The sequence below is a fragment of the Pseudomonas sp. NPDC089406 genome, from assembly GCF_044900265.1.
Classification (GTDB): Bacteria; Pseudomonadota; Gammaproteobacteria; order Pseudomonadales; family Pseudomonadaceae; genus Aquipseudomonas; species Aquipseudomonas fakonensis.
Genome location: NZ_JBJDNC010000013.1, coordinates 1 through 56,130, shown reverse-complemented (window position 1 = coordinate 56,130; position 56,130 = coordinate 1). Strand labels below are relative to the sequence as shown.

The following is a 56,130-nucleotide window of genomic DNA, read 5'->3' as shown; positions in this document are numbered from 1 at the left end:
CGAACAGCGGGCTCATTACCGGGCCGATGTGCTCCTCTGCCAGCACATGCACCTGCATGTCTGCAGGCCACGGCGGCTCGGCATACACCAGCAGCGCATCCAGCCCCGGGCGACGCGGGTCAAGGTCGCCTTCACCGGCAGACAGGTGCAGGCGCAACTCCGGCAGGTCGGCTTTCAGGCGCCCGAGCCTTGGGATGAACCAGCGCGCCAGCAGGCTGCCGGAGCAGCCGAGCACGAACGGCGCCTCGTCAGCATCGCGGGAAAGCTCGGCGCAGACGCTGCGCAAGCGGTCGAAGGCCTCGAAGCTGGCATCGCGCAGGCGCACGCCGGCATCTGTGAGTTTGACGCCGCGCCCGTCCTTGGCGAACAGCGCCACCCCCAGGTGTTCTTCAAGCACCTTGATCTGCCGGCTGACGGCGCCATGGGTTACGTGCAGTGCTTCGGCCGCCTGGCTGACGCTGTTGAGCCGGGCGGTGGCCTCGAAGGCACGCAGGGCGTTGAGCGGGGGGAGATCCTGGGCCATTTGACTTGTGAGTTTTCCTGATAGGTTTGCGCAATCTTATCGGTTTTCAGCAGGGCGTTGGGTAGTTAGAGTAAAGCCCATCGACGGTGTTGGTTTCTTCGCGGGCAAGCCCGCTCCCACAGGTTCGGTTACAGCCCCGGCATCCCACCTCTCCTGTGGGAGCGGGCTTGCCCGCGAAGAAGCCAGCACGGTCCCAATCTCTAAAACCGCCTATGGAGCGCCCCATGACCCAGTCCCAATACCGCCCCGGCCCCGACGCCAACGGCCTGTTCGGCTCGTTCGGCGGCCGCTACGTGGCCGAAACCCTGATGCCGCTGGTGCTCGACCTTGCCCGCGAATACGAAGCCGCCAAGGCCGACCCTGAGTTCCTCGAGCAACTGGCGTACTTCCAGCGCGACTACATCGGCCGCCCCAACCCGCTGTACTTCGCCGAGCGCCTGACCGAACACTGCGGCGGCGCGAAGATCTTCTTCAAGCGTGAAGAGCTCAACCACACCGGCGCGCACAAGGTGAACAACTGCATCGGCCAGGTGCTGTTGGCCAAGCGCATGGGCAAAAAACGCCTGATCGCCGAAACCGGCGCCGGCATGCACGGCGTGGCCACCGCCACCGTGGCCGCGCGCTTCGGCCTGCCCTGCGTGATCTACATGGGCGCCACCGACATCGAGCGCCAGCAGGCCAACGTGTTCCGCATGAAACTGCTGGGCGCCGAGATCGTCCCGGTGACTGCCGGCACCGGCACCCTGAAAGACGCCATGAACGAGGCCCTGCGCGACTGGGTCACCAACGTCGACGACACCTTCTACCTGATCGGCACCGTGGCCGGCCCGCACCCGTACCCGGCCATGGTCCGCGACTTCCAGTCGATCATCGGCAAGGAGACCCGCGCCCAGTTGCAAGAAAAGGAAGGGCGCCTGCCCGACAGCCTGATCGCCTGTGTCGGCGGTGGCTCCAACGCCATGGGCCTGTTCCATGAATTCCTCGAAGAACCGAGCGTGCAGATCATCGGCGTCGAAGCCGGCGGCCACGGCGTGCACACCGACAAGCACGCCGCCAGCCTGAACGGCGGTGTACCGGGCGTGCTGCACGGCAACCGCACCTACCTGCTGCAGGACGACGACGGCCAGATCACCGACGCCCACTCGATCTCCGCAGGCCTGGACTACCCCGGCATCGGCCCGGAGCACGCCTACCTGCACGAAGTGAAACGCGTCGAGTACGTCAGCATCACCGACGACGAGGCACTGGATGCCTTCCACGCCACCTGCCGCCTCGAAGGCATCATCCCGGCGCTGGAAAGCTCCCACGCCCTGGCCGAGGCGATCAAGCGCGCCCCGACCCTGCCCAAGGACCACCTGATGGTGATCTGCCTGTCCGGTCGTGGCGACAAGGACATGCAAACCGTGATGAACCACATGGCCGCCCAGGAGAAACAGGCATGAGCCGTCTCGAACAACGCTTCGCCGAACTGAAGGCCGAAGGCCGCGCTGCCCTGGTCACCTTCGTCACCGCCGGCGACCCTGGCTATGACGCCTCCCTGCACGTGCTCAAGGGCCTGCCCGCTGCCGGCGCCGACGTGATCGAGCTGGGCATGCCGTTCACCGACCCGATGGCCGACGGCGTCGCCATCCAGCTGGCCACCCTGCGTGCCCTGGAAGCCGGCCAGACCCTGGCCAAAACCCTGCAAATGGTGCGTGAATTCCGCGTGGACAACCACACCACGCCGATCGTGCTGATGGGCTACTACAACCCGATCCACCGTTTCGGCGTAGAGAAGTTCGTCGCCGAAGCGAAACAAGCCGGCGTCGATGGCCTGATCATCGTCGACCTGCCGCCAGAGCACGACGCCGAGCTGGCCACCCCGGCCCAGGCTGCCGGCATCGATTTCATCCGCCTGACCACCCCAACCACCGACGACGCCCGCCTGCCGCGGGTGCTGGAGCGCAGCTCCGGGTTCGTCTACTACGTGTCGGTGGCCGGTGTGACCGGTGCCGGCTCGGCCACCACCGAGCACGTCAGCGAGGCCATCGCCCGCCTGCGCCGCCACACCGACCTGCCGGTCAGCGTCGGCTTCGGCATCCGCACCCCGGAGCAGGCTGCGGCCATCGCCCGCCTGGCCGATGGCGTGGTGGTGGGTTCGGCGCTGGTCGACAAGATCGCCCAGGCCAAAGATGCCGACCAGGCCGTGAACGACGTACTGAGCCTGTGCTCGGCCCTGGCCGAAGGCGTACGCGGCGCCCGCGGCTGACCTGTGGGAGCGGGCTTGCCCCGCGATGGTTTCGATGACGCCATCGCGGGGCAAGCCCGCTCCCACGGTTTCACCCTCCAAACATGGACAGATCCAGCGGCCGCACCGCCCCCATCCAGATCGCATGGTCGCGGTGATCGGCCAGCTCATCCCCGGTCAGCGGGTGCAAAAACACCACCAGCCCCTTGCGATACAGCGCCAGCCACGGCAGCACCACCCCCACCAGTTCCGGCCCGAAGGCCAGCTGGCAGCTCCAGTCCGGGTGCGGCCCCACAGGCTTCTGGTGCATGCGCCCCATGCTCACGCCAAACAGCCGGGTGGCTTCCTCGCACAACGCCCTGGCCTGTTCCAGGGTGCTTGCGTCGTAGTACACGTGGGCGTGGTAACCCTTGATCCTCTGCACGATAACTCCTGATTGCGGTCCAACCATCACCCACCTGCTAAGGGAGTGATGCGGTGAAAAATGCCGAAACCCCAGTGTTGAAACTGGTCCTGCTCGGTGCGCAAAGCTGCCTGGGCAATGCCCTGACCGTCGAGTTGCTGGCGCGCCGGCACGAGGTGACGGCCATAGTCGACGACCTCAACCGTCACGCCCCGCGCCCGGGCCTGCATTTGAAGATAGGCGGGCTGGGCAGCGCCGACCAGGCCGAACAGAGCGTAGCCGGTGGTTCGGCGGTGATCGCCGTGCTGCCACCGGGCGATCCGCCCGCGCAACAGCGCATGAGCGAGGCGCTGCTGGCCGGGCTTGCGCGCACGACTATACGCCGGCTGTTGCTGGTGGGGGATTTTGCGCGGCTTGAAGGCGCAGCCTGTGAACAGCGCGAGTGCATAGAGCACATCGTCGATGGGTTGCAGCGCAGCGGGTTGCAGTGGACGGTGATCAATGCGCCGGACGAGGTGGCCGGGTTGAGCATCGAACACTTTCGCAGTACCGAAGGCACCTTGGAACCAGGTCTGGCCGGGCCGTTGCGGCACCTGGCGCGGGTGGCGGCGGGGATGGTCGATATGCTGGAGCTGGGGTTGCACAAGGGCGAGCATGTGAACTTCGTTGTCTAGACCGCCGGGGCTGCTTTGCAGCCCATCGCGACACAAGGCCGCTCCTACAGGGGACCGCGTCAGCAGGTATTACGCGGTCTGTGTAGGAGCGGCCTTGTGTCGCGATGGGCCGCAAAGCGGCCCCAGGGATCTCACAGGCTACGCTCCTGCTCCAGCCAATCGACGAACCGCTCGATCAGCGCCCCACGCCGCTTGCGCGGCGGCAGCACCGCGTAATACCCGCGCCTGGAACGCAAACTCCCCTCCAGCGGCCGGCACAACAACCCTTGCTCCACCAGCCCGTCCACCAGGTGCCCCCAGCCGATCGCCACCCCTTGCCCGGCGATCGCTGCCTGAATCAACAGGGTGTAATTGTCGAACCGCAACTGCCCGGCCGGTGGCGGGCTGTCCACGCCGAAGCCACGGAATACCCCCGCCCAGTCAAACCAGCGGCTGGCCTGCTCACCGCGCAAATGAAGCAAGGGCAAACGTTGCAAAGCCACGGCTGACAAGGGTTTGCCATGAATGAGCCGGGGGCTGCACACCGGAAACACTTCCTCGTCGAACAGCCAGCGGCTCTCACCCTGGTGAAAGCGCCCGTCACCGAACAGCACCGCCACATCGATGTCCGGGCGTAACATCGCCTGGCTGCGTTCACCGGTCACCAGGCTCACGTCCACCTGTGGATAAGCCTCATGAAAGCGCTGCAAGCGCGGCATCAGCCAGAACGCAGCAAAGGCAAAGTCGGTGGCCACCTGCAGCACTTCGCGCTGGCCACGCCCGCTGGCTTGGGCGATACCGTCTTCCATGGCCTGCAGCCCCTGGTGCACCTGCTCGAACAACAGCTGGCCAGCCTCGGTCAGCTCGATACCGCGGTAGATGCGGTCGAACAACCGCGTACCCAGCTGCGCCTCCAGGCGCTTGACCTGCTGGCTCACCGCCGGCTGGGTGGTGCCCAGCTCCACAGCAGCGGCGGTAAAGCTGCGCAGGCGGGCGGCGGCCTCGAACACCCGCAGGGTATCCAGCGACAGCGCGGCAAGGTGCTCAAACATAAGCGTGGCTAATCCCAGTCATTGCCCTGCATGGGCTTTACCCATGTTATCCACAGTCGCATCTTGATAGGCAAGCGGTTCGCATAACCCTACAAGATGGAAGCCAGCATGCCTCGTCCGAATATCATGTTCATCATGGCCGACCAGATGGCCGCGCCCCTGCTGCCGATCTACGGCCCCTCGCCGATCCTCATGCCCCACCTGAGCCGCCTGGCCGAACAGGCCGTGGTGTTCGACGCGGCCTACTGCAACAGCCCGCTGTGTGCGCCGTCGCGCTTCACCCTGGTCAGCGGCCAGTTGCCCAGCCGCATCGGCGCCTACGACAACGCGGCGGACTTCCCCGCCGACGTGCCCACCTACGCCCACTACCTGCGCCGCCTCGGCTACCGCACGGCGCTGTCGGGCAAGATGCACTTCTGCGGCCCGGACCAACTGCACGGCTACGAAGAACGCCTGACCAGCGACATCTACCCGGCCGACTACGGCTGGGCGGTGAACTGGGATGAACCGGATGTGCGCCCGAGCTGGTACCACAACATGTCCTCGGTGCTGCAGGCCGGGCCCTGCGTGCGCACCAACCAGCTGGATTTCGACGAAGAGGTGGTGTTCAAGGCCCGCCAGTACCTGTACGACCATGTGCGCGAAGGCGATGGCCGGCCGTTCTGCCTGACCGTGTCGATGACCCACCCCCACGACCCCTACACCATCCCCAAGCGTTACTGGGACCGCTACCAGGCTGTGGATATCCCCATGCCCCGCGCCGAGTACGCCCAGCACGAGCTCGACCCGCACTCGCAACGCCTGCTCAAGGTCTACGACCTGTGGGACAAACCGCTGCCTGTGGACAAGATTCGCGACGCCCGCCGCGCCTACTTCGGCGCCTGCAGCTACATCGACGACAACATCGGCCAGCTGCTGCAAACGCTGGAAGAGTGCGGCCTGGCCGACGACACGCTGATCGTGTTCTCCGGTGACCACGGCGACATGCTTGGCGAGCGCGGGCTCTGGTACAAGATGCACTGGTTCGAGATGTCGGCCCGGGTGCCGCTGCTGGTGCATGCGCCCAAGCGCTTCAAGGCCGCGCGGGTTCAAGCCTGCGTGTCCACCTGCGACCTGCTGCCCACCCTGGTCGAGCTGGCCGGCGGGGCTGTGGATAACCAGCTGCACCTGGACGGCCGCTCGCTGCTTGGCCACCTGCAAGGGCAGGGCGGGCATGACGAGGTGATCGGCGAGTACATGGCCGAAGGCACGGTCGGCCCGCTGATGATGATTCGCCGCGGCCCGTACAAGTTCGTGTACAGCGAGGACGACCCATGCCTACTCTTCGACCTGAGCCGCGACCCGCACGAGCGGGAGAACCTCACCGGCAGCCCGGACCACCAGGCGCTGCTGCAGGCATTTGTCGATCAAGCCAGGCAACGCTGGGACATCCCTGCGCTGCGCCAGCAGGTGCTGGCCAGCCAGCGCCGGCGCCGCCTGGTGGCCGAGGCACTGGCCATCGGCAAGCTGAAAAGCTGGGACCACCAACCGCTGGTGGACGCCAGCCAACAGTACATGCGCAACCATATCGATCTCGATGACCTCGAGCGCAAGGCACGTTATCCACAGCCCGCACCCATGGATTGAGAAGAGAGGCCGCCATGCAGAAGTTCTCCACCGCCGTGTTCGCCCTGGCCCTGGGCCTGGGCACGGCCCACGCCGCCGACAGCGACGCGCAATGCAGCACCGTAAAGATGGCCGACCCCGGCTGGAGCGATATCGCCAGCACCAACGCCGTGGCCCGGCTGCTGCTGGAAAGCCTGGGTTACCAGGTGAAGATCGACAACCTGGCCGTGCCGATCATCTTCGGCGGCCTGAAGGACGGCCGGGTGGATGCCTTCCTCGGCAACTGGATGCCGGCGCAGCAGGGCTTTCATGACAAGTTCGTCGCCAACGGCGATGTGCAACAACTGGCACGCAACCTCGAAGGCACCGAGTTCACCCTGGCAGTGCCAGACTATGTGTGGGATGCCGGGGTGAAAGACTTCGCCGACCTGCAAAAACACGCCGCACAGTTCGACAAAAAGCTCTATGGCATCGGCTCCGGCGCGCCGGCCAACCTGTCGCTGAAAGAGATCATCGACAAGAACGAATTCGAACTCGGCCAGTGGAAGCTGGTCGAGTCCAGCGAGCAGGCGATGCTGGCCCAGGTGGACCGGGCGGTGAAGAAACAGCAGTTCATCGCCTTCCTCGGCTGGACCCCGCACCCGATGAACGTGAAGCTGAAAATGCATTACCTCACCGGCGGCGAGAAGTGGTTCGGCAGCAAGGGTGACGTGTACACCCTGACCCGCAAGGGTTATGCACAGGCCTGCCCGAATGCGGCAAAGCTTTTGAGCAACCTCAAGTTCTCGCTGCAGATGGAGAACAGCATCATGGCCGAGGTTGTGGATAAGAAGGTGAGCTTCGATGATGCGGCCAAGGCGTGGGTGAAGACCCACCCTGAACTGCTGGATGGATGGCTGGCGGGGGTGACCACCAAAACTGGCGGGGATGCTGGCGAGGCGGTAAAAAACAGGCTGTAAACCGACCCTGTGGGAGCGGGTTTACCCGCGAATGCGGCAGTGAAGCGACCGACGCATTCGCGGGTGAACCCGCTCCCACAGGGGACAGTGTAACTTCAAGGATTGTGGATAACCCATGCATCGGCTCTTTCACCTGCTGCCCTTCCTCGCCTGGCTGCCGCGCCAAACGGGCCGCAGCCTGCGCCAGGACCTGCTGGTGGGCCTGAGCGGCGCCATCCTGGCCCTGCCGCAATCCATCGCCTACGCACTGATCGCCGGCCTGCCCGCCGAGTACGGCCTGTACGCCGCCGTCGTGCCGGTCCTCATCGCCTGCCTGTGGGGCTCGTCCTGGCACCTGATCTGCGGGCCCACCGCAGCCATTTCCATCGTGCTCTACGCCAGCATCAGCCCGCTGGCGGTGGCCGGCAGCGCCGACTACGTAACCCTGGTGCTGCTGCTGACCTTCCTCGGCGGCATCTTCCAGCTGCTGCTCGGGTTGCTGCGCTTCGGCGCGCTGGTGAATTTCGTCTCCCATTCGGTGGTGCTGGGCTTCACCCTCGGCGCCGCCATCGTCATCGCCCTGGGCCAGTTGCCCAACCTCATGGGGCTGGGCCTGCCGAGCCAGGCCACGGCGTTGCGGACCGCGCAGGACCTGGCCGGGCATGTGGGTGAGCTGGACCTGCCGTCGCTGGCCCTGGGCCTGGCTACCGTGTTGCTCGGCGTGGCCCTGAAACTGCTGCGCCCCCGCTGGCCAAGCCTGTTGATAAGCCTGCTGCTGGTCAGCCTGGTGGCCTGGCTGCTGCCGGGTTACTTCGGCCATGTACCCCGGGTGACAGCGTTCAGCGGGCAACTGCCGCCCTTCAGCCCGTTGCCGTTGCTGGATGTGGAACTGATGCTGCGCCTGCTGCCCAGCGCCGTGGCAGTCGGCATGCTGGGGCTGGTGACCAGTCTGTCGATTGCCCGCTCGTTGTCGGCACGTTCGGAGCAGTTGATCGACCCTGACCAGGAAATCCGCGCCCAGGGCCTGTCGAACATCGGCGGGGCGTTTTTCTCCGGCTACCTGTCAGCCGGGTCCTTCACCCGTTCGGGCTTGAGCTTCGAAGCCGGCGCCCGTTCGCCCATGGCCGGGGTGTTTTCGGCGCTGTGGGTGGCGCTGTTCGCCGTGACCGGTGCCGGGCTGATCGCCCAGCTGCCGATCCCGGCCATGGCCGGCAGCATCCTGCTGATCTGCTGGGGGCTGGTGGACCACCGCGGCATCCGCGCGCTGTTCCGGGTCAGCCGTTCGGAGTTCCTGGTGATGGCACTGACCGCCGCCGCCACGCTGCTGCTGGAGCTGCAAACCGCCATCTACGCCGGGGTGCTGGCGTCACTGTTCTTCTACCTCAAGCGCACCTCGCGCCCGCGGGTGCAGCAAAGCCGGGAAGGGGACGCGGACGTGCTGCGGGTGGGCGGGTCGATCTTCTTCGGCGCGGCACACTACCTGCAGGTGCGTTTGCAGCGCTGCCAGGGGCCGCATGTGGTGATCGATGCGCGGCAGGTGAACTTCATCGATTATTCAGGTGTGGATATGTTGCACCGTGAGGCGCGGCGGTTGTTGCGCTCGGGCGGCAGCCTTACGTTGCAACGGGCCAGGCCCCAGGTGGTGGAGGAGTTGCAGAAGCTGGAGGGGGTGGAGGCGTGCCCGATCCGGTTCGAGGAGTGATGTCGGGTTGAGATTTTTGGGGCTGCTACGCAGCCCATCGCGACACAAGGCCGCTCCTACACAGACCGCGTAATACCTGTTGGCGCGGTCCCCTGTAGGAGCGGCCTTGTGTCGCGAAAGGGCCGCAAAGCGGCCCCGGCGATATCAGCCCCTAGCAAGTTGCCGGCGCAGCTCATCCAGCACCGGCCCGGTCTGCGGCCGCACCCCACGCCAGATAAAGAAGGCTTCCGCCGCCTGTTCGGCCAGCATCCCCAGCCCATCCAGCACCTTGGCCGCGCCCAGCTTGCTCGCCCACTGGCAAAACGGCGTCGGCTCCTTGGCGTACATCATGTCGTAGCACACCGTGCGCCCGGCCTCGACCAGGCTGTCGGCAATCGGCGGCAGCTCGCCAGCCAGGCTCGCCGAGGTGGCGTTGATGATCACGTCCACCGGCTCCTGCAACCAGGCAAAACCGCTGGCCACCACCGGCCCCAGTTCATCGAATTCGCGGGCCAGCTGCTCGGCCTTTTCCACCGTGCGGTTGGCGATCACCAAGGATTGCGGCCGGTGCGCCAGGATCGGCTCCAGCACCCCGCGCACCGCGCCACCGGCGCCAAGCACGAGGATGCGCTTGCCGGCGAGGGTTACCCCGGCGTTCACCGTGAGGTCACGCACCAGCCCGGCACCGTCGGTGTTGTCGCCCTGCAGCGTGCCATCGGCCAGCTTGCTCAGGGTGTTCACCGCGCCCGCCCGTTGCGCCCGCGGGGTGAGGCTGTCGCACAGGCGGTAGGCCTCTTCCTTGAACGGCACGGTGACGTTGGCGCCGCTGCCTTGCTTGAAGAAACCCCGGGCGCAGTCGCTGAAATCATCCAGCGGCGCCAGCAGGGTGGCGTACTCCAGGCTCTGGCCGGTCTGGTCGGCGAACAGGCGGTGAATCAGCGGCGACTTGCTGTGGCCGATGGGGTTACCGAAAACGACGTACTGGTCCATGGCGGCTCCTTGTTTATCCACAGGCTTACTGGCCGAGCCAGTCGCGGTCCTGCAGGAAGTACTCGGTCAGGCGCGCTTCCTCGCTGCCGGGCGCAGCCTTCCAGTCATAGCCCCAACGCACCTGCGGCGGCAGCGACATGAGGATCGACTCGGTGCGCCCGCCCGATTGCAGGCCGAACAGGGTGCCACGGTCGTAGACCAGGTTGAACTCCACGTAACGGCCACGGCGGTATTCCTGGAATTCGCGCTGCTGGGCGGTGTACGGGGTGTTCTTGCGGCGCTGGATGATCGGCAGGTAGGCGTCGACATAGGCGTCGCCGATGGCGCGAATGAAGGCAAAGCAGGTGTCGAAGTCCCACTCGTTCAAGTCGTCGAAGAACAAACCGCCGATGCCACGCGGCTCGCCGCGGTGCTTGAGGTGGAAGTAGCGGTCGCACCAGGCCTTGTAGCGCGGGTACACGTCGGCGCCGAACGGCGCACAGGCCTGCTCGGCTACCCGGTGCCAGTGCACGCAGTCTTCTTCGACGCCGTAGTAGGGGGTCAGGTCGAAACCGCCGCCGAACCACCACACCGCTTCTTCGCCTTCTTTTTCGGCAATGAAAAACCGCACGTTGGCGTGGGAGGTGGGCACATGCGGGTTGTGCGGGTGAATCACCAGCGACACGCCCAAGGCCTCGAAGCCACGGCCTGCCAGCTCCGGGCGATGGGCGCTGGCCGAAGGCGGCAGGCCGCTGCCGAACACGTGGCTGAAGTTGACGCCGCCCTTTTCGATCACCTTGCCTTCACCGATCACCCGCGTGCGGCCCCCGCCACCGGCTTCGCGCACCCAGGCATCCTCGACGAAGCGGGCGCCGCCGTCTTCGTTCTCGAGGGCAGTGCAGATGCGGTCTTGCAGGTCGAGCAGGTAGGCTTTCACGGCCTCGGTGCGGCTGGTCATCGGGTCACCTGGAAGGAGCGGGGAAAATTCGCCGCGTAGCATACCACCGGCAAACCCCGCGCCGCAGTTGACGGCGATCAAGCAAAGGCGTCCGATAGAAGGCCCTTTGCATCCATGACGACAGGAGTGTGTGATGGCCAAGCGTATCCAGTTCAGCCAGCATGGCGGCCCGGAAGTCCTGCAACTTGTAGAGTTCGACCCAGCCCCGCCCGGCCCGCAGCAGGTGCGCGTGCGCAACCATGCAATCGGCCTGAATTTCATCGACACCTACTTTCGCAGCGGGCTGTATGCACCGCCTGCGCTGCCGTCCGGGCTAGGCACCGAGGCGGCCGGCGTGGTCGAGGCGGTGGGCGAGGGCGTCACCCGGCTGCAGGTCGGCGACCGCGTGGCCCATGCCGGCGGCCCGCTGGGCGCCTACAGCGAAGTGCACACGCTGCCCGAGGCCAACCTGGTCAAGCTGCCCGACAGCATCAGCTTCGAACAGGCCGCCGCCGTGATGCTCAAGGGCCTGACCACCCAGTACCTGCTCAAGCAGACCTACGCCGTGCAGCCTGGCGACTTCATTTTGTTCCATGCCGCCGCCGGTGGCGTGGGCTCCTTGGCCTGCCAGTGGGCCAAAGCGCTGGGTGCCAAACTGATCGGCACGGTCAGCTCTGGCGAGAAAGCAGAGCGGGCCAAAGCCCTCGGGGCCTGGGCGACCATCGACTACAGCCATGAAGACGTGGCCAAGCGCGTGCTGGAACTGACCGACGGTCAGAAATGCCCGGTAGTGTATGACGGCGTGGGCGCCGACACCTGGCTAACTTCGCTGGACTGCCTCAAGCCGCGCGGATTGATGGTGAGCTTCGGCAATGCCTCGGGCGCTGTGAGCGGGGTGAACCTGGGCATCCTGGCGCAGAAGGGCTCGCTGTACGTCACCCGGCCAACCCTTGCGAGCTACGCCAACAATGCCGACAACACCCAGGCCATGGCCGATGACCTGTTCGCCATGATCGCCAGCGGCAAGCTGGTGGTGGATATCCAGCAGCGCTACCCGCTGAGCGAGGCGGCCAAGGCGCAGAGTGAGCTGTCGGCGCGGCGGACGGTGGGGTCTACCGTGCTGTTGCCTTGAGGCCCTAGTCGCGGAGCAAGCCTGCCCCTACAGCGCCGCGCATCGCTTTTTGATTCATCGCGACCCTGTGGGAGCGGGTTTTCCCCGTGATTGACTGGTGCGATCAGCATCGTCTTCGATGCTCAGCTCGTGTTTAGTCACCTTGCCGGCGCGTACCTGATCGATGGAGACTCGCAGTCGTTGCGCGTTGGTCTTCGAACTCAACAAATGAAGTGTTTCTTTCACGGTTTATTCTCTCCCCAAAAGCTAGACACGAATGCTGACGTTCAACCCGGCCGAACGATCTCACCCGTGGCCAGGTTGCGAATCAGGCTAGGGTTCTTGCGCCCCCCCAATGCCCCGCCCAGCACCATATCCAGCTCACCATGGAAATACTGCTCCACCCGCAGCCGGCTCTTGGCCGCCGGGCGCCCGCCCGGGTTGCACGAGGTGGAGATCAACGGCCCCACCAGCGCGCACAGCTCGCGCACCTGCGGGTGGTCGCTGACCCGCAGCGCCACGGTGTCGTGCTGACCGGTCACCCACTCGGGCAGCAGGTCCTGGTGCGGCACCAGCCAGGTGTTGGGGCCTGGCCAGGTGGCGCTCATGCGGTCGATCCAGTCCTGGGGGAAGTCCTCGAACAAGAAGTCGAACTGGCGAATGTTGTCGGCGATCAGAATCAGGCCTTTATCCACAGGCCGCGACTTGAGCGCCAGCAGGCGGTACACCGCGTCCTCGTTCCACGGGTCGCAGCCCAGGCCCCAGACCGCTTCCGTCGGGTAGGCGATGACCGCGCCCGCCCGGATCTCACGTGCGGCTTGTTGCACACGAAAACTGCTCACCATTTTGCGTCTCTCCGCATCTAAACACCGTGCGCGCAGTGTACTTAGCCCGCCCGGGCAAACCAACGCCCGCCTTCACTGCTGACCCGGCCTTCGAGCTCCAGTTCGGTGAGGCTGGCCAGCACCTGGGCCAGCGGCTGGCCGCTGCTGTGGGCCAGGCCCTCGCTGGTTTGCGGCGCGGCGTGCAGCAGGGCGAGCAACGGATGGGCGGGTTTGTCCACAGCGGCAGGCGGCAGGTTTTGCCAGCCGCGCAGGGTTTCGAGAATCTGCCCGACGCTTTCCACCAGCAGCGCACCGTCACGAATCAGCTGGTGGCAGCCCTTGGCCCCGGGGTGGTGGATCGAGCCCGGGATCGCGTAGACCTCGCGCCCCTGCTCGGCAGCCAGGCGGGCGGTGATCAACGAACCACTGGCCAGGCTTGCCTCGACCACCAGCACGCCCAGGGACATGCCACTGATGATGCGGTTGCGCCGCGGGAAGTTGCCGGGCAGCGGGCCTGCATCGAGCGGGTACTCCGAAACCAGCGCGCTGCCGCTGTCGAGCATCTGCCTGGCAAGCTCGCGGTGGCGCTGTGGATAAAGTTTTTGCAGGCCCGTGCCGAGCACCCCGATGGTCTGCCCGCCAGCCTTCAGTGCAGCCCGATGAGCGGCACCGTCAACGCCTAAAGCCAGCCCGCTGGTGATGGTGAAGCCCGCCTGCGAAAGACTGCGGGCGAACCCGCCTGCAGTATCCAGGGCCGGCGGTGAAGCACGCCTGCTACCCACGACGGCCAGTTGCGGCTGGTCGAGCAGGGCGGGGTCGCCGGCGACGAAAAGCAGCGGTGGCGGGTCGTCGATTTCGGCCAGCAACGCCGGGTAGCCAGGGCTGTCCCACATCAGTAAATGCTGGCCCGGGCCCTCTAGCCAGGCCATTGCAGCCGCTGCACCGTCACGCACTTGCGGGCTGCGGCGGGCGTCTATACTGGCTGCCGGTATACCCAGCGAACGCCACGCACTGGCTGGCGCGCTGAACGCCGAAGAGGCGCTGCCGAAGGCTTCGATAAGGGTGCGAAAGCGTCGCAGGCCGGTGTCCGGAAGGCGATGCAGACGCAATCGCGCTTCCAGTTCGGCGGGCGGGCAAGGCGACGAATGGAAAATGCTCATAGGGATCATCCTTGATCAGAAGGGGGCCATCGGCGTGGCACAACCTGTGGATAACTGTGTTGATAACGCTTTGAAAAGCTGTCCATCAATTGCGCTATAAAGCGCCCTTTCACACCCTAGCCGAGCTTTCGCAGGTGCCTTGCCAACCTTTTCCCTTTATTATGTGTGCTCAGTTTTCAACCGACCGCACAGTGACTGCCTGACCCCTATGGCCATCTTGAACATCCTCGAATTCCCAGACCCGCGCCTGCGCACCATTGCCAAACCGGTAACGGTCTTTGACGACGCCCTGCGCCAACTGATCGACGACATGTTCGAGACCATGTACGAGGCCCCGGGCATCGGCCTGGCTGCCACCCAGGTGAACGTGCACCAGCAGGTGGTGGTAATGGACCTGAGCGAAGACCGCAGCGAACCGCGAGTCTTCATCAACCCCAGCGTCGAAGAGCTGACCCACGACATGGGCCAGTACCAGGAAGGCTGCCTGTCGGTACCCGGCTTCTACGAGAACGTCGACCGCCCGCTGCGTGTGCGGGTCAAGGCCCAGGACCGCGACGGCAAGCCCTATGAGCTGGAATGCGAAGGCCTGCTGGCGGTGTGCGTGCAGCACGAGTTCGATCACCTGAACGGCAAGCTGTTCGTCGACTACCTGTCCCAGCTCAAACGCGACCGCATCAAGAAAAAGCTGGAAAAGCAGCACCGCCAGCAAGCCTGATCGCCACCTCCCAAAGGCTTGCTCCGGCAAGCCTTTTTCTTTTTTGCAGCGAGAACTCCATGCGCATCGTCTTTGCAGGCACTCCAGAGTTTGCCGCCGAACACCTCAAGGCCCTGCTCGACAGCCCGTACGAGATCGTGGCCGTCTACACCCAGCCCGACCGCCCCGCCGGCCGTGGCCAGAAGCTCATGCCCAGCGCGGTCAAGGCGCTGGCGCTGGCCCACGACATTCCGGTGTACCAGCCGCAGACCCTGCGCAACGCCGACGCCCAGGCCGAGCTCGCTGCGCTCAAGCCCGACCTGATGGTAGTGGTCGCCTATGGCCTGATCCTGCCGCAGGTGGTGCTGGATATCCCGCGCCTGGGCTGCATCAACAGCCACGCCTCCCTGCTGCCACGCTGGCGCGGTGCAGCGCCGATCCAGCGCGCCGTCGAGGCCGGCGATGCCGAGAGCGGCGTGACCGTGATGCGCATGGAAGCGGGCCTGGACACCGGCCCCATGCTGCTCAAGGTGGTCACCCCGATCAGTGCCGACGACACCGGCGGCAGCCTGCATGACCGCCTCGCCGAAATGGGCCCGCCAGCCGTAGTGCAGGCCATCGCAGGCCTGGCCGACGGTTCGCTGCAAGGTGAAGTGCAGGACGATGCCCTGGCCACTTACGCCCACAAGCTGAACAAGGACGAGGCGCGCATCGACTGGAGCCGCCCGGCCGTGGAGCTGGAGCGCCTGGTACGCGCCTTCAACCCGTGGCCGGTGTGCCACAGCACCCTGGACGGCGAAACCGTGAAGGTGCTGGCCGCCAACTTGTCCACAGGCCAAGGTGCCCCCGGCCAGATTCTGTCCGCCAGCAAGGACGGCCTGGTGGTCGCCTGCGGTGATGGCGCGCTGAGCCTCACCCGCCTGCAACTGCCCGGCGGCAAGGCGCTGAACTTCAGCGACCTGTTCAACAGCCGCCGCGAGAAGTTCGCCTCCGGCAAGGTACTTGGCCAATGAACCCTCGCCTGGCCGCCGCCCGCGCCCTGGCCGCCGTGCTCAGCGGCAAGGCCTCGCTGAACAGCTCGTTGCCGGCACAACTGGACAAGGTCGAGGAGCGCGACCGCGGCCTCACCCAGGACCTGGCCTTCGGCACCGCCCGCTGGCAGCCGCGCCTGGACCTGCTGGCCGCACAGTTGCTGCAAAAGCCGTTCAAGGCCGCCGACGCCGACGTGCAGGCGCTGCTGCTGGTGGGCCTGTACCAGCTGTTCTACACGCGCATTCCGGCGCATGCCGCCATCGGCGAAACCGTGGGCTGCGCCGACAAGCTGAAAAAGCCCTGGGCCAAGGGCCTGCTCAACGCCGTGCTGCGCCGCGCCCAGCGCGAAGGCGAAGAATTGCTGGGCAGCATGGAGCGTGACCCGGTGGTGCGTACCGCCCACCCGCGCTGGCTGCAAAAGTCGCTCAAAGCCTTCTGGCCTGAGCAATGGGAAGCCATCTGCGCCGCCAACAACGCCCACCCACCGATGATCCTGCGGGTTAACCGCCGCCACCACAGCCGCGATGCCTACCTGGCGCTGCTGGCCGAGGCCGGCATCCAGGCCAACGCCTGTGAATTCAGCCGCGACGGCATCGTCCTGGCCGAAGCCTGCGACGTGCGCGGCCTGCCGGGCTTCGCCGACGGCTGGGTGAGCGTGCAGGACGAAGCCGCGCAGTTGTCGGCCGACCTGCTGGAACTGGCCCCCGGCCAGCGCGTGCTGGACGCCTGCTGCGCCCCCGGCGGCAAGACCTGCCACCTGCTTGAAGCGGAGCCCGGCCTTGCCCACATGGTCGCCATCGACCTCGAAGCCAAGCGCCTGGCCCGCGTGCGCGAGAACCTCGACCGCCTCAAGCTGGATGCCGAGCTGATCGCCTGCGACGCCCGCGACACCGCCAGCTGGTGGGACGGCAAGGCGTTCCAGCGCATCCTGCTCGACGCACCATGCTCGGCCACCGGGGTGATCCGCCGTCACCCGGACATCAAGCTAACCCGTCAGGCCGAGGACATCCCGGCCCTGGCCGCGCTGCAAGGCGAGCTGCTCGATGCCCTGTGGCCAACGCTCGAGGTGGGCGGCATGCTGCTGTACGCCACCTGCTCCAGCCTGCCTACCGAGAACACCGAAGTGATCGCCGCCTTCCTCGCCCGCACCCCCGGTGCCCGCGAGCTGGACCTGGCCACCGAAGCCGGCCTGCGCCAGCCCCACGGCCGCCAGTTGCTGGCCCGCGAAGGCGGCCACGACGGCTTCTACTATGCCAAGCTGATCAAGATCGCCGCCTCGCGCGGGTAAGAACAAGAAAGGGTAGGGAGTAGCGGATGAAGATCATCATCCTGGGCGCAGGGCAGGTCGGCGGCACGCTGGCCGAGCACCTGGCCAGCGAAGCCAACGACATCACCGTGGTCGACACTGACGGCGACCGCCTGCGCGACCTCGGCGACCGCCTGGACATCCGCACCGTGCAGGGCCGCGGCTCGCTGCCGACAGTGCTGCGCCAGGCCGGCGCCGACGATGCCGACATGCTGGTGGCAGTGACCAACAGCGATGAAACCAACATGGTCGCCTGCCAGGTGGCCTATTCGCTGTTCCACACCCCGACCAAGATCGCCCGGGTGCGCGAATCCTCCTACCTCAGCCGCGAGGAACTGTTCGACAACGACCACATCCCGGTGGACGTGCTGATCAGCCCCGAGCAGGTGGTGACCAACTACATCAAGCGCCTGATCGAGCACCCAGGCTCGCTGCAAGTGATCGACTTCGCCGAGGGCAAGGCCCAACTGGTGGCGGTCAAGGCCTACTACGGTGGCCCGCTGGTGGGCCAGCAGCTGCGCCAGATCCGCGCCCACATGCCCAACGTCGACACCCGGGTGGCGGCGATCTTCCGCCGCGACCGGCCGATCACACCGCGTGGCGACACGGTGATCGAGGCCGACGACGAGGTGTTCTTCATTGCCGCGAAGAAGGACATCCGCGCGGTAATGGGCGAGCTGCGCCGCATCGACGAAACCAACAAGCGCGTGGTCATCGCCGGTGGCGGGCAGATCGGCGAGCGCCTGGCCGAGGCCATCGAAAGCCGCTACCAGGTGAAGATCATCGAGATGAACCCGGCCCGCTGCCGGCAGCTCTCCGACACTCTGGAGAGCACCGTGGTGCTGCAGGGCAGCGCCTCGGACAAGGACCTGATGCTCGAAGAGAACATCGCCGACGCCGATATTTTCCTGGCCCTGACCAACGACGACGAGGCCAACATCATGTCATCACTGCTGGCCAAGCGCCTGGGCGCGCGCAAGGTGATGACCATCATCAACAACCCGGCCTACGTCGACCTGGTGCAGGGCGGCGAGATCGACATCGCCATCAGCCCGCAGCTGGCCACCATCGGCACCCTGCTGGCCCACGTGCGTCGTGGCGATATCGTCAGCGTGCACTCGCTGCGCCGCGGTGCGGCCGAGGCCATCGAGGCGGTGGCGCACGGTGATTCGAAGTCGAGCAAGGTGGTCGGCAAGGCCATCGAAGACATCGCCCTGCCGCCGGGCACCACCATCGGCGCGATCATCCGCGAGGACGAAGTACTGATCGCCCACGACGACACGCTGATCGAGTCGGGCGACCATGTGATCCTGTTCGTTGTGGATAAAAAGCATATTCGCGATGTGGAGAAGCTGTTCCACGTCGGTTTGAGTTTCTTCTAGGGGGCGGCACGATGCGCGAATCGCTGGAAAAGATGCTGGCCAAGGGTGTGGATAACCCGCTGCTGCGCTTTGGCCTGGGCAAGGCCTGGCTGGACGAGGGCAATGGTGCTGAGGCAGCTGTGCACCTGGCGCGCTGTGTGGAGCAGGACCCGAAGTACTCGGCGGCGTGGAAGCTGCTGGGCAAGGCGTATCAGCTGGTCGGTGACCTGGCGGCGGCGCGCAAGGCCTGGGAGGACGGGATCGTGGCGGCCCAGGCGCATGGGGACAAGCAGGCCGAGAAAGAGATGACTGTGTTCCTGAAGAAATTGAGTAAGGCTTGAGATCGCCGGGGCTGCTTTGCAGCCCTTTCGCGACGCAAGGCCGCTCCTACAGGGGATCGCGGGCGCCTGTAGGAGCGGCCTTGTGTCGCGAAAGGGGCGCAAAGCGCCCCCAAGATCTCAATACCAGCGCGCCTCACCCGCCGGGCGCTTCTTGAAGCGCTTCATGCTCCACATGTACTGGCTCGGGTACTCGCGTACATAACGCTCGACCACCTGGCTCATCGCCGCCGCCGATACGTTCACGTCGGTGCTGTACATCTCTTCCGGCGCCGCTTCAAGGAACACCTTGAAGCCCGAACCATCCGGCAGGCGCAACGCGTGCAGGAACACCCCCACCGCCTTGCCCCCGGCCAGCATGTTCGGCACGAACTTGCTGGTCAGCGCCTGGGTACCCAGAAACGGCACGAACACACCGGCCGACTCGGCCGGCTCCGGGTCGGCCGGAATGCCCACCTGGCCACCCCGGCGCACTTCCTTGATCACGCTGAGAATGCCTTCTTTGGTCGAAGGCGCCACGCGGTTGCCCATCTGCACCCGCTGCTCGCGCAGCAGGTCATCCACCGCCTTGAGCTTGGGTGGGCGGTAGAAGATGATCGGTTTGCACTGGTTGCAATAGAAGTGGTTGAGCACTTCCCAGTTGCCCAGGTGGCTGGTGATGCCCACCACGCCCTTGCCCGAGGCCAGGGCCTGCTCCAGCACCTCCAGCCCGTGCACTTCCTTGACCAGCTCCAGCGAACGCTGCGGCGGCCAGATCCAGGCGCAGGCACTCTCGACGAACGACTTGCCGATGTCGCGCAGCGCACGGCCGACCAGTTGCTCGCGCTCGGCAGGGTCCATTTCCGGGAAGCACTTGGCCAGGTTGATGCGCACTACGTTGCGCGAGCTGTTGGGCACCTTCCACATCAGCCAGCCGATACCGGCGCCAACGCGCTGCACAGCGCCCCAGGGCAGCTTGGCGAACAGGCGTAGCACCCCGACCATCAGGGCGCCCTTGAACTTTTCCACAGGCGAATTCCTTATTTCAGCAAGGCGCGCATTGTACCCCGTCAGCGCAGCAGCGCGGCGTAGCGATCGCAGTCGGTGGTGTGGTCCATGACCATCCCGGTGGCCTGCATGAAGGCGTAGCAGATGGTCGGCCCGACGAAGGTGAAGCCGGCCTTCTGCAGCGCCTTGCTCATGGCCTTGGCTTCGTCAGTAACCGCCGGCACGTCGTTGCGGCCAGTGAAGTGGTTGATCTTTGGCACCCCGCCGACGAACGACCACAGCCATTGCCCGGGGTTATCCACAGCCAGCCAGGCCTGGGCGTTGCGCCGCACGGCCTTGAGCTTGAGGCGGTTGCGGATGATGCCGGGGTCCTGCATCAGTTCCTCGATGTACTCGTCGCTCAAAGCCGCCAGCTTGACCGGGTCGAAGCCATGCAGCACCTCACGGTAGCGCTCGCGCTTGCGTAAAACCGTGATCCACGACAGGCCCGCCTGGAACCCTTCGAGCAAAAGCATCTCGAACAGCAACGCCGGGTCACGCTGCGGCGTTCCCCACTCATGGTCGTGGTAGGCCTGGTACAACGGGTCGTCGGAACACCAAAAGCAGCGTGGCATAAGGCTCCAATACGTAGAGGGCGAGGCGAATCGGGTTATACTCCCGCTCTTTACATCCGCATCCCCAGATACAGGTGAATTTCGTGAGCCAGCCTACGCCAGCCGTGCGTACCTTCCAAGACCTGATCCTCGCCCTGCAGAACTACTGGGCAGCTCAAGGTTGTGTGGTGCTTCAGCCCTACGATATGGAAGTAGGCGCCGGCACTTTCCATACCGCGACCTTCCTGCGCGCCGTCGGCCCGGAAACCTGGAACGCCGCCTACGTGCAGCCCAGCCGTCGCCCGGGTGATGGCCGCTATGGCGAAAACCCCAACCGCCTGCAGCACTACTACCAGTTCCAGGTGGTACTCAAGCCCAACCCGGCCAACTTCCAGGAGCTGTACCTCGGCTCGCTGAAAGCCATCGGCCTGGACCCGCTGGTTCACGACATCCGCTTCGTCGAAGACAACTGGGAATCGCCGACCCTCGGCGCCTGGGGCCTGGGCTGGGAAATCTGGCTGAACGGCATGGAGGTGACCCAGTTCACCTACTTCCAGCAGGTCGGCGGCATCGAGTGCTACCCGGTCACCGGTGAAATCACCTACGGCCTGGAGCGCCTGGCCATGTACATCCAGGGCGTCGACTCGGTGTACGACCTGGTATGGGCCGACGGCCCGTTCGGCAAGGTCACCTACGGTGATGTGTTCCACCAGAACGAAGTGGAGCAGTCCACCTACAACTTCGAGCACGCCAACGTCGAGAAGCTGTTCGAACTGTTCGACTTCTACGAAAGCGAAGCCAACCGCCTGATCAAGCTGGAGCTGCCGCTGCCGACCTACGAAATGGTCCTGAAGGCCTCGCACACCTTCAACCTGCTGGACGCCCGCCGCGCCATCTCGGTGACCGAGCGCCAGCGTTATATCCTGCGCGTGCGCACGCTCGCCCGTGACGTCGCCCAAAGCTATCTGCAAGCCCGTGCCCGCCTGGGCTTCCCGATGGCCACCCCCGAACTGCGTGATGAAGTGTTGGCTAAGCTGGAGGCTGCACAATGAGTGCTCAAGATTTCCTGGTTGAACTGGGCACCGAAGAGCTGCCACCCAAGGCCCTGGCAAACCTGGGCGACGCCTTCCTGGCCGGCATCGAGAAAGGCCTGCAGGCCGCCGGCCTGAACTACACCGGCAAGCAGGTGTACGCCGCCCCGCGTCGCCTGGCCGTGCTGATTCGCCAGCTGGACGTGCAGCAGCCGGACCGCAGCATCAACATCGACGGCCCGCCCCTGCAGGCCGCCTTCAACGCCGAAGGTCAACCGACCCAGGCCGCCCTGGGCTTTGCCAAGAAGTGCGGTGTGGAGCTTTCGGATATCGACCAGAGCGGCCCGAAGCTGCGTTTCTCCCAGCACATCCCGGGCAAGGCCACCGCCAGCCTGCTGCCGACCATCGTCGAAGACTCGCTGAACGACCTGCCGATCCCCAAGCGCATGCGCTGGGCTGCCAGCCGTGAAGAGTTCGTGCGCCCCACGCAGTGGTTGGTGATGCTGCTGGGCGAGCAGGTGGTGGATTGCACCATCCTCTCGCAAAAAGCCGGCCGCGAGTCCCGTGGCCACCGCTTCCACCACCCGGAAAACGTCGCTATCACGGCGCCTGCCAACTACTGCGAAGACCTGCGCAAGGCCTACGTACTGGCCGACTTCGCCGAGCGCCGCGAGCTGATCAGCAAGCGCACCGCAGAACTCGCCATGCAGCAGGAAGGCACTGCCATCGTGCCGCCGGCGCTGCTGGACGAAGTGACCGCGCTGGTCGAGTGGCCAGTGCCGCTGGTGTGCTCGTTCGAGGAGCGTTTCCTCGAAGTGCCGCAAGAAGCCCTGATCACCACCATGCAGGACAACCAGAAGTACTTCTGCCTGCTGGACAGCGAAGGCAAGCTGCTGCCGCGCTTCATCACCGTGGCCAACGTCGAGAGCCGTGACCCCAAGCAGATCGTGCTGGGTAACGAGAAGGTCGTGCGCCCGCGCCTGACCGACGCCGAGTTCTTCTTCAAGCAGGACAAGAAGCAGCCGCTCGAGACCTTCAACGAGCGCCTGAAGAACGTGGTGTTCCAGGCCCAACTGGGCACGGTGTTCGACAAGGCCGAGCGCGTCTCCAAACTGGCCGCCTTCATTGCCCCGTACATCGGCGGCAGCGCTGCCAACGCCGGCCGTGCCGGCCTGCTGTCCAAGTGCGACCTGGCCTCGGAAATGGTCGGTGAATTCCCTGAAATGCAGGGCATTGCCGGCTACTACTACGCCCTCAACGACGGCGAGCCGGAAGACGTCGCCTTGGCCCTGAACGAGCAGTACATGCCGCGCGGTGCCGGCGCCGAGCTGCCGCACACCCTGACCGGTGCTGCCGTGGCCATCGCCGACAAGCTCGACACCCTGGTCGGCATCTTCGGCATCGGCATGCTGCCCACCGGCAGCAAGGACCCGTACGCCCTGCGCCGCGCCGCGCTGGGCGTGCTGCGCATCCTGATCGAGAAGCAGCTGGACCTGGACCTGACCGCCGCCGTCGATTTCGCGGTCAAGCAGTTCGGCGCCAAGGTCAAGGCCGCAGGCCTGGCCGAGCAGGTGCTGGAATTCATCTTCGACCGCCTGCGTGCGCGCTACGAAGACGAAGGCATCGACGTTGCCACCTACCTGTCGGTGCGTGCCCTGAAGCCGGGCTCCGCCCTGGACTTCGACCAGCGCGTGCAGGCAGTGCAGGCGTTCCGCAAGCTGCCCGAAGCCGAGGCACTGGCTGCGGCCAACAAGCGCGTGTCGAACCTGCTGAGCAAGGCCGAGGGCGCGATTTCCGAGCAGGTCGAGCCGAAGTACTTCGACAACGCCAACGAGTTCTCGCTGTACTCGGCCATCCAGCAGGCCGACCAGGCCGTGCAACCGATGGCCGCTGCGCGCCAGTACAACGAAGCTCTGGCCCGCCTGGCGGCCCTGCGCGACCCGGTCGACGCCTTCTTCGAGGCGGTGCTGGTCAACGCCGAGGACGCCAAGGTGCGTGCCAACCGTTATGCCCTGCTCAGCCGCCTGCGCGGCCTGTTCCTGGGCGTGGCCGACATTTCGCTGCTGGGGTAAGCCTTGAAACTGCTGATTCTCGACCGGGACGGGGTGATCAACTTCGACTCCGACGCCTACATCAAGTCGCTGGAAGAATGGCTGCCCATTCCCGGCTCGATCGAGGCCATCGCGCAGTTGAGCAAGGCCGGCTGGACGGTGGCCGTGGCCACCAACCAGTCCGGTATTGCCCGCGGCTACTACCCGCTGCAAACCCTCGAGGCCATGCATGCGCGTTTGCGCGCGCTGGTGGCCGGGCAGGGCGGTGAAGTCGGCTTGATCGTGCATTGCCCGCACGGCCCGGACGAGGGTTGCGATTGCCGCAAACCCAAGCCCGGCATGCTGCGGACAATCGCCGAGCACTACCAGGTGCCGCTGACCGGCGTGTGGTTTGTCGGTGACAGCAAAGGTGACCTGGAGGCGGCGCTGGCCGTCGATGCACAACCCGTGTTGGTTAAAACCGGCAAGGGCCAGAGGACCCTGGAAAAAGGTGTCCCGGAATCTACACTGATTTTCGACGATCTGGCGGCTATCGCCAGAGAACTTATTTAAAAGAGTGCGCCCAGGCGGCGCACTTTTCATTGGGCGGGCTTTGCCCCGCAACGGTACTTGCCACTATGTCGATCCTGCAGGCGATCAGAATCTTTCTTTTTTACCTGCTGTTGGGTACCAGCTCGGTACTCTGGTGCTCGCTGAGCTTCTTCATCGCGCCGTTCTTGCCGTTCGCCAAGCGCTACCGGTTCATCAACGTGTACTGGTGCCGCTGTGCGCTGTTCCTGGCGCGCACCATCCTTGGCATCAACTACAAGGTCACCGGCGCCGAGAACGTGCCGCAAGTGCCCTGCGTGATCCTGTCGAACCACCAGAGCACCTGGGAGACCTTCTTCCTGTCGGCGTACTTCTCGCCGCTGAGCCAGGTGCTCAAGCGCGAACTGCTGTACATGCCGTTCTTCGGCTGGGCCATGGCCATGCTGCGGCCGATCGCCATCGACCGGAAAAACCCGAAAGAAGCACTGCGCCAGGTTGCCAGCCAAGGCGACGAGCTGCTCAAGCAGGGCACCTGGGTGTTGATCTTCCCCGAAGGTACCCGCGTACCCCACGGCCAGATCGGCAAGTTCTCCCGCGGCGGTACCGCCTTGGCAGTGAACGCCGGCCTGCCGGTGCTGCCGATTGCCCACAACGCCGGCAAGTTCTGGCCCCGTGAAGGTTGGGGCAAGCGCCCTGGCACCATCGAGATCGTGATCGGCGAACCAATGTATGCAGAAGGCAGCGGGCCGCGCGCCATTGCCGAGCTCAACGACCGCGCTCAGGCGTGGAACGAGGCCACCCAGCGGGCCATGGGTTCGCTGCCGCCGGTGGCGCAAAAGCCCGAGCAGCAGAGCGCCTGAGCATCTGTGGATAACTTGTTGACAATTTTTGGATTAAACGTCTCAAATCATAGCTAAGTGATTGAATTGGCTGTTTATTTCTGTGTATGACGTTTTTCTGAAAATCGTGCATAAGTTTTTTCGCGCGATAAAAAAACCGGCTTTTACGCCGGTTTTTTTGTGCCAGTTTTTCGGGCCCTATCGCCGGCAAGCCGGCTCCTACAGGGATGAGGCCATTAGACCTTGTCGATATCCACATCCTTGGTTTCTTTCAGGCAGAAGATCCCCACCACCAGGCTCACCCCGGTAATCAGCACCGGGTACCACAGCCCGTAGAAGATATCCCCGGTGTACACCACCAGCGCGAACGATACCGTCGGCAGGAAGCCGCCGAACCAGCCGTTGCCGATGTGGTAGGGCAGGGACATCGAGGTGTAGCGGATGCGCGTGGGGAACAGCTCGACCATTACCGCCGCCAATGGCCCGTAGGTCATGGTGGCGATCAGGATCATCGCGACGATCAGCACCACCACCATGAACTCGTTGACGTTGGCCGGGTCTGCCTTGGCCGGGTAGCCGGCCGCCTCGATGGCGCTGCGCATGGCGGCTTCGTCAAAACCGTTGATGGTCTTGTCGCCGATGCTCACCGAGACATCGCTGCCGGCCACGCTCACCGAGCTGTACGGCAGGCCCTGCTTGACCAGGAAGGTCTTGACCTTGTCGCACGGGCTGTCGAAGCGCGCCTTGCCCACCGGGTCGAACTGGAAGGTGCAGCCCTGCGGGTTGGCGTTGACCACGATCGGCGCCTGGCGGCTGGCAGCGTCGATCTGCGGGTTGGCGTAGTGGCTTAAGGCCTTGAACATCGGGAAGTAGCACACGGTGGCCAGCAGCAGGCCAAGCATCAGGATCGGCTTGCGCCCGACACGGTCCGACAGCCAGCCAAAGAACACGAAGAACGGCGCGCCGATCACCACGCTGATGATCAGCAGGGTGTTGGCTTGGGCCGGGTCCATCTTGAGCATCTGGGTCATGAAGAACAGCACGTAGAACTGCGCGGTGTAGAAGGTCACCGCCTGGCCTGCGTTGATGCTGAACAGCGCGGTGAGCACCACCTTGAGGTTCGGCCACGAGGTGAACGACTCACGGATCGGCGACTTGCTGACCTTGCCCTGGGCCTTCATTTTCACGAAGGCCGGCGACTCATGCATGCTCATGCGAATCCAGGTGGAAATCGCCAGCAGGAAAATCGACAGCAGGAACGGCAGGCGCCAGCCCCAGGTTTCGAACTGGTCGCCGCTGATGTAACGGCTGGCCAGCACCACGATCAGCGACAGCAGCAAGCCCAGGGTGGCGGTGGACTGGATGAAGCCGGTATGAAAGCCGCGCTTGCCGTGGGGTGCATGCTCGGCCACGTAGGTGGCAGCGCCGCCGTACTCGCCGCCCAGGGCCAGGCCCTGGAGCATGCGCAGCACCACCAGGATGATCGGCGCGGCAATGCCGATGCTGGCGTAGGTGGGCAGCAGGCCGACGGCGAAGGTCGACAGACCCATCAGCACGATGGTCACCAGGAAGGTGTACTTGCGCCCGATCATGTCACCCAGCCGGCCGAACACCAGGGCGCCGAACGGGCGCACCAGAAAACCGGCGGCAAAGGCCATCAGGGCGAAGATGAAGGCGGTGGTGTCGTTGACCCCGGCGAAGAACTGCTTGCTGATGACCGCAGCCAGGGCGCCATAGAGAAAAAAGTCATACCACTCGAACACTGTCCCGAGGGATGACGCGAAAATGATCTTGCGTTCCTCACGGCGGCTGCCGCTGGTGGCAGCTGCGCCTTGCTCTTGAATGTAATCCGACATCGTTGCTGTCCTCGGCCCGTGGGCCACAGTGATTATTCTTGTTGTTCCACTGTCGGCGGCTCTGACCGCGGGCCACCGGTGTTGCACGCACCCTGGGTCAGGGCGTCGGTATCGCGCTGGTGTCGCTGAGGTTGGTCTGGGTTTGTGCCCCCTTGAGAATCAACTGCGCCGCCTTTTCGGCGATCATCAATGTCGGTGAACAGGTATTGCCGGAGACGATCTGCGGCATGATCGAAGCATCGGCCACGCGCAGCCCGGGGATGCCGTGCACGCGCAGCTGGTTATCCACAACGTCCAGCGCGCCACTGCCCATGCGGCAGGTGCCCACCGGGTGGAAGATGGTGGTGCCGATTTGCCCGGCAGCCTGGTGCAGGTCTTCTTCGCTCTGCAGGGCAGGGCCTGGCAGGTATTCGCGCGGCTCGAACGCAGCCAGCGCCGGGGCCTGGACGATGCGCCGGGTGATGCGGATGGCGTCGGCGGCCACGCGCAGGTCGGCGGGGTCGCTGAGGTAGTTGGGGTCGATCAGCGGCGCGGCGTTCATATCTGCCGAGCGGATGTCGATACGCCCGCGGCTGGCCGGGCGCAGGTTGCACACCGAGGCGGTGAACGCCGGGAAGCGGTGCAGCGGCTCACCAAAGCGCTCCAGCGACAGCGGCTGCACGTGGTACTGCAGGTTGGCGCTGGCCTGCTCGGGGCTAGAACGCACGAACGCACCCAGCTGGCTTGGCGCCATGGCCAGCGGGCCGCTGCGGTCGAAGGCATAGCGCAGGCCCATGCCCAGCTTGCCCCACAGGCTGTTGGCCATCTGGTTGAGGGTGCGGGTGTTCTGGATCTGGTAGATCAGGCGCAGTTGCAGGTGGTCCTGCAGGTTGCCGCCGACCCCCGGCATGTCGTGGCGCACGGCAATGCCCATGCCTTCGAGCAGCTTGCGCGGGCCAATGCCGGAGCGCTGCAGGATGCCGGGCGAGCCGACGGAACCTGCGCAGAGGATGATCTCGCGGCGCGCGCCGAACTCGTGCCAGGCACCTTGCCACAAGGCCTTCACCGCCCGGGCGCGGGTGTTGTTCAGCAATACCTGGTCCACCTGCACACCGGTGAGGATGGTCAGGTTGGGGCGCTGGAGGATCGGTTTGAGGAAGGCTTTGGCCGAGTTCCAGCGTACACCGCTGCGCTGGTTGACCTGAAAGTATCCACAGCCTGCGTTGTCGCCGGTATTGAAGTCATCGACCTTGCCGATGCCGCTCTGCTCGGCGGCATCACGGAAGGCATCGAGGATCGGCCAGCTGTAGCGCTGGCGCTCGACCCGCCACTCGCCGTCGGCGCCGTGGCTGTCGCTGGCGCCGGCGAAGTGGTTCTCGCTGGCCTTGAACAGCGGCAGTACGTCCTTCCACGCCCAGCCGTCGTTGCCCTGTTCGGCCCAGCGGTCGTAGTCGGCGGCCTGGCCGCGCATGTAGATCATGCCGTTGATCGAGGAGCAGCCCCCGAGCACCTTGCCCCGCGGGTAGCCCAGGGCGCGGCCGTTCAGGCCGGCTTGAGGCTCGGTCTTGAAGCACCAGTCGGTACGGGGGTTGCCGATGCAGTAGAGGTAACCGACGGGGATGTGAATCCAGGGATAGTTGTCGCGCCCGCCCGCTTCGAGCAGCAGCACGCGGCAGGAGGGGTCGGCGGACAAACGGTTGGCCAGCAGGCAACCGGCTGGCCCGGCACCCACGACCACGTAGTCGTAGACAGAATCGGCTGATGGCATGTGCAACCTCGCGCCTGATTATTATTCTTGTCCCGATCCATCTTATTGATTAATTTCGCGGAGGAAACACGAGATTTCGCGCAGCCGTTGTGCGTTTTAGCACAGTGGTGAACCTGTACCGGCCTCTTCGCGGGCAAGCCCGCTCCCACAGGGACCGCACTGCCTTCAGGAACAGCGACGTACCTGTAGGAGCCGGCTTGCCGGCGATAGGGCCCGAACGAACAGCCACAAGGATCAGCATGTTCGACTGGAACGATCTGCGGTTTTTCCTCGAGTTGCAGCGCAGCGGCCGCCTGCTCAGCGCCGCCAAGCGCCTCAACACCACCCACAGCACCGTGGCCCGGCATATCGAAAACATCGAGCAGAGCCTGGGCACCGCGCTGTTCGTCCAGCATGCCCAAGGCTACGAACTGACCCCTTCAGGCCAGGCCCTGCTCAAGCACGCAGAAGCCATGGAGAACGTCGCCCTGCTGGCGCAGGAAGAAATCACCCAGGCCATTACCCCGCTGGGCAAGATCCGCCTGGGGGTGACCGAAGGCATCGGCATCATGTTCTTCACCCCGCGCATGAAGGCACTGTTTCAGCGTTACCCGGGGCTTGAAGTGGAGCTGGTGGCGGTGCCGCGCTTCGTCAGCATTCTCAACCGCGAAGCCGAAATCAGCATCCACCTGGAACGCCCCAGCGCCGACCTGTTGATCACCCGCAAGCTCACCGACTACCGCCTGGCGCTGTATGCAAGCCAGGATTACCTGGACCGCGCCCCACCGCTGAACACCCGCGAAGACCTGGCCCGGCACAGCTGGATCGGCTACGTCGACGACCTGCTGTTCAGCCAGGAGCTGCTGTTTCTCAACAGTTTCTGCCGGGCGCCCAACGTGGTGTTTCGCAGCACCAGCGTGATCGCCCAGCAGCATGCCGCCCAGGCCGGGCTGGGCATCGCCGTGCTGCCCAACTACATGGCGCGCCACGACCCCAGGCTGGTGCGGGTGCTGCCAAGCGAGACCATCCAGCGCAGTTACTGGATCTGCACCCGGCGCGAGCTGCACAAGTCGGTGCGCCTGCGGGTAGTGTGGGACTACCTGCTGGCGCTGTGCGCCGCCGAGCAGGACGAACTGCTAGCCGAGTAGCGCCTTGCCAGCCAGCAGCAGCGCCGCCGCCCAGCCCGCCACGGCGAACAACTGCTGCAGGCGCGGGCCGGCGATCCGGCTGGCCAGCGGGCGGGCCAGCAGCAAGCCGATGACCGCGCCGAGCGCAAAGGGTGCGCCGACCTGCCAGTGCATCACCCCGGCCAGGCTGGCGCTGACCACGCTGCCGGTGGACACCAGGGCGATCACCGCCAGCGACGTGGAGACGATGCTCTTCATGCGCAGGTTGGTGTAGCGGTTCAACGCCGGAATGATCACGAAACCACCGCCCACCCCCAACAGGCCCGACAACAGCCCGGACATCAGCCCGGTGAACGCCAGTGCCCGGGCGCAGGGCAGGGTCCAGCGCAAGCGGCCCTGCAACGGGTTGAGCACGCAGGGTTCGATGAAGCGATGGGCATCATTGGCCTCACCGCGCAACTGCCTGGCCGCCTTGCGCCAGATGCGCAGGCAGGCGTACACCAGCACCCCGGCGAACACCAGCGCCAACGGCGTATTGGGTAAACGGTGCGCCAGCATCAGGCCGAAGGGCGCGGCAGCGATGCCGATCAGCGCGATGAACAGCGCGGCGCGGTAACGTACCAGCCCTTCACGCAAACCAAGTACGGCCCCCACCATCGCCGCCATGCCCACGGCCAGCAGGCCGACCGGGGCCGCCTCGACCATGCTCAGGCCCAGCCCGAATACCAGCAGCGGCACCGCAAGAATTCCGCCGCCGGCACCGGTCAGCGCCAGCACCGCACCAATCATCGCGCCCAGCCCGGCACCCAGCAGTTGCTGCTCGATCACGGCTTGGCCTCGACCATCGGCTGTGGCCGCGCCAGCCACTCACGTCCCTTGAGCATGGCCTGCCAGTACAACGGCGGCAGCACCTGGGCCTTGAGCAGCCAGGCCAGGCGGGTCGGCTTGCGGCCATCGAGCAGCCAGCGCGGGAAGCTCGGCGCCAGCTTGCCGCCATAGGTGAACTCGGCCAGCACGATCTTGCCGCGTTCCACCGTCAGCGGGCAGGAACCGTAACCATCGTAATGCGCCAGGGTATTCAGCCGGCCAAGGGCCTGCAGCACATTGTTGGCCACTACCGGCGCCTGCTTGCGCGCCGCAGCGGCGGTCTTGGCGTTACTGGTGCTGGCCACATCGCCCAGGGCGTGGATATTGCCGAAGCTGCGGTGGCGCAGGGTATGCGGGTCGACATCGACCCAGCCGGCGGCATCGGCCAGCGGGCTTTGGCGGATGAAATCCGGCGCCACTTGTGGCGGCACCACATGCAGCATGTCGAAGGCTTCGACGCGGGTTTCGCTGCTGCCATCGGGCAGGGTACGAACAAAGGTGGCGCGTTGGTTCGGGCCGTCCACCGCAGCAAGGCGGTGCTGATAATTGAGGTCGATGGCGTACTTGTCGATGTAGCTCATCAGCGCCGGCACGTAGTCCGGCACGCCGAACAGCACGTTACCTGCATTGAAGAAGCTGGCCTGTACATCGCCCAGCAGGCCGCTGCGCAGCCAGTGGTCGCACGACAGGTACAGGGCTTTCTGCGGTGCGCCGGCGCATTTGATCGGCATTGGCGGTTGGCTGAACAGGGCACGGCCCTTTTTCAGGTTCTGCACCAGTTGCCAGGTGTAGGGCGCCAGGTCGTAGCGGTAGTTGGAGGTGACGCCGTTGCGCCCGAGGGTTTCGCCCAGGCCTTCGATGGCATCCCAGTCCAGCTTCAAGCCGGGGCATACCACCAGTTGCTCGTAACCCACGGCCCGGCCGCCTTCGAGCACGACCTTTTGTGCTTGCGGGTCGAAGCTTTCGACCCGGGCCTTGATCCAGTGCACGCCACGGGGGAGGGTGGCAGCCATGGCACGGGCGGTGCTTGGCGCGTTGAATACTCCAGCGCCGACCAGGGTCCAGCCGGGCTGGTAGTAGTGCACCTCGGCGGGGTCGATGAGGGCGATATCCAGCGACGGGTCACGCGCCCGCAGGCTCGCGGCAGTGGCGATACCGGCGGCGCCGGCACCGACGATCAAGACCTTGTGGTGGTCGGTGGTGGGTGAAGTGGGGGACAGCGGGGCAGGCATGGCGGTGTTCCTTGGTGGATCTGGTTATGGGGGGCTGCTGGCATGAACCTGTAGGAGCGGCTTCAGCCGCGAACACCGGCAAAGCCGGTGCCATCCAGCGCGTCGCCTGCTTCGCGGCTAAAGCCGCTCCCACAGGGTATGCATAAAGTTCAGGCCGGTGCCGTACCTGTAGGAGCCGGCTTGCCGGCGATGAGGCCGGTTCAGGCAGCACAAGACAGTTGCCCCTACAGGCCATTCAGTACCGGTTCTTTCCCAGGTAATAACGCTCTACAGCTTGTTCAATGGAATCTTCAGGTAGCTGACGCCGTTCTCTTCTGGCTCCGGGAACTGCCCGCTGCGCATGTTGACCTGCACCGATGGCAGGATCAGCAACGGCATGTCGAGAGTCGCATCGCGGGCCTCGCGCATGGCCACGAAGCTGTCTTCGCTGACACCCTGGTGAATGTGCACGTTGCTGGCGCGCTGCTCGGCCACGGTGGTGTGGTACTGCAGCTCACGCCCGCCGGGCAGGTAGTCGTGGCACAGGAACAGGCAGGTAGGGTCGGGGAAGGCCAGCAAGCGACGGATCGAACGGTACAGGGTGCGGGCGCTGGCGCCGGGGAAGTCGCAGCGGGCGGTGCCGTAGTCTGGCGAAAACAACGTGTCGCCAACGAACACGGCCTTCTCGCCTGCGTCCTCCACCAGGTAGCTCATGCACGCCGGCGTGTGGCCAGGGGTGTGCAAGGCGCGGGCGTGCAGGTTGCCGATACGAAAACCTTCCTCGTCTTCGAACAATACGTCGAACTGGCTGCCATCCCGGGCAAAGCCTGGCGCTTCATTGAACAGGCTGGCGAAGGTCTTCTGCACCTGGGTGATCTGAGCGCCGATGCCGATATGGCCGCCCAGCTTGCCCTTCAGATAAGCCGCCGCCGACAGGTGATCGGCATGCACGTGGGTTTCCAGAATCCACTGCACCTTGGCACCGAGCTGCTCGACCAGGGCGATCAGCCGATCGGCCGAAGCCGTGCAGGTGCGCCCCGACTTGGGGTCGTAGTCCAGCACGCTGTCGATCAGCGCACACTGGCGCGTCTGGCCATCCATCACCAGGTAGCTGAGGGTCGAGGTCGCCTGGTCGAACAGGGCTTCGACATGAAGGTTGTTGCCGATGATCATTGCACTCTCCAGTTATCCACCGGGCCTTGTTCAGGCTTAGGCAGTGATCAGAGCTTTATCAAGATGCATGCCAGCGTTTCAGACGAGCAATCGTGCATGGCAACGGATACGCCAGTGCCTGGCGCTGGATATTTCATCGCCTTTTTTGGGGCTGCTTTGCAGCCCTTCGCGGGCAAGCCCGCTCCCACAGGGCCTGCGCTAACCAAGGCTTTGCGCGGTCCTGTGGGAGCGGGCTTGCCCGCGAAGGGGCGCAAGGCGGCCCCAAGGCTCTCAAGGCCTGTGCCTGTATTTGTGTCAGCATAAGTGACACATTCTGGCAGTCGACTGTCAGCCAATGGCAGTGTTTGGCAGTCCTTGCTACCCTCGCCCGGTCACCCACCTGGTACTGCCATGCTCACCGCTGCCCACCCCGCGATCCTCGCGCTGGTGTCCTACCTTGAACACGATGCCCTGCCGAGCATCGTGCTGGACACCGACTACAACATCCTTGCCGCCAACGCCGCTTACCGCCGCCAGTTCGCAACCGGCGAGCAGGCGCCGCTGGGCGAAAAATGCCACCGCGTCTCGCACCACTATGCCGTGCCTTGCGACCAGGCGGGCGAGCACTGCCCGCTGCGCAAGTCGCTGGCCAGCAAGGTGCCCGAGCGCGTGCTGCACATTCACCACACCCCACGCGGCCCGGAGCATGTGGATGTGGAGCTGCGCCCGATCCTCGACGAACAGGGCAGGGTGGTGGCCTTCGTCGAACGCCTGGCCAGCGTCACCCTGGCTTCGGCGCAGCCACAACAGAACGGCCTGGTGGGCCGGGCACCGGCGTTCAAGCAGGCGGTTGCCAGCCTGCAGCGTGCAGCACCGGCGCAGATTCCGGTGTTGCTGCAGGGCGAGTCGGGTACCGGCAAGGAACTGTTCGCCCGCGCCCTGCACCTGGGTAGCCCTCGGGCCAACGGCCCGCTGGTGGTGGTGGACTGTACCGGGTTGACCGAGTCGCTGTTCGAAAGCGAGCTGTTCGGCTACGAGAAGGGCGCCTTCACCGGCGCCAGCCAACGCAAGATCGGCCTGGCCGAAGCGGCCCATGGCGGCACGCTGTTCCTCGACGAAATCGGCGAGGTGCCACTGGCGATGCAGGTGAAGCTGCTACGCCTGATCGAGTCGGGCAGCTTTCGCCCGGTGGGCAGCACGCGCACCGTGCACTCGGACTTTCGCCTGGTCTCGGCGACCCACAAACCGTTGAAGGCCATGGCCAGTGCCGGCACCTTCCGCGAAGACTTGTACTACCGCATTAGCGGCTTTCCGATCTGCTTGCCAGCCTTGCGTGAACGGGCTTCGGATCTGCCACTGCTGGTCGAGTCATTGCTTCAACGCATTGCTGGATCCTATGCACCGCAAGTCAGCGAACAGACCATGAAATTGCTTCAGCGCTACCACTTCCCGGGGAACATTCGCGAGCTGCGTAACGTTCTGGAACGAGCACGCCTGTTCACGGATGACGGCCAGATTCGTCCTGAGCACCTGCCAATTGAGGTTCAGGGCGCTAGCCAAAGTCCACGCAATACTCCCGGTAGTCTGGATAGCATCGCGTGGACGCTGGAGCGGTTCCAGGGTTCACGAAGCGAGTTGGCTCGAAAACTGGGCTTGAGCGAGCGTACCTTGTACCGAAGGCTGAAGGCGCTTGGTCATGGAAGCTGACCTAGAGCGTTACCGAACTCAAGATCAAGGTGATGCTCAATGTGGAAACCAGCGTTGTCCAGGTGATCATGGATGCCATGGCCGATGCATCCCCGCCCATCTGCCTTGCCAAAATGTAGGCATTACCGGCGCAAGGCACACAGGCATAAAGTAGCGCCACACTGGCAGCCATACCCGAAGCGCCCAATAGCAGCAGCAGCCCCATCGTGATGATCGGCATCAGCAGCAACTTCAGACCGACCACATAAAGCGTTGCCAGCGCACGGTTTGCCTGCTGATTGAACACCAGTCCTGCCCCCACAGACATCAGGCTCAGTGGCGTCGCCGCCCCAGCGAGATAGGTCATGCACTGCTCGAACGCTGCGCCGAAACCTGTCCCGACACCGTTCATTGCCAGCCCGATTACTGCGGCGATGATCAACGGATTCTTCAGCAGGGCGCTCACCATGCCACACAAGGACTTTCTGCCACCTTCACCGAAGTGATTCATCACCAGCACACTCATGATGTTGGTCAGTACGATCAGGTAGGCAACGAACACTCCGGAGAGCGCGACGCCATCCACCCCATACAGTGAGTGGGCCAAAGCGATGAATACGTAGGAGTTGTAGCGAATGCCTCCCTGGAAGATCGAGGTGAACAGGTCGCTCTTGACTTTGACCAAGGCCTGTCCCAGGAAAATCAAAGCGCCCACCAGCAGCGTAGCCCCCATGGTCGCAGCAATGGCAGTCGAGGTTCCACTCCCGGAAAAATCTGCCCTGCTGATGTCCAATAACAGCAAAGCGGGGAAGAACAGATAGTAGACCAGCTTGTCCACATGCTTCCACCAACCGTCATCGCTCAGCACCCAGCGTTTGAGAGCGTGGCCAACCATGATAAGCAGAAAGATGGGCACTACCGCGAGAAAAGTGTTGATCATAGTGCAGGGTCTCGAGGCAGGAAGACTCGAGCCTTTATCCTCTCCAGCCGTCGATGGCTCCAGAGATTGCTGGCCACGAAGACACGCTGAACCCATCTCAACGGATTGGACATGGCGTCCAGAGAGGGGGCGAAGCTGTCCCGCGCATGCAGCGTGAAACGATTATCGATGTACACCAATTGCCCTGGCTTGATATCCAACCCTATCGAAACCTGGATGAGTGCATCATGGAACCGCGCCAGTGCATCGGCTGCCGGCTTGCTCAATGCCTCCACCATATCCGGGTAAAATACGGCGCTGACTTCCGGGAAGTCCAGAACGCCGCTAAGCACCGCAATCGGCTCGGTAATGTAAGCGCCTTGGTCTCGCCAACGATGGGGGACCTTGATTCGATACAAGGGCTGACTCAGGCAGTCGACGTCATGCTCCTCGAGCAAACCGATTGCCTGGCGAGCATCGGCCAGGCGCGTCAGGGGCCCATTCGGATCATGACGCACGCCAGTCAGCAGTAACCCAAGCGGGGAAAAACTAGCGTTTTCCACGTGCTTGAGGGCAGCGTTCTCGATATGAAAGCCGAGCTCAACCTCCGAACCTAATCCGGTGTACTCGCGCTTTTCCGAAGCCTTGGGGATAAGGTTATTGACGACATCCGCCCCCTCAAACTGGATCGAATAAGGCTCACCTATCATTCCAGCAAAGGTCATGATCAGGCTCTCACTCAGAGTGCCGCTCTTGGCTGCTGGCGCGAATGTATGGGCCTCAGGGGTGGTGAAGACCGCCTCGTCAGTAGGCAGATTCTCGAATATAAGGTAGGGCTTCGGGTTCAGAGAGGTGCGCTGATTGGCCAGCACATCGATGACTCTGCGCGGCAGGTGGGTGTCTGCGATGATTCGAAGATCGGTGATGTAGTTCTGTCCGCCCTGCGGATCATAGTTGACCTTGCCAAGCGCTGCGCCCAATTGGTTGCGCTCGTTGTCGGTCAGTGGGTAAACACATGTTTTGTCCATTGTCAGACTCCTCCATACCAGATATCTATAGCCGGCCTTAAGTGGCGCAGGCTTGCCCACATAAACTATCTGCCGGCGCAGGTAGTTATCAGGGGGAAACGGATCAGGTCTGGGCAGAGCGGTCTGAAGCAAGCTGTTCCACGTGGAACATTGTGTTTCAGGCATAAAAAAAGCCAACCCGAAGGTTGGCTTATTCAGCGCTAGAACAGCAGAGCAAGATCAGAAGTCCAGGTTAGCCACCGACAGGGCGTTGCTTTCGATGAAGTCACGACGCGGTTCAACGGCATCACCCATCAGGGTGTTGAACAGTTGGTCGGCGGCGATGGCATCTTCGATGGTCACCTTGAGCATGCGGCGCACGGTCGGGTCCATGGTGGTTTCCCACAGCTGGTCCGGGTTCATCTCACCCAGCCCTTTGTATCGCTGGATGGTGTGGCGCTTGGTGCTTTCGTTCATCAGCCAGTCCAGGCCTTCCTTGAACTCGGTAACGGCCTTGCGGCGTTCGCCACGCTGCACGTAGGCACCTTCGCCCAGCAGGGTACCGAGCTTGGCGCCCAGGGCGACCACCGAACGGTAATCGTTGCTGCCGAAGAACTCGCGGTTGAAGGTGACGTAGCTGGCCAGGCCGTGGGAGGTGGTTTCTACCACTGGCAGCCAGATATTACGTTCCTTGTCTTCGCGCAGGTCTGCCTTGTAGGTCAGGCCGGAGCGCTGGCTGTTACCCAGGCGTGCCTGGAAGGCGGCCAGCCAGGTATCCATCTTGCCCTTGTCAGCCAGTTGCTCCTGAGTGACTTCCGGCAGGTAGATGAAGTGCTCGGTCAGCTCTTCCGGGTAAAGGCGCGACAGGCGCTTGAGGGTCTTCATCACCGCGCGGAACTCGTTCACCAGGGCTTCGAGCTGTACGCCCGAAACGGCTGGCGCCGACTCGTCCAGGTGCAGGCTGGCATCTTCGAGGGCCGACTGGGTCATGTATTCTTCCATGGCCTCGTCGTCCTTGATGTACTGCTCCTGCTTGCCCTTTTTCACCTTGTACAGCGGCGGCTGGGCAATATAGATGTAGCCACGCTCGACCAGCTCCGGCAACTGACGGAAGAAGAAGGTCAGCAGCAGGGTACGGATGTGCGAACCGTCGACGTCAGCATCGGTCATGATGATGATGTTGTGATAGCGCAGCTTGTCGATGTTGTACTCTTCGCGGCCGATGCCACAGCCCAGGGCGGTGATCAGCGTGCCGACCTCCTGCGAGGAGATCATCTTGTCGAAGCGTGCCTTCTCGACGTTGAGGATCTTGCCCTTCAGCGGCAGGATTGCCTGGGTGCGACGGTTACGGCCTTGCTTGGCCGAACCACCTGCGGAGTCACCCTCCACCAGGTACAGTTCGGAGAGGGCAGGGTCCTTCTCCTGGCAGTCGGCCAGTTTGCCCGGCAGGCCGGCGATGTCCAGCGCGCCTTTGCGGCGGGTCATCTCACGGGCCTTGCGCGCCGCTTCACGGGCACGGGCAGCGTCGATCATCTTGCCGACCACGGCCTTGGCTTCGTTGGGGTTTTCCAACAGGAAGTCGGAGAAGTACTTGTTCATCTCCTGTTCCACGGCGGTCTTCACCTCCGAGGAAACCAGCTTGTCTTTGGTCTGCGAGCTGAACTTAGGGTCCGGTACCTTGACCGAGATGATCGCGGTCAGGCCTTCACGGGCGTCGTCACCAGTGGTGGCAACCTTGTTCTTCTTCGCCAGGCCTTCCTGCTCGATGTAGCTGTTCAGGCTACGGGTGAGCGAGGAGCGGAAGCCGACCAGGTGAGTACCACCGTCGCGCTGGGGAATGTTGTTGGTGAAGCACAGCAGGTTCTCGTTGAAGCTGTCGTTCCACTGCAGGGCAACTTCGACACCCACGCCGTCGTCACGCTGGACGTTGAAGTGGAACACCTGGGAGTTGACCGGGGTCTTGTTGGTGTTCAGGTATTCAACGAATGCGCGCAGGCCACCTTCGTACTTGAAGAACTCTTCCTTGCCGCTGCGCTCGTCCTTCAACAGGATGCCGACACCGGAGTTCAGGAACGACAGCTCGCGGATACGCTTGGCGAGGATGTCCCAGCTGAAGTGAATGTTCTTGAAGGTTTCAGCCGAAGGCTTGAAGTGGATGTGGGTACCGGTGGTTTCGCTTTCGCCGACCACAGCCATCGGGGCCTGTGGAACACCGTGGACGTAGGTCTGTTCCCAGATCTTGCCGCTGCGGCGCACGGTCAGCACCAGCTGTTCGGACAGGGCGTTCACCACCGAAACACCTACACCGTGCAGACCGCCGGAAACCTTGTAGGAGTTGTCGTCGAACTTACCGCCGGCGTGCAGCACGGTCATGATGACCTCGGCTGCGGATACGCCTTCCTCTTTGTGCACATCGACCGGGATCCCCCGGCCGTTGTCGCGGACACTGATGGACTCGTCCGGGTGGATGATGACGGTGATGTCATCGCAATGCCCGGCCAGGGCTTCGTCGATCGAGTTGTCGACCACTTCGAAGACCATGTGGTGCAGGCCGCTGCCGTCATCGGTGTCGCCAATGTACATGCCGGGACGTTTGCGTACGGCATCAAGCCCTTTCAGCACCTTGATGCTGGAGGAGTCGTACGTTTGATTTTCGCTCATGCCTTCACTCCCGATGGTCGTGGGTCTGGGTGATACGGCCCTGTTCCACGTGGAACAAAGCGACTGGCGTTTCCGTTTGCCAGCCTTCCCTCAGAAATTCGTGGTCTACACAGGTGATAAACACCTGGCAGTTCAATTCTTCAAGCAAGCGGCACAGGGCGCGGCGGTGCTGTTCGTCCAACTCGGACGGCAAGTCATCCACCAGATAAATACACTGGCCGCGACGGACCTGGCTTACCAGGTGCCCTTGGGCAATCCGCAGCGCACACACCACCAGCTTCTGCTGGCCTCGCGAGAGAATGTCAGCGGCGTTGTTGGCGCCCAGTCGCAGGCGCAAATCGGCACGCTGTGGCCCGGCCTGGGTGTGGCCCATTTGCTGATCGCGAAGAAGGGAGGTTGCGAGGACTTCGTTGAGTTCCCGGTCCTTGTCCCAGCCGCGGTAGTAGCTCAGGGTCAGCCCGTCCAGTTCGACCAGCTCGCTCAGGGTTCGCTCGAAGACGGGCTTCAAGGCCTTGATGTAATTGCGACGGTATTCATCTATTTCCGCACTGGCGAGACACAACTCCCGATCCCAGGCGGCTTGCGAAACGGCGTCAAGTGTACCATGCCGCAGCCATGAGTTCCGCTGCCGCAGGGCCTTCTGCAGCCTTTGCCAGGTGGCCATGAAGCGAGGTTCCACGTGGAACACACCCCAGTCGAGGAACTGCCGGCGAACCTTCGGCGCACCTTCCAACAGGCGAAAACTGTCCGGGTTGATCAGTTGCAGCGGCAGCATCTCGGCCAGCTGAGCCGCGCTGCGGGCGTTTTGCCCGTCGATGCGAATGGTGAAATCCCCTTGCCGCTCCCGGGAAACACCCAGGTTGCTGGTGCCACCCTCAGCCAGTTCGACCTGACCAAACACCGTGCAGGTGGGCTGTTCGTACTGGATCACCGGGTTGAGTCGGGTGCTGCGGAACGAGCGCGCCAGCCCGAGCAGGTGCACGGCCTCGAGCACGCTGGTCTTGCCGCTGCCGTTGTCGCCGTAAAGGATGTTGATGCGGGGGGAGGGGGAGAGGGTCACCGGGTGCAGGTTGCGCACCGCGGTGACCGAAAGGCGTAGAAGGGACATTGGGCCTGCTACGAATTACAGACGCATCGGCATGACAACGTAGGAAGAGTCGTCATTGCCGGCTTCCTGCAACAGGGCGCTGCTGTTGGAGTCCGACAGAATCAGGCGAACCTGTTCAGTGGTCATCACACCCAGCACGTCCAGCAGGTAGCTGACGTTGAAACCGATTTCCAGCGAGCTGCCTTCGTAATCGACGCTGATCTCTTCTTCCGCTTCTTCCTGCTCCGGGTTGTTGGCCTGGATTTTCAGCTGGCCGGCAGCCAGTTGCAGGCGGATACCGCGGTACTTCTCGTTGGACAGAATGGCGGTACGGCTGAACGCTTCGCGCAGGGCCTGGCGATCGCCGACCACCAGCTTGTCGCCGCCCTTGGGCAGCACGCGCTCGTAGTCCGGGAACTTGCCGTCAACCAGCTTGGAGGTGAAGGTGAACTCACCGGTGGTGGCGCGGATGTGGTGCTGGCCGAGCACGATGCTGACCATGCCTTCCGGGTCGGTGAGCAGACGCGCCAGCTCAAGGATACCTTTGCGCGGCACGATCACCTGGTGACGGTCGGCCTGGCCGATCGGTGCTTGCATGGCGCACAGCGCCAGGCGGTGACCGTCGGTGGCAACAGCGCGCAGGGTGTCGGTGGACACTTCCAGCAGCATGCCGTTGAGGTAGTAGCGCACATCCTGCTGGGCCATGGCGAAGCTGGTGCGCTCGATCAGCCGGCGCAACTTGCTTTGCTCCAGGTTGCAGGTCAGCGAGCCCGGGCCCTCTTCCACGGTGGGGAAGTCGTTGGCCGGCAGGGTCGACAGGGTGAAGCGGCTACGGCCGGCCTTGACCAGCAGCTTCTGCTCGTCAACCTTGATGTCGATCAGCACGTCGCTAGGCAGGCTCTTGCAGATGTCCATCAGCTTGCGCGCAGGGACGGTGATCTCGCCAGGCTCGGCGGGTTCTTCCAGTTGCACGCGGCCAACCAGTTCGACTTCCAGGTCGGTACCGGTCAACGACAGTTGCTGGCCTTGCACGACCAGCAGGACGTTGGACAGGACCGGCAAGGTCTGGCGGCGCTCGACGACGCCTGCGACCAGTTGCAGGGGTTTCAACAGGGCTTCGCGTTGAATGGTGAAATGCATGGTCTAGTCCCTTGCCTTCAATTAGCTGCGCCGACGGCCATCAGGTCGTCAGCGTACGCAGCAGGTTCTTGTAGTCCTCGCGGATGTCCGCGTCGGATTCCTTCAATTCGTTGATCTTGCGGCAGGCGTGCAGCACGGTGGTGTGGTCGCGGCCGCCAAACATGTCGCCGATTTCCGGCAGGCTGTGGTTGGTCAGCTCTTTGGACAACGCCATGGCCACCTGGCGCGGGCGCGCCACCGAGCGCGAACGGCGCTTGGACAACAGGTCGGCGATCTTGATCTTGTAGTACTCGGCCACGGTGCGCTGGATGTTATCCACACTGACCAGCTTGTCTTGCAGCGCCAGCAGGTCCTTCAGTGACTCGCGGATCAGCTCGATGGTGATGTCGCGGCCCATGAAGTGCGAGTGGGCGATAACCCGTTTCAGGGCGCCTTCCAGTTCACGCACGTTGGAGCGGATGCGCTGGGCGATGAAGAACGCCGCATCGTGCGGCAGCTCGACCTTGGCCTGGTCGGCCTTCTTCATCAGGATGGCCACGCGGGTTTCCAGTTCGGGAGGCTCCACGGCCACCGTCAGGCCCCAGCCAAAGCGCGACTTCAGGCGCTCTTCCAGGCCTTCGATTTCCTTCGGGTAGCGGTCGCTGGTGAGAATCACCTGCTGGCCGCCCTCGAGCAGGGCGTTGAAGGTGTGGAAAAACTCTTCCTGGGAACGCTCCTTGCGGGCGAAGAACTGGATATCGTCGATCAGCAGCGCGTCCACCGAGCGGTAGAAGCGTTTGAATTCGTTGATGGCGTTCAGCTGCAGCGCCTTGACCATGTCGGCGACGAAGCGCTCCGAATGCAGGTAGACCACCTTGGCGTTCGGGTTCTTCTTCAGCAGGTGGTTACCCACAGCATGCATCAAGTGAGTCTTACCCAAGCCGACGCCGCCATACAGGAACAGCGGGTTGTAACCGTGCTTGGGGTTGTCTGCCACCTGCCAGGCAGCGGCGCGCGCCAGCTGGTTCGACTTACCTTCGACGAAGGTTTCGAAGGTGAAGGTGCGGTTGAGGTAGCTGGTGTGCTTGAGCGCGCCTTCAACCTGCACCGTGCGCTGCTCGGTGCGCGTGCTGGCGGCAGGTGGCGCGGCCACTTCGGCCATGCTGTCGAAGCTGTCGCGGCTGGAGGGCTCTTCGGCCTCCAGTACCAGTTGGGCGACCGGTGCTGCCACCGGTTCGCTCGCCACCTGCACTTGCGGGGCTGGCTGGGCTGGCTGGGCTGGAACCTGCTGGGCCATGGACGCGGCCACGGCTGCACTGACCGGCGCGTTGGGGGCGGCGCGCGGGGCGGAGCTGCGGCGGCTACCTATTAATAAGGAGAGCGCAGGCGCGATGCCGTTGCCGTGTTCACCCAGCAGCTCGAGCAGACGACCCAGGTACTTTTCATTGACCCAGTCGAGCACGAACCGGTTGGGCGCGTAGACGCGCAACTCGTCGCCTTCGGCTTCGACCTGTAGCGGACGGATCCAGGTGTTGAATTGCTGGGCAGGCAGTTCATCGCGCAGAAGCTCCACGCACTGCTGCCAAAGTTCCACTGACACGGATATCCCCTGAGTTGAAAGCCGGATGAGGCAAAAACAAACCGCCATTGTACCGGGCAAGAGGTCAGTTATCCACATATCAGGGCCGGTGCAACACCGACATACCCGCCAAAAACTGACGAATATGACACCAAGCCATGTGAATAAGCCCTGTGGATAACGCTACATGAGGGCTATGCACAACCCTGGGTTCAGCCCTGTGGATAAACCACCTGTGGATAAACAGGCATTTCCTGCACAGCTTGTGCGCATGTCCAGCACAGCGGCCGCACCTGTTACCGACAAGGTTTTGAAACTCTGTACATGCCTTAAATACTGGGCTGTAAGTGGTTATCCACAGAAGGTTATCCACTTAAGCTTTATAAGTTCTTCAGAAAAGCTTTTTATATGCCTCTTTATTTTTTTCATGTTGAGCTGCGTCTCGCCTGCCAGGCAAGCGAAACCTTCCCGTCACCGTCGAGCACCTTCATTAAGGAAAGGCTGGTTGGAAATTGACCTATTGGCTTGCTTTCTCTAGAATCGCCGATCTCTTAAAAAGGGGGCCCTTCCGGCCCGTTGTCGACTAACCCAGGTAACACGCCATGAAACGTACTTTCCAACCAAGCACCATCAAGCGCGCCCGCACCCACGGTTTCCGTGCCCGTATGGCTACCAAGAACGGCCGTGCTGTTCTGTCGCGTCGTCGTGCCAAAGGCCGTAAGCGTCTGGCCGTTTGATTTTTCGGCACTGGTGGTGAGTCAGGACTTCAGTCGGGAAAAGCGACTGCTTACACCCCGACACTTCAAAGCGGTCTTCGACTCCCCAACCGGCAAGGTTCCAGGGAAAAACCTGCTTATCCTTGCCCGCGAGAACGGCCTTGATCACCCACGCCTCGGCTTGGTGATCGGCAAGAAGAGCGTCAAGCTCGCCGTTCAACGCAATCGCCTGAAACGCCTGATGCGCGATTCATTCCGCCTGAACCAGCAGTCGCTGGCCGGTCTGGATATCGTGATCGTTGCACGCAAGGGGTTGGGCGAAGTGGAAAACCCAGAATTGCACCAACACTTTGGCAAGCTCTGGAAGCGACTGGTCCGCAGTCGACCCTCTCCAGCGGCGAATGCCGATCCTGCAGGGGTAGACAGTCACGATGCGTAAACTGGCCCTCGTTCCGATCCAGTTCTACCGTTACGCCATCAGTCCTCTGATGGCCAGTCACTGTCGTTTCTATCCCAGCTGTTCCTGTTACGCATACGAAGCCATCGAAAACCATGGCCTGTTGCGTGGTGGGTGGCTGGCCGTTCGTCGCCTGGGGCGTTGTCATCCGTGGAACGACGGCGGTTTCGACCCTGTTCCACCCGCTCCTTCCTCCCGAACTTCTTCGATAGCCGAGTAATCATGGATATTAAACGCACGATCCTGATCGTCGCCCTGGCAATCGTGTCCTACGTCATGGTCCTCAAGTGGAACCAGGACTACGGCCAGGCTGCCCTGCCGACTCAGAATACTGCTGCCAGCACTGCTGCCCCGGCCCTGCCGGACACCGTCCCGGCCGGCAACGCCGGCGCCAGCGCCGATGTGCCGAGCGCCAATGCTGAATCCACTCCGGCGGAACTCGCCCCGGTCGCGGTCAGCAAGGACCTGATCCGGGTCAAGACCGACGTCCTGGAACTGGCTATCGACCCGGTCGGTGGTGACATCGTCCAGCTGACCCTGCCCAAGTACCCGCGTCGCCAGGACCACCCGGAGATTCCGTTCCAGCTGTTCGATAACGGCGGCGAACGTGTCTACCTGGCGCAGTCCGGCCTGACCGGCGCCAACGGCCCGGATGCCCGCAGCAGCGGTCGCCCGCTGTATGCCGCCGAAGCGAAAAGCTTCCAGCTGGCCGACGGCCAGGAGCAACTGGTCGTCGACCTGAAGTTCAGCGACAACGGCGTCAACTACATCAAGCGCTTCAGCTTCAAGCGCGGCGAGTACGACCTGACCGTCAGCTACCTGATCGACAACCAGAGCGGCCAGGCCTGGAACGGCAACCTGTTTGCCCAGCTCAAGCGTGACGCCAGCTCCGATCCGTCCTCGAGCACCGCCACCGGTACCGCTACCTACCTGGGCGCTGCCCTGTGGACAGCTTCCGAGCCGTACAAGAAAGTGTCGATGAAAGACATGGACAAGGGCGGTTTGAAAGAAAATGTGTCCGGCGGTTGGGTCGCCTGGCTGCAACACTACTTCGTGACTGCATGGATTCCGGCCAAGTCGGACAACAACGCCGTGCAGACCCGCAAAGACAGCCAGGGCAACTACATCATCGGCTACACCGGCCCGACCATCAGCGTGCCTACCGGCGCCAAGGCCGAAACCAGCGCCATGCTGTACGCCGGCCCGAAGATCCAGTCCAAGCTCAAGGAGTTGTCCCCAGGCCTGGAACTGACCGTCGACTACGGCTTCCTGTGGTTCATTGCCCAGCCGATCTTCTGGCTGCTGCAACATATCCACAGCCTGCTGGGTAACTGGGGCTGGTCGATCATCGTTCTGACCATGCTCATCAAGGGCCTGTTCTTCCCGCTGTCGGCTGCCAGCTACCGCTCGATGGCGCGCATGCGTGCCGTGGCGCCGAAGCTCGCCCAGCTCAAGGAACGCTTCGGTGACGATCGCCAGAAGCTGTCCCAGGCGATGATGGAGCTGTACAAGAAAGAGAAGATCAACCCGCTGGGCGGCTGCCTGCCGATCCTGGTGCAGATGCCGGTGTTCCTGGCCCTGTACTGGGTACTGCTGGAAAGCGTTGAAATGCGCCAGGCCCCATGGATGCTGTGGATCACCGACCTGTCGATCAAGGATCCGTTCTTCATCCTGCCGATCATCATGGGTGCCACCATGTTCATCCAGCAGCGCCTGAACCCGACGCCGCCGGATCCGATGCAGGCGAAGGTCATGAAAATGATGCCGATCATCTTCACCTTCTTCTTCCTGTGGTTCCCGGCCGGCCTGGTGCTGTACTGGGTTGTGAACAACTGCCTGTCGATTTCGCAGCAGTGGTTCATCACCCGTCGCATCGAAGCGGCCAGCAAGAACGCTGCTGCTTGACGGGCTGATCGTCTAGCCTGTGAATAAAACGCCCCCTCGTGGGGCGTTTTTGCTATCTGTCGTATTTGTTTAGAGGCTTCGAGCATGAACACTGTGCGTGAAACCATCGCCGCCATCGCCACCGCCCAGGGCCGCGGCGGTGTGGGTATCGTCCGTTTGTCGGGGCCGCTGGCCAGCCAGGCCGGCCTTGCCATCACCGGGCGCAACCTGACCCCGCGCCACGCCCACTACGGCCCGTTCCGCGACGCTGATGGCCTGGTGCTGGACGAAGGCATCGCGCTGTTCTTCCCCGGGCCGAACTCGTTCACCGGCGAAGATGTGCTGGAGCTGCAGGGCCACGGTGGCCCGGTGGTGATGGACATGCTGCTGCAGCGTTGCCTGCAGCTGGGTTGCCGGCTGGCACGCCCTGGGGAATTCAGCGAACGCGCCTTCCTCAACGACAAGCTCGACCTGGCCCAGGCCGAGGCCATCGCCGACCTGATCGAAGCCAGCTCCACACAAGCCGCCCGCAACGCCCTGCGCTCGCTGCAAGGGGCGTTCTCCAAGCGTGTGCATAACCTCACCGAGGCGTTGATTGCGCTGCGCATCTACGTCGAGGCGGCCATCGATTTCCCGGAAGAGGAGATCGATTTTCTCGCCGACGGCCATGTGCTGGGCATGCTCGATGCGGTGCGCGACGACTTGTGCACAGTGCAGCGTGAAGCCGGGCAGGGCGCCTTGCTGCGCGATGGCATGACCGTGGTGATTGCCGGCCGTCCGAATGCCGGCAAATCCAGTCTGCTGAACCAGCTGGCCGGTCGTGAAGCGGCGATCGTGACCGATATCGCCGGCACCACCCGGGACATCCTGCGCGAACATATCCACATCGACGGCATGCCGCTGCACGTGGTGGACACCGCCGGCCTGCGCGATACCGACGACCATGTAGAAAAAATCGGCGTGGAACGCGCGCTGAAGGCCATCGGTGAAGCCGACCGTGTGCTGCTGGTGGTGGACTCCACCGCGCCCGAAGCCAGTGACCCGTTTGCCCTGTGGCCGGAATTTCTCGACCAACGGCCAGACCCTGCCAAAGTCACGCTGATTCGCAACAAGGCAGACCTCAGTGGCGAGGCCGTCGGGTTGCAGGAGAGCGAAGACGGCCACGTGACCATCACCCTCAGTGCCCGCGACAGCGACCAGGGCCTGGACCTGCTGCGCGATCACCTGAAGGCCTGCATGGGTTATGAACAGACCGCCGAGAGCAGCTTCAGTGCACGCCGGCGGCATCTGGAGGCGCTGCGCCAGGCCAGTGAGCACCTGGAGCACGGGCGGGCGCAGTTGACCCTGGCGGGGGCTGGCGAGCTGCTGGCTGAGGATTTGCGCCAGGCACAGCAGGCACTGGGGGAAATTACCGGGGCATTCAGCTCGGATGACCTGCTGGGGCGGATTTTCTCGAGCTTTTGTATCGGCAAGTGACTGCAAAGCAGTTTTGAACGGAACCGCTCCTGATGGGGCGGTTTTTTTTCGTCTGCAGAAAAGTTCTGCCTGTACTGGCCCTATCGCAGGCAAGCCTGCTCCTACAGGGGGCCGCTAACCGCTTCATCCACAGGCTGGAGCACGGGCGCGTAAGCTCTGTGGAAAACTAACCATCAGCTCCGTTGATAACCCGGCTTTTTTTATGAGGAAAACCGCGCCTGTGGGTAACAGGTACTTTCATCCACAGGTTAAACGCGGTTATCCATACCCCTCAACCCCCTTACGGCACAGGGTTATGAAATCCTGTAGGCATTGCCAATACTGGGCTAAAGGTACTTATCCACATGTGGATAGCTCCCTAAACATAAACATAAAAACAAAGCTTTTATGTATTTTTTCTCTTTGTTTACTTTTTCCGGCCATTCATCCACAGACTGGTCAAATTTTGCTCAGAAGGTTTCTTTGAAGGGGGCTAAGTCCCTATACTTGTCCGCTTACCTTCTCTATTCGCAAAAACAGGCACGAGGTGCGTGGTGGATTTCCCTTCCCGTTTTGAAGTGATCGTCATCGGCGGCGGCCATGCCGGTACCGAGGCTGCGCTTGCGTCTGCACGCATGGGTGCGAAAACCCTGCTGCTGACCCATAACGTGGAAACCCTCGGTCACATGAGCTGCAACCCGGCCATCGGTGGCATCGGCAAGAGCCACCTGGTCAAGGAAATCGATGCGCTCGGCGGCGCCATGGCGCTGGCCACCGACAAGAGCGGCATCCAGTTCCGTATCCTGAACAACCGCAAGGGCCCGGCGGTGCGCGCCACCCGTGCACAGGCCGACCGCGCCATCTACAAGGCGGTAGTGCGTGAAATCCTGGAAAACCAGCCGAACCTGTGGATATTCCAGCAGTCCTGCGACGACCTGATCGTCGAGCAGGACCAGGTCAAGGGCGTGGTCACGCAAATGGGCCTGCGCTTTCTCGCCGACTCGGTGGTACTGACCAGCGGCACCTTCCTCGGCGGGCTTATCCACATCGGCCTGCAGAACTACTCCGGTGGCCGCGCCGGCGACCCGCCCGCCAATGCCCTGGCCAACCGCATGCGTGAACTGCCGCTGCGCGTCGGCCGCCTGAAAACCGGCACCCCGCCGCGTATCGACGGCCGCTCGGTGGACTTCTCGGTGATGAGCGAGCAACCGGGTGACACGCCGATCCCGGTGATGTCGTTCATGGGCAACGCCCAGATGCACCCGCGCCAGGTGAGCTGCTGGATCACCCACACCAACGCGCGCACCCACGAAATCATTGCCTCGAACCTGGACCGCTCGCCGATGTACTCGGGCGTGATCGAAGGCGTTGGCCCGCGTTACTGCCCGTCGATCGAAGACAAGATCCACCGCTTTGCCGACAAGGAAAGCCACCAGGTGTTCATCGAGCCGGAAGGCCTGACCACTCACGAGCTGTACCCCAACGGCATCTCGACCTCGCTGCCGTTCGACGTGCAGCTTGAGATCGTGCGTTCGATGCGCGGCCTGGAGAACGCCCACATCGTGCGCCCGGGCTACGCCATCGAGTACGACTACTTCGACCCGCGCGACCTCAAGTACAGCCTCGAGACCAAGGTCATCGGCGGCCTGTTCTTCGCCGGCCAGATCAACGGCACCACCGGCTACGAAGAAGCCGGCGCCCAGGGCCTGCTGGCCGGCACCAACGCAGCATTGCGCGCCCAGGGCCGCGAAAGCTGGTGCCCGCGCCGCGACGAGGCGTACATCGGCGTGCTGGTGGACGACCTGATCACCCTGGGCACCCAGGAGCCGTACCGCATGTTCACCTCGCGCGCCGAATACCGGCTGATCCTGCGCGAGGACAACGCCGACCTGCGCCTGACCGAGAAGGGCCGCGAGCTGGGGCTGATCGACGATGAGCGCTGGGCGGCGTTCTGCACCAAGCGCGAGGGTATCGAGCGCGAAGAGCAGCGCCTGAAAAGCACCTGGGTACGCCCGAACACTGCGCAAGGCCAGGCCATTGTGGATAAGTTCGGTACGCCGCTGGCCCACGAATACAGCCTGCTCAACCTGCTGGCCCGTCCGGAAGTCGACTACGCTGGGCTGATCGAGGCGACCGGCGGCGAGGTGATCGACCCGCAAGTGGCCGAACAGGTCGAAATCAAGACCAAGTACGCCGGCTACATCGACCGTCAGCAGGAAGAAATCGCCCGCCTGCGCGCCAGCGAAGACACCCGCCTGCCTGTGGATATCGACTACACGACGATTTCCGGGCTGTCCAAGGAGATCCAGGGCAAGCTCGAGCAAACCCGCCCCGAGACCCTCGGCCAGGCCTCGCGTATTCCCGGCGTAACGCCAGCGGCGATCTCGCTGCTGCTGATTCACTTGAAAAAACGCGGCGCAGGCCGCGAATTGGAGCAAAGCGCTTGAGTTCCCTGGTCACCCCGCAACACGCCGAAGAGTTGTCCACAGGTGCGCGCCAGCTCGGTGTCGAGCTGAGCGCGCAGCAGCACGAGCTGCTGCTGGGCTACCTGGCCCTGCTGATCAAATGGAACAAGGCCTACAACCTGACCGCCGTGCGCGACCCCGACGAGATGGTCTCGCGCCACCTGCTCGACAGCCTCAGCGTCATGCCGTTTATCCACAGCGACACCCAGCGTTGGCTGGATGTCGGCAGCGGCGGCGGCATGCCGGGCATCCCCCTGGCTATCCTGCATCCGCACAAGCAAGTGACCGTGCTCGACAGCAACGGCAAGAAAACCCGCTTCCTCACCCAGGTGAAGATGGAGCTGAAACTGGACAACCTCACGGTTATCCACAGCCGGGTCGAAGAGGTACAGCCCGAGCAGCCGTTCTGCGGAATCATCTCTCGCGCCTTCAGCAGCATGGAGAATTTCACCAACTGGACCCGCCACCTGGGTGACGCCCATACGCAATGGCTTGCAATGAAGGGGCTGCATCCTGCCGACGAACTGGTAGCATTGCCCGCAGACTTCACAGTGGAAAGCGAGCAGGCCCTGACCGTTCCAGGTTGCCAGGGCCAGCGCCATCTGCTGATACTGCGCCGCAAGGCATGACTGGGAACACACGCAACAATGGCTAAGGTATTCGCAATCGCGAACCAGAAAGGTGGTGTGGGCAAGACCACCACCTGTATCAATCTCGCCGCATCGCTGGCTGCGACCAAGCGTCGTGTGCTGCTGATCGACCTCGATCCACAGGGCAACGCCACCATGGGCAGCGGTGTGGATAAGCACGAGCTCGAGCACTCGGTGTACGACCTGTTGATCGGGGAATGCGACCTGGCCCAGGCCATGCAGTACTCCGAACACGGCAACTTCCAGCTGCTGCCGGCCAACCGCGACCTGACCGCCGCCGAAGTGGTGCTGCTGGAAATGCAGATGAAGGAGAGCCGCCTGCGCAACGCACTGGCGCCGATCCGCGAAAATTACGACTACATCCTCATCGACTGCCCACCGTCGCTGTCGATGCTGACGCTCAACGCCCTGGTCGCTTCCGATGGCGTGATCATCCCCATGCAGTGCGAGTACTACGCACTCGAGGGTTTGAGCGACCTTGTGGATAACATCAAGCGCATCGCTGCCCGGCTGAACCCGGAGCTGAAGATCGAAGGCCTGCTGCGTACCATGTACGACCCGCGCCTGAGCCTGAACAACGATGTTTCGGCGCAGCTCAAGGAGCACTTCGGCGAGCAGCTGTACGACACGGTGATCCCGCGCAACATCCGCCTGGCCGAGGCACCAAGCTTCGGCATGCCGGCCCTGGCCTACGACAAGCAGTCTCGCGGTGCACTGGCCTATCTGGCCCTGGCCGGGGAACTGGTGCGCCGCCAGCGCCGTCCATCACGCACTGCACAAACAACTTAAGGAATCCGCATGGCCATCAAGAAACGCGGTCTCGGACGTGGGTTGGATGCTCTGCTCAGTGGTCCTTCCGTCAGCGCGCTCGAAGAGCAGGCGGTCAAGATCGACCAGAAAGAACTGCAACAGCTGCCGGTGGAGCTGATCCAGCGCGGCAAGTACCAGCCACGCCGCGACATGGACCCGCAGGCGCTCGAAGAACTGGCGCACTCGATCCGCACCCACGGCGTCATGCAACCGATCGTTGTGCGCCCGATCGGCGACAACCGCTACGAGATCATCGCCGGTGAACGCCGTTGGCGCGCCACGCAACAGGCCGGCCTGGACACCGTCCCGGCCATGGTCCGCGAAGTGCCCGACGAAGCCGCCATCGCCATGGCGCTGATCGAGAACATCCAGCGCGAGGACCTCAACCCGCTGGAAGAGGCCCTGGCCCTGCAGCGCCTGCAGCAGGAGTTCGAACTCACCCAGCAGCAGGTGGCCGATGCCGTCGGCAAGTCGCGGGTGACCGTAGCCAACCTGCTGCGCCTGATCTCGCTGCCTGAGGCGATCAAGACCATGCTCGCCCACGGCGACCTGGAGATGGGCCACGCCCGTGCCTTGCTCGGCCTGGAGGAAGATCGCCAGGAAGAAGGGGCGCGTCATGTTGTCGCACGCGGCCTCACCGTGCGCCAAACCGAGGCACTGGTGCGCCAGTGGTTGAGCGGCAAACCTGAGCCGGTCGAAGCGAGCAAACCTGATCCGGACATCGCCCGCCTTGAACAGCGGCTGGCAGAGCGCCTGGGCTCTGCAGTACAGATTCGCCATGGCAACAAGGGCAAGGGCCAGTTGGTGATCCGCTACAACTCCCTCGATGAGCTGCAAGGCGTGCTTGCTCACATCCGCTGAAACAATTCCCGTTGTAGCGCGCAGTCGGAAATCACTACCCGATAGTTGAATAGGGGTTAATCCACCCCTATACTCTGCGCGCATTTTGTCGGCACAAATTATGCCAAGTCATTACTGACTAGGCGGTCGACTTTCGAGGAGCAGTTTTGATGGAAATCCGCACGCCAAACCGCCTGCCTTTCCATCGCTGGGCGGTTTTTCCGGTACTGCTGGCTCAATTTGTTGTTTTGCTGCTGGCAACCTTGGTGTTGTGGCAGTGGAAAGGGGCGGTCAGCGGATATTCAGGCCTCTGCGGAGGGCTGATCGGCTGGCTGCCCAATGTGTATTTCGCCTGGAAGGCTTTTCGCTTCAGCGGAGCCCGGGCGGCGCAGGCCATCGTCAAGTCGTTCTACGCAGGCGAGGCAGGCAAGATGATTTTGACGGCAGTGCTGTTTGCACTGACCTTCGCAGGAGTGAAGCCACTGGCGCCGCTGGCAGTATTCGGCGTCTTCGTGCTGACCCTTTTGGTCAGCTGGTTCGCGCCCCTGCTGATGAATAAAAGACTTTCGAGACCTTAGGGCGTTTGAGGCAACCATGGCAGAAGAAACCGCTTCGGGTTATATCCAGCACCACTTGCAGAACCTGACCTACGGTCAACTACCAGACGGCAGCTGGGGCTTGGCCCATTCGGCTGCAGAAGCCAAGGCAATGGGCTTCTGGGCGTTCCACCTGGACACCCTGGGCTGGTCCGTTGCGCTGGGTCTGATCTTCCTGTTCATCTTCCGCATGGCGGCCAAGAAGGCGACTTCCGGCCAGCCCGGTGCCCTGCAGAACTTCGTCGAAGTGCTGGTGGACTTCGTCCACGGCAGCGTGAAGGACTCCTTCCATGGCCGCAGCCCGGTGATCGCCCCGCTGGCGCTGACCATCTTCGTCTGGGTCTTCCTGATGAACGCCATCGACCTGGTTCCGGTCGACTGGATTCCTCAGCTGGCCATCCTGATCTCCGGTGACCCGCACATTCCGTTCCGCGCGGTATCGACCACCGACCCGAACGCCACCCTGGGCATGGCCCTGAGCGTGTTCGCGCTGATCATCTTCTACAGCATCAAGGTCAAGGGCATCGGCGGCTTCATCGGCGAGCTGACCCTGCACCCGTTCGGCAGCAAGAACATCTTCGTTCAGATCCTGCTGATTCCGGTGAACTTCCTGCTCGAATTCGTCACCCTGATCGCCAAGCCGATCTCGCTGGCACTGCGTCTGTTCGGCAACATGTACGCCGGCGAGCTGGTGTTCATCCTGATCGCGGTGATGTTCGGTACCGGCATCCTCTGGCTCAGCGGCCTGGGTGTGGTGCTGCAGTGGGCGTGGGCTGTGTTCCACATCCTGATCATCACCCTGCAAGCTTTCATCTTCATGATGCTGACCATCGTCTACCTGTCGATGGCCCACGAAGATAACCATTAAGACCGCCTGGCGTGTCTGATAGCCTTCCCCGCCTGCTCGGGGGGAGGGCTTAAAAAGTCCGCAAGGGCATGCTGTACCAAACGATTTGTTTTACCGCTTCAAACTAAAAACCTAACCAATACGACGTAAAAGTCGGGAGGAAAGATGGAAACTGTAGTTGGTCTGACCGCTATCGCTGTTGCTCTGCTGATCGGCCTGGGTGCTCTGGGTACCGCCATTGGTTTCGGCCTGCTGGGCGGCAAGTTCCTGGAAGGCGCTGCTCGCCAGCCAGAAATGGTTCCAATGCTGCAGGTCAAAATGTTCATCGTTGCCGGTCTGCTCGACGCCGTAACCATGATCGGTGTTGGTATCGCTCTGTTCTTCACCTTCGCGAATCCGTTCGTTGGTCAAATCGCCGGCTAATCACTCGTTAACCACGAGTTGATAGCTGTGATGAACCAAAGACCGAGCGAGGTGTTGGCGTGAACATTAATGCAACCCTGATTGGCCAATCCGTTGCCTTCCTGATTTTTGTACTCTTCTGCATGAAGTATGTATGGCCTCCGGTCATCACTGCCCTGCAAGAGCGCCAAAAGAAGATTGCAGACGGCTTGGACGCTGCCAACCGCGCAGCTCGCGACCTGGAGCTGGCCCAAGAGAAAGCGGGTCAGCAACTGCGTGAAGCGAAAGCACAGGCAGCCGAAATCATTGAGCAAAGCAAGAAACGCGCTGCTCAGCTTGTAGACGAGGCCCGTGAACAGGCCCGCGTCGAAGCTGACCGTGTGAAGGCTCAGGCTCAAGCCGAGATCGAACAGGAACTGAACAGCGTCAAAGACGCCCTGCGTGCCCAAGTGGGTGCCCTGGCCGTTGGCGGTGCTGAAAAGATCCTTGGCGCCACAATCGATCAAAACGCGCATGCGGAGCTGGTTAACAAACTGGCCGCTGAAATTTAAGCGAGGGCGATCATGGCAGAACTGACCACGTTGGCCCGACCTTACGCTAAGGCTGCCTTCGAGCACGCCCAGGCCCATCAGCAACTGGCCAATTGGTCAGCCATGCTCGGCCTGGCTGCTGCGGTGTCGCAAGACGACACCATGCAGCGCCTGCTCAAGGCCCCGCAACTGACTAGCGCAAACAAGGCCGCCGCATTCATTGAAGTGTGCGGTGACAAGTTCAATGCACAGGCACAGAATTTCATTCATGTTGCCGCGGAAAACGACCGTCTCCTGCTGTTGCCGGAGATTGCCGCTCTGTTCGACCTGTACAAGGCCGAGCAAGAGAAATCCGTGGACGTGGAAGTCACCAGTGCTTTTGCGTTGAACCAAGAACAGCAAGACAAACTCGCCAAGGTTCTCAGTGCACGGTTAGGCCAGGAAGTGCGCCTGCACGCGTCGGAGGATGCCAGCCTGATCGGCGGCGTCGTCATCCGCGCCGGCGACCTGGTAATCGACGGTTCGGTTCGCGGCAAGATCGCGAAACTGGCCGAAGCCTTGAAATCTTGAGTTTGAAGGGGCAGCAGAGCAATGCAGCAACTCAATCCTTCCGAAATTAGTGAAATCATCAAGGGCCGCATCGACAACCTCGATGTCGGCTCCCAAGCCCGTAACGAAGGTACCGTTGTTTCGGTATCCGACGGTATCGTGCGGATCCACGGTCTGGCCGACGTCATGTACGGCGAAATGATCGAGTTCCCTGGCAGCGTGTTCGGCATGGCACTGAACCTGGAGCAAGACTCCGTAGGTGCAGTGATCCTGGGTGCCTATGACACCCTCGCCGAAGGCATGAGCGCCAAGTGCACCGGCCGCATCCTGGAAGTTCCGGTTGGTAAGGAACTGCTGGGCCGCGTCGTTGACGCACTGGGCAACCCGATCGACGGCAAAGGTCCTCTGGGCAACACCCAGACCGACGCGGTCGAAAAAGTAGCCCCGGGCGTGATCTGGCGTAAGTCGGTAGACCAGCCTGTACAGACTGGCTACAAGTCCGTAGACGCCATGATCCCTGTCGGCCGTGGCCAGCGCGAGCTGATCATTGGTGACCGTCAGATCGGCAAGACCGCCATGGCCATCGACGCCATCATCAACCAGAAAGACTCCGGTATTTTCTGTGTTTATGTTGCTGTCGGCCAGAAGCGTTCCACCGTTGCCAACATCGTTCGCAAGCTGGAAGAAGCCGGCGCCCTGGCCAACACCATCGTGGTCGTTGCCAGTGCTTCGGAATCCGCCGCACTGCAGTTCCTGGCGCCATACGCCGGCTGCACCATGGGCGAGTTCTTCCGTGACCGCGGTGAAGACGCCCTGATCGTTTACGATGACCTGTCCAAGCAGGCCGTTGCCTACCGTCAGATCTCCCTGCTGCTGCGCCGTCCACCAGGACGTGAAGCGTACCCAGGCGACGTGTTCTATCTCCACTCCCGTCTGCTGGAGCGTGCATCGCGCGTTTCGGAAGAGTACGTCGAGAAGTTCACCAACGGCGCAGTCACCGGCAAAACCGGTTCCCTGACCGCTCTGAAGATCTTCGTTTAGGTTTATTGTGTTGTTTATGGTTTAGTTCTGTGTTTTGTGATTTTGATT

52 protein-coding genes and 1 pseudogene (1 of these 53 only partly in view) are annotated in these 56,130 nt (G+C 63.2%); 33 read left to right on the top strand and 20 right to left on the bottom strand.

Annotated elements, in window-relative coordinates:
* Positions 1 to 523, bottom strand: the 5' portion of a protein-coding gene (locus ACI2KK_RS11610; protein WP_404669011.1) for a LysR family transcriptional regulator. The gene continues 374 nt to the left of window position 1, outside the view; 523 of the gene's 897 nt are visible here — the first part of the coding sequence; its start codon is at positions 521 to 523; its stop codon lies off the left edge, out of view.
* 224 nt (positions 524 to 747) lie between these two features.
* Between ACI2KK_RS11610 and trpB the strand changes: the two genes are divergently transcribed.
* Entirely contained in the window at positions 748 to 1,965 is a 1,218-nt protein-coding gene (trpB, locus tag ACI2KK_RS11605) for a tryptophan synthase subunit beta (protein WP_217841112.1), read from the top strand.
* Positions 1,962 to 2,771: a tryptophan synthase subunit alpha gene (gene trpA / locus ACI2KK_RS11600; protein WP_404669010.1), complete on the top strand. Its 810-nt coding sequence runs from the start codon at positions 1,962 to 1,964 to the stop codon at positions 2,769 to 2,771. The genes trpB and trpA overlap by 4 nt, the downstream gene beginning before the upstream one ends.
* A gap of 70 nt (positions 2,772 to 2,841) precedes the next feature.
* Here the strand turns inward: trpA and ACI2KK_RS11595 are convergent, their stop codons facing one another.
* Positions 2,842 to 3,174 (bottom strand): DOPA 4,5-dioxygenase family protein, encoded by a 333-nt coding sequence (locus ACI2KK_RS11595; protein WP_404669009.1) that lies wholly within the window; start codon positions 3,172 to 3,174, stop codon positions 2,842 to 2,844.
* Between the two features lie 53 nt (positions 3,175 to 3,227).
* Here ACI2KK_RS11595 and ACI2KK_RS11590 point away from each other — a divergent pair, with 53 nt between their 5' ends.
* Positions 3,228 to 3,827 (top strand): NAD(P)H-binding protein, encoded by a 600-nt coding sequence (locus ACI2KK_RS11590; protein WP_404669008.1) that lies wholly within the window; start codon positions 3,228 to 3,230, stop codon positions 3,825 to 3,827.
* A gap of 131 nt (positions 3,828 to 3,958) precedes the next feature.
* On the opposite strand, the gene ACI2KK_RS11585 is transcribed toward ACI2KK_RS11590, so the two are convergent.
* Positions 3,959 to 4,858, bottom strand: coding sequence for a choline sulfate utilization transcriptional regulator (locus tag ACI2KK_RS11585; protein WP_404669007.1), 900 nt, complete (start codon positions 4,856 to 4,858; stop codon positions 3,959 to 3,961).
* Positions 4,859 to 4,966: 108 nt separating this feature from the next.
* Here ACI2KK_RS11585 and betC point away from each other — a divergent pair, with 108 nt between their 5' ends.
* The 3 genes from betC (at position 4,967) to ACI2KK_RS11570 (ending at position 9,103) form a co-directional block, all read left to right on the top strand.
* Positions 4,967 to 6,484 carry a choline-sulfatase gene (gene betC / locus ACI2KK_RS11580; protein ID WP_404669006.1) on the top strand — a complete coding sequence of 506 codons (1,518 nt, stop codon included), beginning with the start codon at positions 4,967 to 4,969 and terminating at the stop codon, positions 6,482 to 6,484.
* Between the two features lie 14 nt (positions 6,485 to 6,498).
* On the top strand, positions 6,499 to 7,422 hold the full coding sequence (gene choX, locus ACI2KK_RS11575) for a choline ABC transporter substrate-binding protein (protein ID WP_404669005.1): 924 nt from the start codon (positions 6,499 to 6,501) through the stop codon (positions 7,420 to 7,422).
* 115 nt (positions 7,423 to 7,537) lie between these two features.
* Complete coding sequence (locus ACI2KK_RS11570; RefSeq protein WP_404669004.1) at positions 7,538 to 9,103, top strand: SulP family inorganic anion transporter; 1,566 nt, start codon at positions 7,538 to 7,540, stop codon at positions 9,101 to 9,103.
* 144 nt (positions 9,104 to 9,247) lie between these two features.
* On the opposite strand, the gene aroE is transcribed toward ACI2KK_RS11570, so the two are convergent.
* Together aroE and hemF are read right to left on the bottom strand one after the other, a co-directional pair.
* The gene (gene aroE, locus ACI2KK_RS11565) at positions 9,248 to 10,072 is read right to left on the bottom strand and encodes a shikimate dehydrogenase (protein WP_404669003.1); all 825 of its coding nucleotides are present in this window, start codon (positions 10,070 to 10,072) and stop codon (positions 9,248 to 9,250) included.
* A 25-nt stretch (positions 10,073 to 10,097) separates the two neighbouring features.
* Positions 10,098 to 11,009, bottom strand: a complete 912-nt coding sequence (hemF, locus tag ACI2KK_RS11560; RefSeq protein WP_404669002.1) for an oxygen-dependent coproporphyrinogen oxidase — start codon at positions 11,007 to 11,009, stop codon at positions 10,098 to 10,100.
* Between the two features lie 133 nt (positions 11,010 to 11,142).
* On the opposite strand from hemF, the gene ACI2KK_RS11555 reads away from it, so the two are divergent.
* A complete protein-coding gene (locus ACI2KK_RS11555; RefSeq protein WP_404669001.1) occupies positions 11,143 to 12,120 on the top strand; it encodes an NADPH:quinone reductase in 978 nt (325 codons plus the stop codon).
* A gap of 266 nt (positions 12,121 to 12,386) precedes the next feature.
* Here the strand turns inward: ACI2KK_RS11555 and ACI2KK_RS11550 are convergent, their stop codons facing one another.
* Both ACI2KK_RS11550 and dprA read right to left on the bottom strand, forming a co-directional pair.
* Positions 12,387 to 12,944, bottom strand: coding sequence for an L-threonylcarbamoyladenylate synthase (locus ACI2KK_RS11550; protein WP_217841101.1), 558 nt, complete (start codon positions 12,942 to 12,944; stop codon positions 12,387 to 12,389).
* A gap of 41 nt (positions 12,945 to 12,985) precedes the next feature.
* Positions 12,986 to 14,083, bottom strand: coding sequence for a DNA-processing protein DprA (dprA, locus tag ACI2KK_RS11545; RefSeq protein ID WP_404669000.1), 1,098 nt, complete (start codon positions 14,081 to 14,083; stop codon positions 12,986 to 12,988).
* Positions 14,084 to 14,291: 208 nt separating this feature from the next.
* Here dprA and def point away from each other — a divergent pair, with 208 nt between their 5' ends.
* The 5 genes from def to ACI2KK_RS11520 are packed head-to-tail and all read left to right on the top strand — an operon-like array spanning position 14,292 to position 18,817.
* Complete coding sequence (gene def, locus ACI2KK_RS11540; RefSeq protein WP_038707094.1) at positions 14,292 to 14,798, top strand: peptide deformylase; 507 nt, start codon at positions 14,292 to 14,294, stop codon at positions 14,796 to 14,798.
* Between the two features lie 59 nt (positions 14,799 to 14,857).
* A complete protein-coding gene (gene fmt / locus ACI2KK_RS11535) occupies positions 14,858 to 15,790 on the top strand; it encodes a methionyl-tRNA formyltransferase (RefSeq protein ID WP_404668999.1) in 933 nt (310 codons plus the stop codon).
* Positions 15,787 to 17,097 carry a 16S rRNA (cytosine(967)-C(5))-methyltransferase RsmB gene (rsmB, locus tag ACI2KK_RS11530; RefSeq protein WP_404668998.1) on the top strand — a complete coding sequence of 437 codons (1,311 nt, stop codon included), beginning with the start codon at positions 15,787 to 15,789 and terminating at the stop codon, positions 17,095 to 17,097. Before fmt ends, rsmB begins: the two co-directional genes overlap by 4 nt.
* Positions 17,098 to 17,123: 26 nt before the next feature.
* The gene (gene trkA, locus ACI2KK_RS11525; RefSeq protein ID WP_217841097.1) at positions 17,124 to 18,497 is read left to right on the top strand and encodes a Trk system potassium transporter TrkA; all 1,374 of its coding nucleotides are present in this window, start codon (positions 17,124 to 17,126) and stop codon (positions 18,495 to 18,497) included.
* Positions 18,498 to 18,508: 11 nt separating this feature from the next.
* Positions 18,509 to 18,817, top strand: a complete 309-nt coding sequence (locus ACI2KK_RS11520; protein ID WP_404668997.1) for a tetratricopeptide repeat protein — start codon at positions 18,509 to 18,511, stop codon at positions 18,815 to 18,817.
* Between the two features lie 117 nt (positions 18,818 to 18,934).
* Here the strand turns inward: ACI2KK_RS11520 and ACI2KK_RS11515 are convergent, their stop codons facing one another.
* Positions 18,935 to 19,822 carry a lysophospholipid acyltransferase gene (locus ACI2KK_RS11515; protein ID WP_404668996.1) on the bottom strand — a complete coding sequence of 296 codons (888 nt, stop codon included), beginning with the start codon at positions 19,820 to 19,822 and terminating at the stop codon, positions 18,935 to 18,937.
* A gap of 41 nt (positions 19,823 to 19,863) precedes the next feature.
* On the bottom strand, positions 19,864 to 20,415 hold the full coding sequence (locus tag ACI2KK_RS11510) for a DNA-3-methyladenine glycosylase I (RefSeq protein WP_404668995.1): 552 nt from the start codon (positions 20,413 to 20,415) through the stop codon (positions 19,864 to 19,866).
* 83 nt (positions 20,416 to 20,498) lie between these two features.
* Here ACI2KK_RS11510 and glyQ point away from each other — a divergent pair, with 83 nt between their 5' ends.
* The 4 genes from glyQ (at position 20,499) to ACI2KK_RS11490 (ending at position 24,864) form a co-directional block, all read left to right on the top strand.
* On the top strand, positions 20,499 to 21,446 hold the full coding sequence (glyQ, locus tag ACI2KK_RS11505; RefSeq protein WP_217841093.1) for a glycine--tRNA ligase subunit alpha: 948 nt from the start codon (positions 20,499 to 20,501) through the stop codon (positions 21,444 to 21,446).
* A complete protein-coding gene (gene glyS / locus ACI2KK_RS11500; protein ID WP_404668994.1) occupies positions 21,443 to 23,497 on the top strand; it encodes a glycine--tRNA ligase subunit beta in 2,055 nt (684 codons plus the stop codon). The genes glyQ and glyS overlap by 4 nt, the downstream gene beginning before the upstream one ends.
* A gap of 3 nt (positions 23,498 to 23,500) precedes the next feature.
* On the top strand, positions 23,501 to 24,028 hold the full coding sequence (gene gmhB, locus ACI2KK_RS11495; protein ID WP_404668993.1) for a D-glycero-beta-D-manno-heptose 1,7-bisphosphate 7-phosphatase: 528 nt from the start codon (positions 23,501 to 23,503) through the stop codon (positions 24,026 to 24,028).
* A gap of 65 nt (positions 24,029 to 24,093) precedes the next feature.
* The gene (locus ACI2KK_RS11490; protein WP_404668992.1) at positions 24,094 to 24,864 is read left to right on the top strand and encodes a lysophospholipid acyltransferase family protein; all 771 of its coding nucleotides are present in this window, start codon (positions 24,094 to 24,096) and stop codon (positions 24,862 to 24,864) included.
* 215 nt (positions 24,865 to 25,079) lie between these two features.
* Here ACI2KK_RS11490 and ACI2KK_RS11485 read toward each other — a convergent pair whose 3' ends face one another.
* Together ACI2KK_RS11485 and ACI2KK_RS11480 are read right to left on the bottom strand one after the other, a co-directional pair.
* Complete coding sequence (locus ACI2KK_RS11485; protein ID WP_217841089.1) at positions 25,080 to 26,699, bottom strand: MFS transporter; 1,620 nt, start codon at positions 26,697 to 26,699, stop codon at positions 25,080 to 25,082.
* 97 nt (positions 26,700 to 26,796) lie between these two features.
* On the bottom strand, positions 26,797 to 28,446 hold the full coding sequence (locus ACI2KK_RS11480) for a GMC family oxidoreductase (RefSeq protein ID WP_404668991.1): 1,650 nt from the start codon (positions 28,444 to 28,446) through the stop codon (positions 26,797 to 26,799).
* A 239-nt stretch (positions 28,447 to 28,685) separates the two neighbouring features.
* Here ACI2KK_RS11480 and ACI2KK_RS11475 point away from each other — a divergent pair, with 239 nt between their 5' ends.
* On the top strand, positions 28,686 to 29,573 hold the full coding sequence (locus ACI2KK_RS11475; protein WP_404668990.1) for a LysR family transcriptional regulator: 888 nt from the start codon (positions 28,686 to 28,688) through the stop codon (positions 29,571 to 29,573).
* On the opposite strand, the gene ACI2KK_RS11470 is transcribed toward ACI2KK_RS11475, so the two are convergent.
* The 3 genes from ACI2KK_RS11470 to ACI2KK_RS11460 all read right to left on the bottom strand — a co-directional run bounded on the left by ACI2KK_RS11470 (position 29,562) and on the right by ACI2KK_RS11460 (position 32,803).
* Positions 29,562 to 30,380 carry a sulfite exporter TauE/SafE family protein gene (locus ACI2KK_RS11470; protein ID WP_404668989.1) on the bottom strand — a complete coding sequence of 273 codons (819 nt, stop codon included), beginning with the start codon at positions 30,378 to 30,380 and terminating at the stop codon, positions 29,562 to 29,564. The genes ACI2KK_RS11475 and ACI2KK_RS11470 overlap by 12 nt on opposite strands.
* Positions 30,377 to 31,651 (bottom strand): FAD/NAD(P)-binding oxidoreductase, encoded by a 1,275-nt coding sequence (locus tag ACI2KK_RS11465; RefSeq protein WP_404668988.1) that lies wholly within the window; start codon positions 31,649 to 31,651, stop codon positions 30,377 to 30,379. The genes ACI2KK_RS11470 and ACI2KK_RS11465 overlap by 4 nt, the downstream gene beginning before the upstream one ends.
* Before the next feature lie 267 nt (positions 31,652 to 31,918).
* A complete protein-coding gene (locus tag ACI2KK_RS11460; RefSeq protein ID WP_404668987.1) occupies positions 31,919 to 32,803 on the bottom strand; it encodes an MBL fold metallo-hydrolase in 885 nt (294 codons plus the stop codon).
* Between the two features lie 390 nt (positions 32,804 to 33,193).
* Between ACI2KK_RS11460 and ACI2KK_RS11455 the strand changes: the two genes are divergently transcribed.
* Complete coding sequence (locus ACI2KK_RS11455) at positions 33,194 to 34,489, top strand: sigma-54 interaction domain-containing protein (protein WP_404668986.1); 1,296 nt, start codon at positions 33,194 to 33,196, stop codon at positions 34,487 to 34,489.
* A 1-nt stretch (position 34,490) separates the two neighbouring features.
* Here the strand turns inward: ACI2KK_RS11455 and ACI2KK_RS11450 are convergent, their stop codons facing one another.
* The 6 genes from ACI2KK_RS11450 to dnaA form a co-directional block, all read right to left on the bottom strand.
* Positions 34,491 to 35,408, bottom strand: a complete 918-nt coding sequence (locus tag ACI2KK_RS11450) for an AEC family transporter (RefSeq protein ID WP_404668985.1) — start codon at positions 35,406 to 35,408, stop codon at positions 34,491 to 34,493.
* Positions 35,405 to 36,415 carry a TauD/TfdA family dioxygenase gene (locus ACI2KK_RS11445; protein WP_404668984.1) on the bottom strand — a complete coding sequence of 337 codons (1,011 nt, stop codon included), beginning with the start codon at positions 36,413 to 36,415 and terminating at the stop codon, positions 35,405 to 35,407. Before ACI2KK_RS11445 ends, ACI2KK_RS11450 begins: the two co-directional genes overlap by 4 nt.
* Before the next feature lie 219 nt (positions 36,416 to 36,634).
* Positions 36,635 to 39,055, bottom strand: a complete 2,421-nt coding sequence (gene gyrB / locus ACI2KK_RS11440) for a DNA topoisomerase (ATP-hydrolyzing) subunit B (protein ID WP_404668983.1) — start codon at positions 39,053 to 39,055, stop codon at positions 36,635 to 36,637.
* 4 nt (positions 39,056 to 39,059) lie between these two features.
* Complete coding sequence (gene recF / locus ACI2KK_RS11435; RefSeq protein WP_217886942.1) at positions 39,060 to 40,163, bottom strand: DNA replication/repair protein RecF; 1,104 nt, start codon at positions 40,161 to 40,163, stop codon at positions 39,060 to 39,062.
* 15 nt (positions 40,164 to 40,178) lie between these two features.
* Positions 40,179 to 41,282 (bottom strand): DNA polymerase III subunit beta, encoded by a 1,104-nt coding sequence (gene dnaN, locus ACI2KK_RS11430; RefSeq protein WP_369988882.1) that lies wholly within the window; start codon positions 41,280 to 41,282, stop codon positions 40,179 to 40,181.
* Between the two features lie 40 nt (positions 41,283 to 41,322).
* Positions 41,323 to 42,861 carry a chromosomal replication initiator protein DnaA gene (dnaA, locus tag ACI2KK_RS11425; RefSeq protein WP_404668982.1) on the bottom strand — a complete coding sequence of 513 codons (1,539 nt, stop codon included), beginning with the start codon at positions 42,859 to 42,861 and terminating at the stop codon, positions 41,323 to 41,325.
* A 581-nt stretch (positions 42,862 to 43,442) separates the two neighbouring features.
* Between dnaA and rpmH the strand changes: the two genes are divergently transcribed.
* The 15 genes and pseudogenes from rpmH to atpA form a co-directional block, all read left to right on the top strand.
* Positions 43,443 to 43,577: a 50S ribosomal protein L34 gene (rpmH, locus tag ACI2KK_RS11420; protein WP_002551315.1), complete on the top strand. Its 135-nt coding sequence runs from the start codon at positions 43,443 to 43,445 to the stop codon at positions 43,575 to 43,577.
* A gap of 13 nt (positions 43,578 to 43,590) precedes the next feature.
* Positions 43,591 to 43,995 carry a ribonuclease P protein component gene (gene rnpA, locus ACI2KK_RS11415; protein WP_217843679.1) on the top strand — a complete coding sequence of 135 codons (405 nt, stop codon included), beginning with the start codon at positions 43,591 to 43,593 and terminating at the stop codon, positions 43,993 to 43,995.
* Positions 43,988 to 44,233 carry a membrane protein insertion efficiency factor YidD gene (yidD, locus tag ACI2KK_RS11410; RefSeq protein ID WP_011536514.1) on the top strand — a complete coding sequence of 82 codons (246 nt, stop codon included), beginning with the start codon at positions 43,988 to 43,990 and terminating at the stop codon, positions 44,231 to 44,233. The genes rnpA and yidD overlap by 8 nt, the downstream gene beginning before the upstream one ends.
* Before the next feature lie 2 nt (positions 44,234 to 44,235).
* Positions 44,236 to 45,918, top strand: a complete 1,683-nt coding sequence (gene yidC / locus ACI2KK_RS11405; protein WP_404668981.1) for a membrane protein insertase YidC — start codon at positions 44,236 to 44,238, stop codon at positions 45,916 to 45,918.
* A gap of 84 nt (positions 45,919 to 46,002) precedes the next feature.
* Complete coding sequence (gene mnmE, locus ACI2KK_RS11400) at positions 46,003 to 47,373, top strand: tRNA uridine-5-carboxymethylaminomethyl(34) synthesis GTPase MnmE (RefSeq protein ID WP_404668980.1); 1,371 nt, start codon at positions 46,003 to 46,005, stop codon at positions 47,371 to 47,373.
* A gap of 533 nt (positions 47,374 to 47,906) precedes the next feature.
* Positions 47,907 to 49,799, top strand: coding sequence for a tRNA uridine-5-carboxymethylaminomethyl(34) synthesis enzyme MnmG (mnmG, locus tag ACI2KK_RS11395; protein ID WP_217841076.1), 1,893 nt, complete (start codon positions 47,907 to 47,909; stop codon positions 49,797 to 49,799).
* Complete coding sequence (gene rsmG, locus ACI2KK_RS11390; protein ID WP_404668979.1) at positions 49,796 to 50,446, top strand: 16S rRNA (guanine(527)-N(7))-methyltransferase RsmG; 651 nt, start codon at positions 49,796 to 49,798, stop codon at positions 50,444 to 50,446. The genes mnmG and rsmG overlap by 4 nt, the downstream gene beginning before the upstream one ends.
* An 18-nt stretch (positions 50,447 to 50,464) precedes the next feature.
* Positions 50,465 to 51,256 carry a ParA family protein gene (locus ACI2KK_RS11385; protein ID WP_217841075.1) on the top strand — a complete coding sequence of 264 codons (792 nt, stop codon included), beginning with the start codon at positions 50,465 to 50,467 and terminating at the stop codon, positions 51,254 to 51,256.
* A gap of 9 nt (positions 51,257 to 51,265) precedes the next feature.
* Complete coding sequence (locus tag ACI2KK_RS11380; RefSeq protein WP_217886948.1) at positions 51,266 to 52,138, top strand: ParB/RepB/Spo0J family partition protein; 873 nt, start codon at positions 51,266 to 51,268, stop codon at positions 52,136 to 52,138.
* Between the two features lie 149 nt (positions 52,139 to 52,287).
* Positions 52,288 to 52,695: a F0F1 ATP synthase subunit I gene (locus ACI2KK_RS11375; RefSeq protein WP_217841073.1), complete on the top strand. Its 408-nt coding sequence runs from the start codon at positions 52,288 to 52,290 to the stop codon at positions 52,693 to 52,695.
* 16 nt (positions 52,696 to 52,711) lie between these two features.
* Positions 52,712 to 53,581 carry a F0F1 ATP synthase subunit A gene (atpB, locus tag ACI2KK_RS11370; protein WP_217841072.1) on the top strand — a complete coding sequence of 290 codons (870 nt, stop codon included), beginning with the start codon at positions 52,712 to 52,714 and terminating at the stop codon, positions 53,579 to 53,581.
* Between the two features lie 144 nt (positions 53,582 to 53,725).
* Positions 53,726 to 53,983, top strand: coding sequence for a F0F1 ATP synthase subunit C (atpE, locus tag ACI2KK_RS11365; protein ID WP_003097235.1), 258 nt, complete (start codon positions 53,726 to 53,728; stop codon positions 53,981 to 53,983).
* A 59-nt stretch (positions 53,984 to 54,042) separates the two neighbouring features.
* Positions 54,043 to 54,513 carry a F0F1 ATP synthase subunit B gene (locus ACI2KK_RS11360; RefSeq protein ID WP_217841071.1) on the top strand — a complete coding sequence of 157 codons (471 nt, stop codon included), beginning with the start codon at positions 54,043 to 54,045 and terminating at the stop codon, positions 54,511 to 54,513.
* Between the two features lie 12 nt (positions 54,514 to 54,525).
* Positions 54,526 to 55,062 carry a F0F1 ATP synthase subunit delta gene (locus tag ACI2KK_RS11355; protein WP_217841070.1) on the top strand — a complete coding sequence of 179 codons (537 nt, stop codon included), beginning with the start codon at positions 54,526 to 54,528 and terminating at the stop codon, positions 55,060 to 55,062.
* Between the two features lie 21 nt (positions 55,063 to 55,083).
* Positions 55,084 to 56,073, top strand: a pseudogene (gene atpA / locus ACI2KK_RS11350) (F0F1 ATP synthase subunit alpha); the annotation flags it as partial.
* Between the last annotated feature and the right edge of the window lie 57 nt (positions 56,074 to 56,130).

What these genes read in the sequence shown, in the direction of transcription:
- betC (WP_404669006.1), top strand. Translation starts at nt 4,967, where the DNA reads ATGCCTCGTCCGAATATCATGTTCATCATGGCCGACCAGATGGCCGCG.
- ACI2KK_RS11555 (WP_404669001.1), top strand. Translation starts at nt 11,143, where the DNA reads ATGGCCAAGCGTATCCAGTTCAGCCAGCATGGCGGCCCGGAAGTCCTG.
- ACI2KK_RS11570 (WP_404669004.1), top strand. Translation starts at nt 7,538, where the DNA reads ATGCATCGGCTCTTTCACCTGCTGCCCTTCCTCGCCTGGCTGCCGCGC.
- hemF (WP_404669002.1), bottom strand. Translation starts at nt 11,009, where the DNA reads ATGACCAGCCGCACCGAGGCCGTGAAAGCCTACCTGCTCGACCTGCAA.
- aroE (WP_404669003.1), bottom strand. Translation starts at nt 10,072, where the DNA reads ATGGACCAGTACGTCGTTTTCGGTAACCCCATCGGCCACAGCAAGTCG.
- ACI2KK_RS11475 (WP_404668990.1), top strand. Translation starts at nt 28,686, where the DNA reads ATGTTCGACTGGAACGATCTGCGGTTTTTCCTCGAGTTGCAGCGCAGC.
- ACI2KK_RS11450 (WP_404668985.1), bottom strand. Translation starts at nt 35,408, where the DNA reads ATGATCAACACTTTTCTCGCGGTAGTGCCCATCTTTCTGCTTATCATG.
- ACI2KK_RS11445 (WP_404668984.1), bottom strand. Translation starts at nt 36,415, where the DNA reads ATGGACAAAACATGTGTTTACCCACTGACCGACAACGAGCGCAACCAA.
- trpB (WP_217841112.1), top strand. Translation starts at nt 748, where the DNA reads ATGACCCAGTCCCAATACCGCCCCGGCCCCGACGCCAACGGCCTGTTC.
- ACI2KK_RS11465 (WP_404668988.1), bottom strand. Translation starts at nt 31,651, where the DNA reads ATGCCTGCCCCGCTGTCCCCCACTTCACCCACCACCGACCACCACAAG.
- rsmB (WP_404668998.1), top strand. Translation starts at nt 15,787, where the DNA reads ATGAACCCTCGCCTGGCCGCCGCCCGCGCCCTGGCCGCCGTGCTCAGC.
- ACI2KK_RS11510 (WP_404668995.1), bottom strand. Translation starts at nt 20,415, where the DNA reads ATGCCACGCTGCTTTTGGTGTTCCGACGACCCGTTGTACCAGGCCTAC.
- trpA (WP_404669010.1), top strand. Translation starts at nt 1,962, where the DNA reads ATGAGCCGTCTCGAACAACGCTTCGCCGAACTGAAGGCCGAAGGCCGC.
- yidC (WP_404668981.1), top strand. Translation starts at nt 44,236, where the DNA reads ATGGATATTAAACGCACGATCCTGATCGTCGCCCTGGCAATCGTGTCC.
- ACI2KK_RS11520 (WP_404668997.1), top strand. Translation starts at nt 18,509, where the DNA reads ATGCGCGAATCGCTGGAAAAGATGCTGGCCAAGGGTGTGGATAACCCG.
- gyrB (WP_404668983.1), bottom strand. Translation starts at nt 39,055, where the DNA reads ATGAGCGAAAATCAAACGTACGACTCCTCCAGCATCAAGGTGCTGAAA.
- yidD (WP_011536514.1), top strand. Translation starts at nt 43,988, where the DNA reads ATGCGTAAACTGGCCCTCGTTCCGATCCAGTTCTACCGTTACGCCATC.
- def (WP_038707094.1), top strand. Translation starts at nt 14,292, where the DNA reads ATGGCCATCTTGAACATCCTCGAATTCCCAGACCCGCGCCTGCGCACC.
- recF (WP_217886942.1), bottom strand. Translation starts at nt 40,163, where the DNA reads ATGTCCCTTCTACGCCTTTCGGTCACCGCGGTGCGCAACCTGCACCCG.
- rpmH (WP_002551315.1), top strand. Translation starts at nt 43,443, where the DNA reads ATGAAACGTACTTTCCAACCAAGCACCATCAAGCGCGCCCGCACCCAC.
- trkA (WP_217841097.1), top strand. Translation starts at nt 17,124, where the DNA reads ATGAAGATCATCATCCTGGGCGCAGGGCAGGTCGGCGGCACGCTGGCC.
- ACI2KK_RS11585 (WP_404669007.1), bottom strand. Translation starts at nt 4,858, where the DNA reads ATGTTTGAGCACCTTGCCGCGCTGTCGCTGGATACCCTGCGGGTGTTC.
- atpE (WP_003097235.1), top strand. Translation starts at nt 53,726, where the DNA reads ATGGAAACTGTAGTTGGTCTGACCGCTATCGCTGTTGCTCTGCTGATC.
- ACI2KK_RS11375 (WP_217841073.1), top strand. Translation starts at nt 52,288, where the DNA reads ATGGAAATCCGCACGCCAAACCGCCTGCCTTTCCATCGCTGGGCGGTT.
- ACI2KK_RS11355 (WP_217841070.1), top strand. Translation starts at nt 54,526, where the DNA reads ATGGCAGAACTGACCACGTTGGCCCGACCTTACGCTAAGGCTGCCTTC.
- fmt (WP_404668999.1), top strand. Translation starts at nt 14,858, where the DNA reads ATGCGCATCGTCTTTGCAGGCACTCCAGAGTTTGCCGCCGAACACCTC.
- ACI2KK_RS11485 (WP_217841089.1), bottom strand. Translation starts at nt 26,699, where the DNA reads ATGTCGGATTACATTCAAGAGCAAGGCGCAGCTGCCACCAGCGGCAGC.
- glyS (WP_404668994.1), top strand. Translation starts at nt 21,443, where the DNA reads ATGAGTGCTCAAGATTTCCTGGTTGAACTGGGCACCGAAGAGCTGCCA.
- mnmE (WP_404668980.1), top strand. Translation starts at nt 46,003, where the DNA reads ATGAACACTGTGCGTGAAACCATCGCCGCCATCGCCACCGCCCAGGGC.
- ACI2KK_RS11490 (WP_404668992.1), top strand. Translation starts at nt 24,094, where the DNA reads ATGTCGATCCTGCAGGCGATCAGAATCTTTCTTTTTTACCTGCTGTTG.
- ACI2KK_RS11455 (WP_404668986.1), top strand. Translation starts at nt 33,194, where the DNA reads ATGCTCACCGCTGCCCACCCCGCGATCCTCGCGCTGGTGTCCTACCTT.
- ACI2KK_RS11480 (WP_404668991.1), bottom strand. Translation starts at nt 28,446, where the DNA reads ATGCCATCAGCCGATTCTGTCTACGACTACGTGGTCGTGGGTGCCGGG.
- atpB (WP_217841072.1), top strand. Translation starts at nt 52,712, where the DNA reads ATGGCAGAAGAAACCGCTTCGGGTTATATCCAGCACCACTTGCAGAAC.
- ACI2KK_RS11380 (WP_217886948.1), top strand. Translation starts at nt 51,266, where the DNA reads ATGGCCATCAAGAAACGCGGTCTCGGACGTGGGTTGGATGCTCTGCTC.
- ACI2KK_RS11385 (WP_217841075.1), top strand. Translation starts at nt 50,465, where the DNA reads ATGGCTAAGGTATTCGCAATCGCGAACCAGAAAGGTGGTGTGGGCAAG.
- choX (WP_404669005.1), top strand. Translation starts at nt 6,499, where the DNA reads ATGCAGAAGTTCTCCACCGCCGTGTTCGCCCTGGCCCTGGGCCTGGGC.
- dprA (WP_404669000.1), bottom strand. Translation starts at nt 14,083, where the DNA reads ATGAGCATTTTCCATTCGTCGCCTTGCCCGCCCGCCGAACTGGAAGCG.
- dnaN (WP_369988882.1), bottom strand. Translation starts at nt 41,282, where the DNA reads ATGCATTTCACCATTCAACGCGAAGCCCTGTTGAAACCCCTGCAACTG.
- ACI2KK_RS11550 (WP_217841101.1), bottom strand. Translation starts at nt 12,944, where the DNA reads ATGGTGAGCAGTTTTCGTGTGCAACAAGCCGCACGTGAGATCCGGGCG.
- ACI2KK_RS11460 (WP_404668987.1), bottom strand. Translation starts at nt 32,803, where the DNA reads ATGATCATCGGCAACAACCTTCATGTCGAAGCCCTGTTCGACCAGGCG.